Consider the following 57,671-nt stretch of genomic DNA (forward strand, 5'->3'; position numbering starts at 1 on the left):
CCGGGCGCACCGCCCCCAGCAGCCGGTGCCGCACCGCCGACTCCGGCCCGGTGTCGCCGGCCAGCGCGGGCCGGGCCGGGGCGGGCGCGACGGCCGGCGGGCGCAGCGGCACGGACGGCGCCCCGCCCCGCCGCCACGCCCGTGCCGCCTCGGCCACGTCCTCGTCCGCCGGGACGAGGTTGGCCAGCGCCCAGCGCACCGCCCCGCCGTCGGCGACGTCCCGCGCCGCCGCCTCGACCCGCCCGTCGCCGTCGCGACCCCAGCCGCGCAGCGTGCCGGCCATGCCGGCCACGAACGCCCGCCCGTCGTCGGTCAGCTCCGCGCTGCCGGCCAGCTGCGCCACGGCCCGCGTCGTCTGCTCCCGCCAGTACGCGTACTCGAAGGCGCTGCGCACGTCCTCGTGTCGCCGGCAGCGCCAGACCTCGGCAACCCCGAGGTGGGCGTACGCGCCCTGGAGCAGGGCGCCGACCGGGCGCGGATCCCACCGCCAGGGGGCCCGGTACCGGGCCGGACCGCCCGGCGCGTGCAACGGCACCAGGTCCAGCAGCGCGCCCAGCTTGGTGTGTTGCAGCTCGTGCACCAGCAGCAGCGCGAGCGTCTGCGGGTCGGCCGGCACGGAGACCGCGATCGCGCCCAGCGCCGCCCGGCTGGTCGCGCTGACCGGGTGCCCGGACGGCGGCGGAGTCAGTGGCACCAGCGACCGCAGCAGCGTGGCCAGCCCTCGGGAGTGCGCCGGCAGCCGGTCGGCGAGCCAGCGCCACGCCTGCCCGGTCAGCCGGTCGAGCCGGGCCGCCGCCGCGTCGTCCAGCCGGGACACCGGCGGCTGGTGGTACCGGTGCCGGTACGGATCCTGGTCGTCGACGAGCACCTCGGCCGGGGGCGCGTCGGCGACCGGGGTGATCCGCCGGGACGGCAGCCACCAGCCGGCCGGGAGGCGCGGGCCGCCGGCCGGCCCGTCCACCGTCAGGCCCGGCGGTGGCCCCACCCCGGCGTCGTACCGGCCCGCGGCGCCGCGGAGCACCGCGCGGCCGGCGCCGAGCCCGACGGCGCCGCCCACCGTGGGCAGCAGCAGCGCGCCCCCCGGGCAGGGCACGGCGAGCGTGAAGGCCAGGCCCGCGCGGACGGCGGCGGCGGCCGCCAGCCCGGCCAGGTAGCCGGCGTCGGGCTCGCCGCGCAGCGTGCTGGCGGCCCAGCCGGTGACCGGCGGATGGGCCAGGACGTGGGCGACCGCCGCCGGGTCGGCCCGCTCGGCGCGGTCCAGCAGGGCGAGGCTGTCCCGCACCGCCGACCCGTCCCCACCGGCGCGCGCGGCGGCGACGGTGAGCAGCCGCCGCCGGCCGAGCTGCCCGGTGCGCAGCACCCGCAGCGTCGCGTCGTCGCCGTGCCCGGCGGCCAGCCCGGCGAGCTGGGCGGGGGAGAGCACCACGGCTCACCGCCCGGCGGGACGGGCGGGGGCGTCGGCCAGGGCACGGCGGTGGAGGGCCTCGACGTCGGCGGCCACCACCCGTTGGACGTGCCGGATCAGCCGGTAGAGGTCCGGGCAGTAGACCGACGGGTGCGCGAATCCCGCACCGGCCCGGAACCGGTGCGCGTAGAGGCCGCCGCCGCAGGCGCTGAGCACCGGGCAGGCCCGGCACTGGTCGGCCAGGGCGGCCGGGCCCGTGGGGCGACCGGCCAGCGAGGGATGACGCAGTGCCTCGTCGAAGGAGTGCCGGAAGACGTCGAGGCCGGTCCGCATCGACGCGTCGTCGGTCGTCTTCAGGGTGTCGGTGCCCTCGATGGTGCCGTCGGTCTCGACCGTCATGATGTCCGGCTCGGCGAAGCCCAGCGCCCGGGTGCCGCTGCGGCCGCCGAGCACCAGCGCGATCAGCGACTCGAACAACCGGATCCCGGTCCGCCGTGGGGCGGTGGGGTACCAGCGGTCGAACACGGCCACCAGCCAGTCGCCGTACGGGGTGTCGGTGCCGCCGGGACGCCGTCGGGGCGGGGGAGCGCTCCAGTTGCCGTGCGGCAGCAGCAGGTCCAGCCGGGGCGGGTCGAACGCGACAAGCGACTCGTAGACGCCCAGCGGGTCGTTGTCCACGTCGACCGTGCAGAGCAGGCCGGCCCAGCGTGACCGGTGCTCCGGGCGGCCCAGCAGCCGCAGCGCGGCGGCCACGTCGGCGAAGCTGCCCCGCCCGTCGGGGTAGCGGCGGTGCCGGTCGTTGGCGGCCCGGTCGCCGTCGAGGCTGACCCCGACGTCGATGCCGTGCCGGTGGCACAGCGCCAGGAACTCGTCGTCCAGCAGCACCCCGTTGGTCTGCACGCCGACGTCGAGCACCGCGCCCGGGGGCAGCGCCCCGCGCAGGGTCCGGACGATCCGGTCGAGCACCGTCGGGCCGGCCAGCAGCGGCTCGCCGCCGTGCAGCACGACGCGTACCCGGTCCGACCGGTGTCGCGCCAGGTGTTCGCCGAGGCGTTGCGCGACCCGGGCCACGGTGCCCGGGGCGATCACCCGTGGCCGCTCCCGCCACCGCTGGTCGGCGTGCCGGTAGACGTAACAGTGGTCGCACGCCAGATTGCACCGGCTGTGCACCTTGAGCACGAGCTGCCGGACGCGGGGCGGTGGCGGCATGTCGTTGTCGGCGGCCGGCGACGGGTCGCCCGTGGCCGGGGCCGCACGGTGCGCCGGAACCGGTTCCGGGGGCGCGCCGCCGGCCGCCGCACCGGCGTGGTCGGCATGGTGCGCGGCGGCCGACGTCGGGGCGCCGGCGGACACGTCAGAAGCTCGACTCGAACGCCGACACGTCGAGTTGCCGGCCCGGCTCGTCGCCGGCTGCCAGCGTGCCGAGCACGTGGGCCAGGACCCCGTCACCGGCACCGGCGAGCAGGTCGGCCAACGGCAGGTCGCCCAGCCGCACCAGGGCGGCGCCCGCCTCCACGGGCGGGGCCGGCAGCTGGGGGTCAGCCATGGTGGACCGTCCGGCGATCGTGGCTCCGGCCGCGCGTCGTCGCTGCGCTCACCCCGCCTTTTCTACACCATCGGAGCCGGCCGGGACGGCTCGACACCGGGCCACCCGCGCGGGTGGCCGCTGGCGCGGGTCGGCTCCGGCCGGTCGACCCGCGGCCCAGGTCAGCGTCGGCCGCCCCCTGCGCCGCGGCGCGCCGGGTCGGGCGTGGGGCCCGGGCGGGGCGCGGAATCGCGATGACCGGTGACATGCCGCCTCCCGTGGCCGTCGGTGTCCGAAGCATAGGGGCGGCGCGGCGTCCGGAGCGACGACCGTCCGCAAACCCGACTGATGGTCCTGTCGTACCCGTGGTCCATGATCCTTGTCGTCACACCGGCGCCGGAGACCCTCCGGCGCGCGGATCGTCATGGGCGGCGCCGGGCGGCGGCGGACGGGAGGTCGGACAGTGGCTGACGCGGAACGGACCGCGTGGCGACGGCGCAGCACGGTGCGGGTGGTGCCGCCCGCGCGGCCCCGGAAGCTGGCCAAGGTGCCCTTCGTGGAGTTGGCCGACGGGCGGTTGCAGGGCGTGGTCTCCAGCGGGTCGGACGTCGAACGGGTCTACGTGTCGTCGATCGCGTCCGGCACCCACGCCTACCACTGCAGCACCAACAACAACCGCCCCTGCGGCGGGCTGCGCGGCGCCCCCTGCAAGCACCTGCAGGCCCTGGCCGAGGAGGCCCTGCTCCAGTACGGCGCCGACCGGGTCGCCCGCTACCTGCGCGTCGACCTCGCCGCCGGGGCGGACACCGCCGGAGAGCTGCTCGCCGCCCTGGACGCGCGGCACGAGCCGACCCCCGCCGCCGTCGTGTTCAGCCGCTTCCTGCGCCATTTGTCCTACCTGGAACTGCCCGGCAGCACGGCGCCCCTGCCCGAGCTGCACTGGTTCCCGGCCACCGGGGCGGCCCGCTGATGCTCGGCACGCAGCTCGCCGTCCTGCGCGACGGCACCCCGACCGGCCTGACCGACGCCCTCGATCTGGTCGCCGGCCTCGACGACGCCCTGGTGCGGGGGCTCGCCCGGGTGGGCGAGGACGACGCGGCGGCGCTGGCCGCGTTGGCCGGCGCACTGGCGGCCACCCCGCTCGGTGACCGGGTGACCGAGGCGGCCGGCAAGGTGACCGCCGGCTCCGTGCTCGAGGAGCATCTGCTCGCGCTCGCGGGTGCCCGGTGCGCGCTGCTCGGCGCGGCCCACGACGCGCTGCTCGGGCAGCTCGACACCGCGCTGGGCCGGGCCCGCGCCGACTGGACGCCGGGCGCGGTCGAGCCCGCCGGGGCGGGGTCGCCGGCCCGTGCCGGCGCGCGCGCCTGGCTGCACGAGGTGGCGGTGACAGGGTGGGCTGGCGTCGACCACGAGCTCGTCGACGCGGCGGGGGCGCCGATCGAGGCGGCGCTCGCCGAGCCCGGCCTGCGCCGGCTGGCGGTGCTGCTCGACGGGTTCGCCGCCGAGCTGCGGGCCTGCGTGCCGGTCGCCACGATGGCGCAGCCGCCGGCCCGGCGCTGGGCGGATCTCTGGGCCCGCGGCGTGCTGCTGGCCCAGGACGCGGCGGCCACCACCGGTGCGTCCGCCGTCGAGGAGGTCTCCGGGCGGCTGCTCGTGCTCGGCGTCGACGTGCACGAGCACGACACCGCCGTGCAGGCACAGCTGCACGCGATCCTCGAACCGGCCGACGGCGGGGCGCCCCGGCTGGTCCGCTGCGCCGTCGGCGCGGTCAAGGCGGACACGATCGTCGGGCCGGCGCTGTGGCGCCTGCTGGACGCCCATCCCGTGCTGCTGGCCGCGTTGGCGCAGCGACGGGCCCTGACGGTCACCGGTCTGCCGCTGCACGGTGCGGACCTGCTCTGGCGCGACGACCGGGCCAGGCTCGACGAGCCGGCCGACCCGTTCGCCACCGCCCGGGTCGTGTTGCCCACGGCGGTCGCGGCGGCGTCGGCGCCGCTGGACCGGCACCCCGTCGGGATCGCCGAGCCGGTCCTGGTGGAGGGCTACACCGTGGGGGACGACGACGGCGTGACCGCCTTCGTGCTCGACGGCCACCCGATCGCCGTCGCGGTCGACCGGTTGCCCTCCTGCGGCCCGCTCACCCCCGAGCTGGTCGCCGCCTCCTCGGCGTGCATCGGCCTGCTCCGGTGGGACGACGGGCGGTGGCTGATCCAGCCGCTGGCGGTCCTGGCCACCGTCAAACGGCGGCCGGTCGACGCGCACACCGGCGACTGGGCGGGCGGGGTCACCGATCCGAAGGTCGCCAAGGCCGAGGCGAAGGCGGGCGACGCCGTGGCCGTGTTGCGCGAGCGCGCGGGACGGTTGTTGCGCCGATGACCGACTCACCGACCCCCGAGAGCCGCGCCGACGCCAACCGGCGACAGGTGCTCTACTGGCGGCTGCTGGCCCGGCTCTTCGACCCCGACGAGCAGCCCACCCTGGAGTCGGCCAGCATGGCGGTCGTCGACGACCTGGGCCTGCCCGCCGCCCTGCTGGATCCGGCGGTCTCGGTGGACACCGTCGTCCAGCGCTTCCCGGCCATCGCCGACGAGCTGCGCGGCCTGCTCCAGCCGGCGGATGCCGGTGCCGCCGACGCCGGCGGCGCCGAGCCCGCGAGCGGGCCCGGCGCCGCCGAGGTACGCCGGGCCGCCCTGGTGTCGAAGCTGCTGCTGAACGTGTTCGCCACCGGCCACGGAGCGGTCGACGCCGGCCAACTGGCCCGGTGGCAGTCCGACGCCGGCTGGTTCGAGCAGGCGCTCGGCATGGAGCCCGGCGAGCTGCGCCGGCAGGGCGGCGACGGTCTGGGCGGCGTGCTCGCCGGCCTGGAGGGCGACCTGGTCCGGCGGATGCACCTGCGGGAGGTGCTGGCCGACCCCGTGCTGGCCAGCCGGCTGACGCCGAGCATGTCGCTGATCGAGCAACTGCTGCGGGACAAGTCCAACCTCTCCGGGGTGGCCCTGGCCAACGCCAAGGCGCTCATCCGCCGGTTCGTCGACGAGGTCGCCGAGGTGCTGCGCACCCAGGTCGAGCAGACCAGCGTCGGCGTCGTCGACCGGTCGGTGCCGCCGAAGCGGGTGTTCCGCAACCTCGACCTCGACCGCACCATCTGGCAGAACCTGACGAACTGGAGCCCGGAGGACGAGCGCCTCTACGTCGACCGGCTCTACTACCGGCAGACGGCCCGCCGGGTCACGCCGGCCCGGCTGATCGTGGTCGTGGACCAGTCGGGGTCGATGGTCGACTCGATGGTCAACTGCACCATCCTCGCGTCGATCTTCGCCGGCCTGCCCAAGGTCGACGTGCACCTGATCGCGTTCGACACCAGGGCGTTGGACCTGACGCCGTGGGTGCACGACCCGTTCGAGGTGCTGTTGCGGACGAACCTGGGCGGCGGCAACGACGGCCCGGTCGCGATGGCGCTGGCCCGCCCCAAGATCGTCGAGCCGAAGAACACGGTCATGGTGTGGATCTCGGACTTCTACGAGTTCGGCCGCTCCCAGCCGCTGTACGACGGCATCGAGGCGGTGCACCGCTCCGGCGTGCGGTTCATCCCGGTCGGCTCGGTCAACAGCTCCGGCCAGCAGAGCGTCAACCCCTGGTTCCGGCAGCGCTTCAAGGACCTGGGCACCCCGGTGATCTCCGGTCACATCCGCAAACTCGTCTTCGAGCTCAAGAGCTTCCTCACCTAGGAGAAACGAACCCCTCATGTCCGAGATGCTGCGTGCCCCCGCCGAGGTCAAGTACGCCGACGAGCTCGACTTCCTGGAGTCGGTCGACACCGACCCGAAGCCGTTCTCGTGGCGGCTCAGCCCGCGGATGGTCCGATTGTTCATCCTCGGTTCGGAGCGGGCCGACGGCCTCGACCGGGAGATCCCCCAGAAGTGGTTCGGCGACCGCACGTTCGTCGAACGCAGCATCGTGACCCTGGCCTCCGACCGCGGTCTGCTGCTGATCGGCGATCCGGGCACCGGCAAGAGCTGGCTGGCCGAGCTGCTGGCCGCCGCCGTCTGCCGCAATTCGACGCTGGTGGTGCAGGGCACCGCCGGCACCACCGAGGACCACATCAAGTACTCGTGGAACGTCTCCATGGTCATCGCCCGGGGTCAGTCCCGGGAGTCGATGATCCCGTCGCCGATCATGACGGCGATGGAGCAGGGCACCGTCGGCCGGTTCGAGGAGCTGACCCGCTCCACCAGCGACGTGCAGGACGCCCTGATCTCGATCCTGTCGGAGAAGTACGTCAGCATCCCCGAGCTGGACCACGACAACATCGTCTTCGCCAGGCCCGGCTTCTCGATCATCGCGACCGCGAACAGCCGGGACCGGGGCGTGAACGACCTCTCCTCCGCGCTCAAGCGGCGGTTCAACTTCGTCCGGATCCCGGTGGTGACCAACAAGCGCAGCGAGGCGGAGATCGTCCGCTTCCGCACCGAGGAACTGCTGCGCCGGCACCAGATCACGCTCGACGTGCCGCCGACCCTGCTGGACATCCTGTTGCAGAGCTTTGCCGACCTGCGCGCCGCCGCCTCCTCGGCGACCAGCGACGACGAGAAGCTGGAGTCGGCGCTGTCCACCGCCGAGCAGATCGGCGTGCTGGAGGACGCCATCCTGCACAGCCAGTTCTTCGGTGACCGCACCCTGCGCGCCGAGACGCTCGCCGGGTCGCTGGTGGGCTCGCTGGCCCGCCGCAGCCCGGAGGACCTGGCCATCCTCAACAAGTACCTGCACGGGGTCGTCGAGCCGCGCGCCAAGCAGGACGGCGGTTGGGAGGGCTTCCTCGACGGTGGCCGCCAGGCGATCGCCTCCCTGTCGTGACCGCACCCACCACGGCCGGGCCGTTCGGCGCGTTGCGCGAGCAGCTCACCGCCGCCGCCACCGCCTTCGCCGGCAGCTCGGGGGCCGTCTCCGACATCCTCGCCGGCATCGTCGACGACGTCGACCGTGCCCTCGGCGAGGAGCTGGAGATCTTCCCGGTCTGCCACCACTCGCCGGCCTCGGCGCTGGCCATGGTCCGCCGGCTGCGGGCGAAACAGCCCAAGGTGATCTACCTGGAGCTCTGCGAGGACCTCCAGCCGCTGCTGGGCGAGCTGCGCAACTGCCGCCTCCCGGTGGCCGTGCAGGCGTTCGCCTCGGAACTGGACGGCTTCCCGGCCGACTGGGGTCCGCTCAGCGTGGTCGCGCCGATCACCGAGGCCAGCGCGGAATACCAGGCCATCGCGTACGCGCTGGAGACGCCGGGCGTCGAGCTGGTGCTGGTGGACCGCTCCACCGACCACGTCTTCCAGTGGTCGCCGCGCCGCCCGGGCGACACCGACGACGCCCCGGCGGACGGCGACGGCGAGCCCGCCGCCGAGGCCGAGGAGGAGGCGGCCCTGCACGGCGACGCGGTCGGAGTCGAGATCGGCGACCTGCGGCCCCGCTTCGCGGAGCTGGAGGCCTACCTCCTGCACCACGGCAAGGTCCGGCACTGGTCGGAGTGGTGGGACCAGTACGTCGAGCAGCCGCTGGCCGACGCCGACCACGACACCTACCGGCAGGTGATGGTGCTGATCGGCAGCCTGTTCCGGCGGCTGCGCCCGGCGGGCTCGGACCGGCGGGACCGGGACGAGGACCGGGAACGCTACATGTGGACCCGGATCCGCGAGCACCTCGCCCGCTCGGGCGTCGACCCGGCGGACTGCCTGCACGTCTGCGGGGCCTTCCACGCGGCCAGCCGGGTCGAGCAGTTCGGGCTGGCCGCCGACGCCCCGTTCGAGATCAGCCCGCGTACCGGCACCCGGTGGCACTACGGGCTGATCCCGTCCAGTCACTCCGCCATCGAGGCGCAGTTCGGGCTCGCGCCCGGGTCGGTGTCGATCGCGGCGGCGACCTGGACGAAGGCGGTCAGCCGGTCCGGGGTGTCGCCGTTCCAGCTCCAGGGCCAGCGCGGCACCCGGACCCGCGCCGCAGGCAGGCGCGCCGCCCGGGGCCCGGTGCCCGCGGCCCCGGTCGCCGACCGGCTCTCCGGATACCTGGCGCAGCCGCCGGCGGCACGGGGCCTGGACGAGGCGGAGCTGCGCGGCTGGTGCGTCGACATCGTCCGGCTGGCCCGACGCAACGGCTATCTCGCCAGCACCGCCGACGCGATCGCCGTCTTCGAGACCTCGATCCTCCTCGCCGGCCTGCGCAACCGCGCCCGCCCCACGCCGTACGACTTCGCCGACGCGGCGGTCACCTGCATCGAGAAGGACGTCGTCCCGGGGCGGCGGGACGTCCGGCGGCTCTGCGAGATCCTGTTCGGCGGGGACCGGGTCGGCCAGGTGGGCTACGAGGCCCTGCCGCCGCTCGCCCGCGACGTGCACGACCGGCTCGGCCCGCTCGGGCTGGACCTGGAGAAGCGCACGATCCAGCGGGCGCTGGTGGACCTGCACGCCAATCCGGAGCTGGTGCCCTGCTCCGATCTGCTGTGGCGGCTGCGGCACCTGCTGCCCCCCGACGCGGTCCGGCCCATCATGGGCGAGCGCCGGTTGGGGCAGCGCTCGATCCAGGAGAGCTGGGACCTCGCCCTCGGCCGCAACCAGCGGGCGCTGATCGAGCTGGGCTACGAGGGGGTTACCGTCGAGCAGGTGCTGGAGCAGCGCCTGCGTCGCGCGGTCCGGGGCCCGGACGCGACGGCCTCGGTCGCGCTGGGGGCCGTCGAGGACGCCATCCGGCTGCTCGACAGCCCGCGGCTCGTCGACGAGCTCGGCACCCGGGCGGTGGAACTGCTCGCCGCCGAGCGCACCGTCGACGACGCCCCCGAGGTGCTGCGCCGGATTCGGCGGCTGCTGGCCCACCACCGCGCCACCGGCCCGCTGCCGGCCTGGTGCGAGGCGTTCGTGACCACCGGGTACGCGCACTACTGCACCCTGCTGCCCACGGCGTTCGTCGACGACGAGAGCGGCGTCCGCCAGGTCGGGGCGATGCTGGGCTTCCTGTTCAGCATGGAGAGCCTGGCACTCTCCCTGGGCTGCGACCGGTCCCAGCTCGAACTCGCCGTCGCGCAGTCCCACCCGGAGGCGCCGGCCAAGGTCGCGCTGCTCTGGGCCGCCCGGCACCACCTCGGCCTGCTGCCGTTGCCGGAGCTGCGCGAGCGGTGCGCGGAACTGCTCGCCAACCCGCTGGTGGTGCCCGCCTTCCCGCAGTACCTCAGCGGCTTCGTGCAGGCCCTGGAGCCGGTGCCCGGGCTCGCCCCGTTCGTGGTGGAGGTGATGTCGTCCGCGTTCGCCCGGCTGCCCGACCCGGTCCTGCTGCCCTGGCTGCCCACGCTGATCACCACCCTGCGCGCGCACGGCCCGGAACTGGTGCCGCTGCTGGTCCGGGAGGCGGCACGTACCTTCCCCGGGTCGCTGCCCGCGCTGGACGCCTGGGTGCCGCCGTGGTCGGCGCGGCCACCGGCGCCGGCTGCCCCCGTGGTCGCGGCCGGGCCGGTGACCGCGCTGTTGTCCGGCAACCCGGCGGCTGTCGACGCGGTGGCCGCGGTTCTCGGCTGCGACGGTGGATGGCGCCAGGACGGCGCGACAGCGACGGGTGTCCCCGCCGGACCGAGTGCCCTGCTGGCCGCGCACCCGGACACGGGCGACGCCGTGGCCGCGCTGTTGGCGGGCGCACCCGCCTGACGGCACGGCGAGCCGGCCGGAGCGCTGGCGGTGGACGGCGTGCTGGCGGCGGACGGCGTGCGCTGGCGGTGGACGGCGTGCTGGCGGCGCGACCACCAGAAATCCACGTGCGGGATGTCGATCCGGGGACGGCCCGTTCGTGTGGAGGATGGGAGGCCGGCAGTCACGTCGGCCGTCGACGCGAGGGAGCGGCCATGAGGCAGTACCTGCTCAGCATCTACCAGCCCACCGGCGGGGGGACGCCGGACCCGGAGTTCCTGGCGGGGGTGATGCGCGAGCTGGGCGCCATCCGCGAGGAGCTGGAGGCGTCCGGGTGCTGGGTGTTCGGCCAGGGGCTGCACGCGCCGGACACCGCCACCGTGCTGCGCCCGTCCGACGGCGACGTGCTGATCACCGACGGGCCGTTCGTCGAGGGCAAGGAGTACCTCGGCGGCTTCACCATCCTCCGGGCGAGCGACCTGGACGCCGCCCTCGCATGGGGCCGGCGGTACGCGCTGGCCACGACGCTGCCGATCGAGGTGCGCCCCTTCCAGGGCGAAGACTGAACGTGGCGGACGTGGCGGCGGTGTTCCGCGCGGAGTACGGGCGCGCTGTCGCCGTCCTGGTCCGCCTCCTCGGCGACGTCGACCTCGCCGAGGAGGCGGTGCAGGAGGCGTTCACCGTGGCGGTGGCGCGGTGGCCCGAGACCGGGCCGCCGCCCAGCCCCGCCGGCTGGATCATCACCACGGCCCGGAACCGGGCGATCGACCGGCTGCGGCGGGAGGCGTCGCGGGCGGACCGGCACGCCCAGGCCGCGCTGCTGCGCGACCGCGAGGCACCGGCCGAGGAGGGACCCGTGCGCGACGAACGGCTCCGCCTGATCTTCACCTGCTGCCACCCGGCGCTCGGCCCGGCCGCCCGGGTGGCGCTGACCCTGCGGCTGCTCGGCGGGATGGGCACCGCCGAGATCGCCCGCGCCTTCCTGGTGCCCGAGGCGACGATGGCCCAGCGGATCGTCCGGGCCAAGGCCAAGATCCGCGATGCCGGGATCCCGTACCGGGTGCCCGGCGACGCCGACCTGCCGGGCCGGCTGGCCGCCGTGCTGGCCGTGCTCTACCTGATCTTCACCGAGGGGCACACGGCCAGTTCCGGCGACCGGCTGGTCCGCGACGACCTGTGCGCGGAGGCGATCCGGCTGGCCCGGCTGCTGGTGGAGCTGATGCCGGACGAGCCGGAGGCGCTGGGGCTGCTGGCGCTGATGCTGCTCACCGAGGCCCGCCGCCCCGCCCGCACCACGGCCGACGGCGCGCTGGTGCCGCTGCCCGAGCAGGACCGTCGCCGGTGGGACGTCGGGCTCGTCGCCGAGGGGCAGGCCCTGGTCCGCCGCTGCCTGCGCCGGGATTGGCCCGGGCCGTACCAGATCCAGGCCGCGATCGCCGCCGTGCACAGCGACGCGCCCGACACCGCCCGCACCGACTGGGCGCAGATCCTGACGCTGTACGACCAGCTCACCGCGTACGCCCCGGGGCCGGTGGTGGCGCTGCACCGGGCCGTCGCGGTCGCCGAGGTGGCCGGGCCGGCGGCGGCCCTGGCCACCGTCGAGCGGCTCGACCTGACGCACTACCACGTGTTCCACGCCGTCCGGGCCGACCTGCTGCGGCGGCTGGGCCGTGACGGGGAGGCGGCGCAGGCGTACCGGACAGCCGCCGAGCGGACGGACAACGCGGCGGAACGCGCCTTCCTGACCGCGCGGGCGGCCTCGGTGCGGCCCGGCGGATAGCACCACGGCGAGCGGCAGCAGGTACTGCGGGTTTGCCCACTCGCCGGGCCGGGAACCCGGGTCACCCGGCAGCGCGGCGCCCGGCGCGCCGCCCGACGAACGGACGCCGAGCGCCCATGACGTACCGTCCGGCAGGTGGCACCGCCCCCGACCTGACCACCCTGACGCTCGGGGTGGAGGAGGAGTACCTCCTGCTCGAACCGCGCACGGGGGAGAGCCTGCCGGTCGCCGACCGGGTGCTCACGGCCCTGTCCGGCGTGGCCCGCGACCAGAGCCGGCAGGAGTTCCGGCACAGCATGGTGGAGATGGTCACGCCGGTCACCGCCGACCTGGCCGAGCTGCGCGGGCACCTGGTGGCGCTGCGCCGGTCCGCCGGCGAGGCGGCCGAGGCGGCCGGGGCCCGGCTCGTCGCGGTCGGCGCCACGCCGGTGCACGAGCCGCACCGGACGGTGCCGGACGAACCGCGCTACCACGCGATGTCCCGGCGGTTCGGGCCGGTGGCGCACGACCCGGCCGTCTGCGCCTGTCACGTGCACGTCGGGATGCCCGATCGCGAACTGGCCGTCCAGGTCTGCAACCACCTGCGGCCGTGGCTGCCGGTGGTGCAGGCGATCACCGCCAACTCGCCGCTGCACGACGGCCGCGACACCGGGCACGCCAGTTGGCGCTCGATGCAACTGGAGCGCTGGCCCAGCATCGGGCCGACCCCGCACTTCGAGTCGGCCGCCGACTACGACGCGACGGTGGCCGAGCTGATCAACGCGGGCATCATGCTCGACGCGGCGATGGTCTACTGGTACGCGCGCCCGTCGGCCGCGTACCCCACGGTGGAGGTCCGGGTGGGCGACGTCTGCCCGGGCGTCGACGACACCGTGCTGGTCGCGGGGCTGGTCCGGGCGCTCGTGGCGACGCTGGCCGACGACGTCCGTGCCGGGGTCCCCGCCCGGCGGATCCGCGACTGCCTGGTCTCCGCGGCGCACTGGCGGGCCGCCCACGACGGCCTGGAGGGCGACCTGATCGACCTGCGCGCCGGCCGCGCCCGTCCGGCCTGGGAACTGGTCGACGAACTCGTCGACACGCTCGTGCCGGCCCTGACCCGGCACGGCGACCTCGACTACGTGCGGGACCAGCTGGCCCGCGTGCGGCGGGACGGCAACGGCGCCACCCGGCAGCGCCGGGTCATGGCCCGCACCGGCGGCGACGTCCGGGCCGTCCTGGAGCACCTGGCCGCCGAGACCCGCGCCAGCTGAGCCCACCCGCGCCCGCTGGCTGGCCGAGCGCGCCGCCCCGGGCACAGGCGGGAGTGGTCAGCGGATGTCGTGGGACTGGAGCCAGAGTTCCAGCAGGCCGAGTTGCCACAGCTTGTTGCTGCCGGCGGCGGCCTGCGCCCGGTCCGGCTCGGCGAGCAGTTCGGCGAGGTACTCGCGGCGGAACAGGCCGCGTTCCCGGGCGGCGGGCGCGGCCAGGGCCTCGGTGACGAGGTGCCGCACCGGTCCGTCGACGTTGCGCAGCGCCGGCACCGGGAAGTAGCCCTTCGGCCGGTCGATCACCTCCGCCGGCAGCACCTCCCGGGCCACCTCCTTGAGCACGCCCTTGCCGCCGTCGGCCACCTTGTGCTCGGGCGGGCAGGCGGCGGCGAGCGCGACCAGGTCCTGGTCGAGGAAGGGGGTGCGCACCTCCAGCCCCCACGCCATGCTCATGGCGTCCACCCGCTTGACCGGGTCGTCGGGAAGCATCAGGTGGGTGTCCAGGCGCAGCACCGCGTCCAGCGCGGTCGCCGCGCCCGGCGCGGCCAGGTCCGCCGCGAGCAGTTCGCGGCTGGCGTCGCGGTCGCAGGCGTACGCCGGGTCGACCACCCGGTTCAGCTCGGCGTGGTCCCGGTCGAAGAACGCCTCCGCGAAGGTGGCCGCCGCGCCGTCCCGGGGCACCAGCGCGAGCGGCTGGTGGTAGCCGTAGCCGGCGAAGACCTCGTCGGCGCCCTGGCCGGACTGGGCCACCTTGACGTGTCGGGCCACCTGCTCGGACAGCAGGTGGAAGGCGACCACGTCGTGGCTGCCCATCGGCTCGGTCATCGCGTGGATGGTCCGGCGTACCGCCGGGACCAGGTCGTCGTCGGCGAGCCGGATGCGGTGGTGGTCGGTGCCGAACGCCCGGGCGACCAGGTCGGAGTAGTGGAACTCGTCGCCGGCCTCGCCGCCCCGGCTGTCGAAGCCGATGCTGAACGTCTGGAGGTCCCGCTGCCCCGCCTCGGCCAGCAGCGCCACGATCATGCTGGAGTCCAGGCCGCCGGAGAGCAGGACGCCCACCGGTACGTCGGCGACGAGCCGGCGTCGTACGGCCGTGCGCAGCGCGTCCCCGACGGCGGCCCGCCAGTCCCGGGCGTCCATGCCGGCGTGGGCGGGGTCGCGCAGGTAGTCGGGCCGCCAGTAGACGTGCTCGCGGCTGCGCCCGTCCGCCTCGACGACGCGGACGGTGGCCGGGGGGAGCTTGCGCACCCCGCGCAGGACGGTCCGGGGCGCCGGCACGATCGAGTGCCACGAGAGGTAGTGGTGCAACGCCACCGGATCGATCGTGGTGTCCACGTCGCCGGCCCGTAGCAGCGCCGGCAGGGTGGAGGCGAACCGCAGCCGGCCGGGCGACTCCGCGAGGTAGAGCGGCTTGATGCCGAGCCGGTCCCGGGCCAGCACCAGCCGCCGCCGGCGGCGGTCCACCAGGCCCACGGCGAACATGCCGACCAGGTGGTCGACGAAGTGCTCGCCCCACTGCGCGTACGCCACCAGGACGACCTCGGTGTCGCTGGTGGAGTGAAAGGTGTGCCCGGCCTCCCGCAACTCCTCCCGCAGCTCCGGGTAGTTGTAGACGCAGCCGTTGAAGACCAGCGCCAGGCCGAGGTCCGCGCGGACCATCGGCTGGGCGCCGGCCTCGGTGAGGTCGATGACCGTGAGCCGGCGGTGTCCGAGGGCCACCCAGCCGTCGTCCCAGAGGCCCTCGCCGTCCGGGCCCCGGGACCGCATCGCCTCGGTCATCCGGGTCACCGCGTCGGTGTCCGGCGCCGATCCGTCGAACCTGGCCTCGCCGCCGATGCCGCACATCGTCAGCGGCCACCGCAGTCGCGGGACACCGGACCCACCGTCACCACTCCCCGTCGACATCCGCAGGTGGCGGGCCTCCCGCTCTTGGGGGCCCGGTCCCGTCGGCAGGACGGGCGGCTGGGCTACCCGGCATGGCGTGCGGCAAACCCACGCGTGCCGGGCGACGCGCCGGCCAATCGGGGCGGGACAGGCCGCCGGGCGGCGCCGGAGGCCGAGGGCGAGGCCGCCGGGCGGCGCCGGGCCGTGGGGAAATGCCGCCCGTGGGGGTGGGGCAGGCCGTCGGGGCGGCGCCGGGCCGTCGGCGGTCGGTCAGTCGCGCAGCGTACGCAGGATGCGGGCGAGCTGTTCCCGGTCGGCGGGGGCGAGGCGGCCGAAGAGGTCAGCCGTGGCGGTCCGGCGGGCGGCGTGGATGGCCGCGCCGGCACGTACGCCCCCGTCGGTCGGGGTGACCAGGGTCGCGCGCCGGTCCGCCGGGTCGGGCCGGCGCCGCACGAGGCCGCGCGCCTCCAGGTCGTCCACCACCTCGGTGGCCGAGCGCGGGGCGATACGGAGGTGCTCGGCGAGCGCGCTGAGCCGCAGCGCCCCGTGCCGGATCAGCACGCCGAGCGCCCGGGACTGGCCGGGTGTGACGTCCCACGGCGCGAGCGCCTCCCGGGTGCGGTGCCGCAGCCGTCGGGTCACCGCCCAGAACGCCTCGGCCAGCCCGTCCTCCGCGTCCTCCGCCGCTGCCGCCACGGGGAATACGGTAGCAGCAGAAGCTGTTGCTCCCTCATGTTGAGGTAACCTCAGCTTCTGAACCTGGAGGTAACCCTTTGGAACCCACCCCCTCCGGCCGCGACCGCGGCCACCGCACGGTCAGCGCCGCCGAGAAGGCGCAGGCCCGCCAGGTGTCGCTGCGGCGCATCGGCGGGCTGTTCGCCCGGCACCGGGGCGCGCTCGCCACGGTCACCGCGATCATCGTGGCCTCCTCGGCGCTCGCCATGGCCTCGCCCTTCCTGCTCCGCGCCGTGATCGACCGGGCCCTGCCGGAGCGCGACCTGCCGCTGCTGGTCTGGCTGGTGGCCGGCATGGTGGCGGTCGCCGGCGTGACCTCGGTGCTCGGCGTGGCGCAGACCTGGATCTCCACCCGGGTCGGGCAGCAGGTCATGCACCGGCTGCGCACCGACGTCTTCACCCACCTGCAACGGCAGTCCCTGGCGTTCTTCACCCGCACCCGCACCGGCGAGGTGCAGTCCCGGATCACCAACGACATCGGCGGCATGCAGAGCGTCGTCACCTCCACCGCCACGTCGATCGCCGCCAACCTGACCACCGTGGTGGCGACCGCGGTGGCGATGGTCGCGCTCTCCTGGCAGCTCTCCCTGGTCTCCCTGGTCGTGCTGCCGCCGGCCGTCTGGCTGACCCGCCGGGTCGCCCAGCTACGCCGCGAGATCACCGCGCGGCGCCAACGCGAACTCGCCGACCTCAACGTCACCGTCGAGGAGGGGCTGTCGGTCAGCGGCGTGCACCTGGCCAAGACCCTCGGCACCGGCCCCGCCCTGACCACGCGCTTCGCCGCCTCGTCGGCCCGCCTGGTCGACCTGGAGCTGCGCTCCGAGCTCGCCGGCCGCTGGCGGATGGCCTCGATGAGTGTCATCTTCGCCGCCATCCCGGCGCTCATCTACCTCAGCGCCGGCCTGCCCGGCGCCGCCGGCACGCTCAGCATCGGCACCCTGGTCGCCTTCACCGCGTTGCAGGGCGGGCTGTTCCGGCCACTGATGGGCCTGTTCAACGTGGGCGTCACGGTGACCGCCTCGCTGGCGCTGTTCGCCCGGATCTTCGAGTACCTGGACCTGCCGGTCGAGGTGGACGACCCCGCCGAGCCGGTCGCGGTGGACCCGCGCCGGGTGCGGGGCGACCTGCGCTTCACCGACGTCACCTTCCGCTACCCGGGCAGCGACACGGCCGCCGTCGTTGGGATCACCCTCGACGTGCCGGCCGGCACCGGTCTCGCCCTGGTCGGCGAGACCGGCTCCGGCAAGAGCACCCTGGCCGGGCTGGTCAGCCGACTGCACGACCCGACGAGTGGCCGGATCACCATCGACGGCGTCGACCTGCGCGAGATGCGCCTGGCCGACCTGGCCGAGATCGTGGGCGTGGTCGGGCAGGAGACGTACCTGCTGCACACCACCGTGCGGGAGAACCTGCGCTACGCCCGCCCGGACGCCACCGACGCCCAGATCGAGGCAGCCGCCCGCGCCGCGCAGATCCACGACCTGATCGCCGGGCTGCCAGACGGGTACGACACGGTCGTCGGCTCCCGGGGGCACCGCTTCTCCGGCGGCGAGAAGCAGCGCCTCGCCATCGCCCGCACGCTGCTGCGCGACCCGCGCATCCTGATCCTCGACGAGGCCACCAGCGCGCTGGACACCGAGACCGAGCGCGCCGTGCAGCGGGCGTTCGACGAGGTGGCGCGGGGGCGTACCACGATCACCATCGCGCACCGGCTCTCCACGGTGCGGAACGCGGACCGGATCGCCGTGCTCGACCACGGCCGGATCGTCGAGTCGGGCAGCCACGACAGCCTGCTGGAGCGTGCCGGCCGCTACGCCACCCTGGCCTCGCCCGCGCACCGCGTCTGAAATTCCTGGAAAGAATCCGGCGGGCGATGTCGAGAACCCGTGGCGGGCTCCGTCCCCGGGGTGAGCGCGACGACAATGGGTCGCACGAGCACCGAGGAGAACCGCGATGGCCAAGTACCTGCTGCTGAAGCACTACCGGGGCGCCCCGGCCGCCGTCAACGACGTGCCGATGGCCCAGTGGACGCCGGAGGAGATCTCGGCGCATGTGCGGTACATGAACGACTTCGCGGCCCGGCTCGAGGAGACCGGCGAGTTCGTCGACGGCCAGGCGCTCGCCCCCGAGGGGACGTTCGTCCGGTACGACGGTGAGGGGCGCCCGCCGGTCACCGACGGCCCGTTCGCCGAGACCAAGGACCTCATCGCCGGCTGGATGGTGATCGACGTCGACAGCTACGAGCGCGCCGTCGAGCTGGCCGGGAAGCTGTCGGCCGCCCCCGGGGCGGGCGGGAAGCCGATCCACGAGTGGCTGGAGCTGCGCCCCTTCCTCACCGAGCCACCCACCATCACGGAGTGCCTCGCGCATGGATGAGGCCCTGCTCCGGAGCCTCACGCCGGCCGTGCTCGGCGTCCTCGTCCGCCGCGGAGCCGACTTCGTGGCGGCCGAGGACGCCGTGCAGGACGCGTTGGTCGAGGCGGTCCGCGCCTGGCCGGCCGACCCGCCCCGGGACCCGAAGGGCTGGCTGGTCACGGTGGCCTGGCACCGCTTCCTCGACGCGGCCCGGGCCGACGCCTCCCGCCGCCGGCGGGAGGACCGCGTCGACGAGGAGCCGGCGCCCGGGCCCGTACCCGCCGTGGACGACACGCTCCAGCTCTACTTCCTCTGCGCCCACCCGTCGCTGACGCCGTCGTCGGCGGTCGCGCTCACGCTGCGCGCCGTCGGCGGGCTGACCACCCGGCAGATCGCCCAGGCGTACCTGGTGCCCGAGGCGACCATGGCGCAGCGCATCAGCCGGGCCAAGCGCACGGTCTCCGGCGTACGGTTCGACCAGCCCGGCGACGTCGCCACCGTGCTGCGCGTGCTCTACCTGGTCTTCAACGAGGGATACTCCGGCGACGTCGACCTCGCCGCCGAGGCCATCCGGCTCACCCGGCAGCTCGCGGCGGTGATCGACCATCCCGAGGTGGCGGGGCTGCTCGCCCTCATGCTGCTGCACCACGCCCGGCGCGCCACCCGGCGCGCGCCGGACGGCAGCCTGGTGCCGCTCGCCGCGCAGGACCGCGGCCGGTGGGACACCACGTCGATCGCCGAGGGCGTCGACGTCCTCCAGGCGGCCCTCGCCCGCGACCGGCTGGGCGAGTTCCAGGCCCAGGCCGCGATCGCGGCGCTGCACGCCGACGCGCCCGCCGCCGAGGAGACCGACTGGGTGCAGATCGTCGAGTGGTACGACGAACTGGCGCGCCTCACCGACAGCCCGGTCGTCCGGCTCAACCGGGCGGTGGCGGTCGGCGAGGCCGACGGGCCGCGCGCGGGCCTGGCGGCGCTCGCGGCGCTGGACGGGTCACTGCCGCGGTACGCGGCGGTGGCGGCGTACCTGCACGAGCGCGACGGCGACCTGCCGACGGCGGCCCGGTGGTACGCCGAGGCGGCCCACCGGGCGCCCAACCTCGCCGAGCGCGACCACCTGACCCGCCAGGCGGCCCGCCTCAACGCCCGCATGCGTCGCTGACGGGTCGCGCTCGGACATTCAACGACGGGACCTGCCGTGCGCAGGGCCGAGGGTGTGGGTCAGGCCGGGGTGAGGAGGCAGAACTCGTTGCCTTCCGGGTCGGCGAGGACCCTCCACGGGACATCCAGGTCGATGGCGGTGGCGCCCAGAGCCCGCAGTCTGGCCGCCTCGGCCTCCAGGTCGTCACCCGGGTACGGGCGGAGGTCGAGATGGACGCGGTTCCACCCGGTCTTCACGTCGGGCGTGCGGAGGAACTGCAGATACGGGCCGACGCCCTGGGCGGAGCGCAGGACCGCGTTCTGGTCGGTCACCTTGTGCACGGTCCAGTCCATGGCCTGGCCCCAGAAGCTGGCCATGGCTCGCGGATCCACGCAGTCGACCACCACCGTGGCGATGGGTCCGGTGTCCCGGATCGGGTCGTGCCAGTCCAGCACGCAGAACTCGTTGCCCTCCGGGTCGGCCATGACCGTCCACGGGGCGTCGCCCTGGCCCACGTCGGCAGGCGTCGCGCCGAGCTGCCTCAGGCGCGCGATCAGCTCCGCCTGATGGGCCGCCGAGGTGGTGGCGAGATCGACGTGCACGCGGTTCTTCACCGTCTTGGGTTCCGGAGAGACGACGAGGTCGATGCAGACAGCGACGGGGTCGGGGTAGACGAAGCCCTCGGGTTCGAGGTTCGTCACGCCGGGTCCCTCGCTGGAGACTCCCCAGCCGAGCACCTCCGCCCAGAAACCGCCCAGCGCGGAGTCGTCCCGAGCCTTCATGTTGATCTGCACAAGCCGCGTCGCCACGCCGGCGATGCTATCGGCAGCCTGGCACGACGAGATCGCCCCCTGGTGGCGATCTCGCGCGCAGTGGTTCAGGCCACGAGCAGGCGGAGGCCGAGTTCGGCGGCGTCGAGGGCGACGAGATCGCGGTTGCGCTCGGCCCACCGGCCTGAGGAGAGGTCTGCGCGGAGTGCGCTGACCGCCCGTTGCTCGGCCTGCGGTCCGACTCTGGTCCACACCGAGACCGCGCGGCGGACATGCTCGTCCAGGTACGCCTCGGGCCGGCGCCAGTGTGCCTCGAAGAAGCCGTCAGCGCAGTCCCACGGGACGAGTAGCGGCTCCGCGCGTCCCCCGATCGCGCGGGTCAGGTCGGCCAGGGACGGCCAGCCGACGAGGAGTTCTGCGAACTCGGGCAGGTAGTCGCGGGTGAGCCAGAAGCGCTGCCGCCAGCCGGTGTCGTCGGCGTCGTACGTGAACACCACCACGCGACGGGCCACCCGCCGCATCTCACGCAGCCCGGCGACCGGGTCCGGCCAGTGATGGACGGTGCTGACCGCCATCGCGGCGTCGAAGGACTGGTCCTCGAACGGCAGGCTCTCCGCGGCGGCGGCCACGCACGGCGCCGCGCCCGGCGGACGCAGCGCCCGCATGACCGCCGACGGTTCCACCGCCGTGACGTCGCGGTCGGGTGGCTCGTAGGAGCCGGTGCCGGCCCCGACGTTCAACACCGTTCGGGCGTCCCCCAGCGCATCCCAGATGCGCGCGGCGATCCGTGGCTCGGTGCGCCGCGTCGCCGGGTAGGCGGATCCGATGACGTCGTACAACTGTGCGCCGAACACTTTCAGCTGCTCCTCCGGTGTCGTCCTGATTCCCATTGCCCGTGCCTCCAGTTCCCTGTCTATGGCCGTCACCATGGCAGCGGCGCGGTCGCGCTGGTCCATCAGCAGGCCGCGCAGCCGGCACAGGTGCGCGACCGCGTCGGTGGCCGGATCGTCGACCAGAGCCGCGATCTCCCGCAGTCCGAAGCCGAGCCGCCGGTAGGCGAGCACCTCCCGGAGCCGCTCCACGTCGCCCGCGGAGTAGGCCCGGTGCCCGGCCGCAGTCCGGGTGGACGGCTGCAGGAGGCCGATCTCGTCGTAGTGATGCAGGGTGCGGACGCTGACGCCGGCCAACTGCGCCACCCGCCCCACGGTCAGGTGCTCCTCCACGCCACCGACTATGTGGCATGACGCCGCGTGAGGAGCAAGCGCTTCGCGGCCGGCCTGGCATAGCCTCGGATCCGGCGCGAGCCGTTCGGAGAGCAGACGAGAGGCGGCTGTACGCGGCCGCCGGGACAAGGGAGACATGGGATGGCCCGGTACGTGGTCTCGTTCAACGACGGCGCGATGGACCACATCCCCGACGAGGACTGGCCCGACGTGGGCAAGGCCTCGCACGCGGTGGTCCAGGACGCCGTGAACGCCGGCGTCTTCGTGTTCGGCGCGGGAATCGAACGCCAGCGGGCGAGCGTCGTGGCCACGGACGGGACGGTCACCGATGTCCCTCACCCGCAGACCGGGGAGTTCCTCGGCGGGTTCGTGATAATCGACGTGGCCGCCCGCGAGGAGGCGCTGAGCTGGGCTGCCAGGTTTGCCGACGCCTGCCGCTGCGCGCAGGAGGTCCGGGAGCTCATGCCCGATCCCGAGACGGACGCGATGCTCCGCCGTGCCGACAGGTGACGACGACGCCCTGACGATGTCGGATCGAGGAAGACCCGGGGACCGGGGACCGGGTACCGGTACCCGGTCCCCGGGTCAGCGCGGACTAGGAGTGCGGCTTGTCGACGTACCCGATCTCCTCCAGCTTGTCGCCGATGAGCCGGTAGGTGGCCGTCCGCTCGATCACCAACTCGGCCATCGAGGCGTCGTCGGGTCGGGTCAGATAGACCACCTGCGCCTGGCCGGCGCTGATGGTGACCTTCTCGATCGGGGTGCGGTCGCCGATATCGGCCGTGCCGACATAGGCCGGGGCGCCCTTGACGTTGCGCCAGAGCACGATGCCCCAGAACTTGCCCGTTCCGCCGCCGTCGAGCATGACCGCGCGCAGTGCGTCGGGGGCGCCGTCGCCGGTCAGGTCACCGATCGCGCACGGCGGTTGCAGGGTGACCACCACGCCGTCCTCACCGGCCCAGCGCCCCTCGGTCAGCGGGATCGGGTCGGGGTAGTCGTTGTACCGCACCTTGGTGCTGCCCAGCTCCGATTCGGCCACCTGGTCGCAGGTCAGCGCGGGGACCTTGGCGGGCTGCGCGGCGGGTGGCGAGACGTTGTCGTTCGCGCTGCTGCCGTCGCCGAACGGCGGGTCGGCCACCGGTGAGTCCGACGGCACGGTCGTACCGCCGGGGCCCGGTGTATCGCCGCCGTTGATCTCGACCTTGCACCCGCCCGCCACGAGGACCAGGGCGAGCGCGGTCAACGGCAGCAGCGTCCTGCGCATGGTTGTTCCTTTCGATGGGGAGGGCCGCAGCGTAGTGCGCCCCCGCCAGTGCCGGACCGCCACCGCGTTCGTCGCGCCGTCTCAGAACAGTCTGACAACCCGTCTCATTATTGCTGCGACGCCGCGTCGAGGTGGCGGTAGACGGTGGCCCGCGAGACCCCCAGTGCCGTCGCGATCTCGTCGACCGCGTGCGTGCCGTCGGCGTGCATCCGGCGGGCCCGTTCGACCTGATCAGGGCTCATCGCCCTCGGCCGGCCGGGTCGCCGCCGGCCTAGCGCCGGGCCGCCGCCGGCGCCGGATTCCCGTCCGTCGGCAGTGGACTCCCGCCCGTCGCCGGCCGGCCCGGCGGGCGCGGGCGGATCGCCGAGCAGCCGGCGTACGCCGTCGAGCATGTCGGCGCGCAGCACCTCGTCCGGCACGTCGGTGAAGAAGACCACCGGGTCGCTGCACGCGGCGACCGCCTGCACCGCCCGGACCCGCTCCCGGCGCCCGGCGTCCGGCCCCGCGATCACGTGGTTGGCGCGCATGGCGATCCGGATCAGGCGGTGGTGGGTGTCGCCCTTGGTGATCAGCGCGATGTCGTGGAAGAGCATGCCGAGTGGGCGGCGGTGGAGCAGCATGGTGTCCACCCAGCCCTCCAGCAGCGCCCACCGGGCCCGCTCCGGCGGCCCCGCCTCGGCCGCGTCGAGCAGCGCCTCCAGGTCGGCCACCAGCGGCTCGACCAGGGCGATGAGCAGGTGTTCCTTGGCGGGGAAGTGGTAGAGGATCGCGGCCTTGGTCAGCCGCAGCCGCTCGGCGATCTGGCGTAGCGAGGTGCGCTGGTAGCCGTGCTCGGCGAACAGGTCGAGCGCGGCCCGCAGGATCCGGGTACGCGTGTCGTCGGGAGCCTCCACGGTCATGGCGGCCAGCCTATCCGGCGCCTGACCGATAGGCGGCAGCCTCGTTGATTCGACTGACCACCGGTCAGTACAGTGGCGTCGTCTGCACCGTCAGTGGCAGGAGGGGTCATGCCCGTCATCTCCATCGAAAACCTGGTCAAGACGTTCGGCAGCGTTCGTGCGCTCGACGGGCTCGACCTGCGGGTCGAGGCGGGGGAGGTGCACGGCTTCCTCGGCCCCAACGGCGCCGGCAAGTCCACCACCATCCGCGTCCTGCTCGGCCTGCTGCGCCGCGACGCGGGCGACGTGCGGGTGTTCGACGCCGATCCCTGGCGCGACGCGGTCGCCCTGCACCGCCGGCTGGCGTACGTGCCGGGCGACGTGAACCTGTGGCCCAACCTTTCCGGCGGCGAGGCCATCGACCTCTTCGGCGAGCTGCGCGGCGGCCTCGACCGGCGGCGGCGCGACGACCTGCTGGAACGCTTCGACCTCGACCCGACGCGCAAGTGCCGCACCTACTCCAAGGGCAACCGGCAGAAGGTCGCCATCGTCGCGGCCTTCGCCTCGAACGTCGAGCTCTACGTGCTCGACGAGCCGACCTCCGGGCTCGACCCGCTGATGGAGGCGGTGTTCCAGGACGAGGTCCGCCAGCTCAAGCAGGACGGCGCCACCGTGCTGCTCTCCAGCCACGTGCTGGCCGAGGTCGAGGCGCTCTGCGACCGGGTCAGCATCATCCGCGAGGGCCGCACGGTCGAATCCGGCACCCTGACCGAGCTGCGTCACCTCACCCGTACGGCGGTGACCGTCGAGACCGCGCAACCGGCGACCGGCCTCGACGCCCTGCCCGGCGTGCACGAGGTGCGCGAGGTCGACGGGCGCATCCACCTCGAGGTCGAGCCCGCCCACCTCGACGAGCTGCTCAAACTCCTCGTCGGATTCGGCGTCCGCGCGCTGACCAGCACCCCGCCCACCCTGGAGGAGCTGTTCCTGCGGCACTACGGCGACGAGCGCGCCGCCCACGCCACCAACGGCCGCCGCCCGGCCACCGACCGGCAGGCGGGCGTCCGATGAACGCGTTCGCCGGCACCGGGCGGCTCGCCCGGCTCGTGCTGCGCCGCGACCGGATCCGGCTCGCCGTCTGGGTGCTCGGCACGCCCCTGCTCGGCTACGCCCTCGCGGCCAGCGTCGACGGCGTCTACTCCGACGAGGCGGCCCGGGTCGGCTACGCCAGCACCTCGGCGTCCAGCCTGGTCGCCCGCGCGTTCAACGGCCCCATCGCCGGCAGCGACCTCGGCGCGGTGGTGGTCGCCGAGACGTACGTCACCCTGGCCCTGCTCGCCGCGTTGCTGAGCACCTTCGCGGTGGTCCGGCACACCCGGCAGAACGAGGAGACCGGCCGGGCGGAGCTGCTGGGCGCCTCCGTCGTCGGCCGGTACGCGCTGCTCACCGCCGCGCTGCTGGTGGTCGTCGCGGCGAACGTGGCGGCCACCGCGCTGCTCGCCGCCGCCCTGGCCGCCTCAGGTCTGCCGCTCGCGGGATCCGTCGCCGCGGCGGGCGCCATCGGCGGCGTCGGGGTGGCGTTCACGGGCATCGCCGCGGTCACCGCCCAGCTGTCGGTCACCTCCCGGGGCGCCAACGCGCTCGCCGCCGCCGCCGTCGGGGTCGCCTTCCTGCTCCGCGCGGCCGGCGACGTGCTGGGCGCGCAGACCGACGGCGGCCTGCGGGTGGTCAGCGCCTGGCCGTCCTGGCTCTCCCCGCTGGGCTGGGGCAACCAGGTGCGGGCCTTCGGCGGCGAACGCTGGTGGACGCTGGCGCTGCCCGTCGCGCTGCTGGTCGCCGGGGTGGCGCTGGCCTACGCGCTCGCCGAGCGGCGGGACATCGGCGCCGGGCTGGTCGCGCCCCGGCGGGGGCCGGCCACGGCCGCGCCCCGACTGCTCAGCCCTCGCGGGCTGGCCTGGCGGTTGCAGCGCGGCACGCTGCTCGGCTGGGCGGTCGGCGTGGCGGTGCTCGGATTCTCCATGGGCATCGCCGGCGACGAGTTCAACGCCATGATCGAGGAGAACCCGGCCGCCGCCGAGGCGATCACCGCGATGGGTGGCAGCGCGAAACTGATCGACGCGTACCTGGCCGCGATGCTGGGGCTGTTCGCGCTGACCATCGGGGCGTACGTCGTGCAGGCGCTGCTGCGTACGCGCGGCGACGAGGCCGGCGGCCCGCTGGAGGCGGTGCTGGCCACGGCCGTCAGCCGCACCCGGTGGCTGGGCACCCAGGCGCTCGCCGCCACGCTGGGTGCGCTCGCCCTGGTGCTGCTGGGCGGCCTCACCACCGGGCTCGGCTACGGCCTGGTCGCGGGCGACCCCCTCGGGCAGGCGATCGAGCTGGGCGGGGCGGCGCTCGTACGGCTGCCGGCCCTGCTGGTGGTGGCCGGGGCGGTCACGGCGCTGTTCGGGCTGCTGCCCCGCTGGTCGGTGGCACTGTCCTGGGTGGCGCTGCTCGTGTTCCTCCTGCTCGGGCAGCTCGGTGCGGTGCTCGACCTGCCGCAGGCGGCGCTGAACCTGTCGCCGTACACCCACGTGCCGTCGGTGCCGGCGGGCGACCTGGCGGCGCTGCCGCTGGTCGTGCTGACGGCGGTGGCGGCGGCGCTGCTCGCGGCCGGCCTGGCCGGCTTCCGCCGCCGCGACATCCCCAGCTGACCGCGGTGTAAGGAAGGGCACCTTGTTAACGCATTCTGTAGTAGAAGGTGCCCTTCCTAACACCGAAGCAGCTCAGGGCACGACGAGAGGTTCCCGCGACCCACTGTCGAGCAGCCCGGCCACCCGGGTGATCGCGTCGCGGATCATCGAGCCGTACCCGTCGTCCGGCAACTCGGCGGCGAGGGGCGCCGCGACCGCCACGTGGTGCCGGGCACGCTCGACGTCCCCGGCCCGGCGGTACCCGTCGGCGAGGTTCAGGTGCAGCGACGGCAGGAGGGCGCGGACCCGCAACCCGGCGTGGTGCCGCTGGAGGCGGTCGTCGCCGAGGTCGGCGACCGCGGCCAGCGCGTGGCGATCCCACCGCAGCTCCTCCGCGACGGTCTCCTGAAGGTCGGCCAGGTGGTGCGCGATGGTGCAGCGGTGCAGGGCGTCCCCGGTGTCGCCGACCCGGTCCCAGAGCGCGGTGAGGGCGTCCCGCGCGGCGGTCCCGCCGAGCTCCAGGGCTCGGCCGATGTCCGCCATGACCTCGTCGGCGTCGTTCGTGTCCACGGTGCTCCTCGCGGTCGTGGCCGGGTGAACCGGCCGTCGGGTCTCCGCGTCACATGCTGGGGACTCGACCAGCTCGAGGGTCAAGCCCGGCAATCGGCTGTTCCGAAGTGACCGATAGCTGACAGTGTCGACATGGGTGCGCCGCGTATGTCGTACCGGGACGGGAAGCTGGGTTTCCGATCCCTCGGAGGTGCCGCATGCCGTACGTGAAGCCCCACGTCCGCCGGAACGGGTCCCGGGTGCGGGGGCACTACCGCAGGCGACGGCCGGCCGGCCGGGCAAGATCCGCGCGGCGTGGCCGTTCCGGAGGTGGCTCGGGCAACGGCTGGGCTCTTGGTCTCGGAGGGCTGGCCGTGGTCGTCGCGGTCCTCCTGATCGTCGACTTCGTACGGAGGCACCCGTACTGGTCGGCCGTTCTGGTCCTGGTCGCCGTCGCGGGTGTCGTCGTCCTGCTGTCGGCCAGGGCGAAGCAGCGGGCGCGTCAGCGGGCGGAGCAGGCCGAGCGCGACCGGGTCGTCGCGGTGACCGACACGATGACCGGGGCCGAGTTCGAGCAGTGGTTCGGCAGGCTGCTGGAGGCGTCAGGATTCCGGCACGTCCACGTCAGAGGAGGTTCCGGGGACCGGGGAGCGGACGTCACGGCGCTCGCCCCGGACGGCCGGCGCGTCGTCGTGCAGTGCAAGCGGCAGAGCTTGACGAATCGGGTCGGCAGCGCCGCCATCCAGCGCTTTGCCGGCACCTGCCGGGAGGTGCACGGCGGTGAGCTGTGCGCGATCGTCACCAACGGGCTGTTCACCGCCGGTGACGGCGTGCGTCTCGCCCGACAGCTCGGCATCGTCCTGATCGACCGCGGTGCGCTGGAGACGTGGGCCTGGGCGGGCACGCCGCCACCGCGCATGCTCGGCAGGTGACCCGGGGGCGGCTACGGTTGCCACCGGCTGGCAGGCTCGCAGCCATGGGAAGTGTCGTCGCGCAGTTGCCCGCGCTCATCGGCGTGTTGATCGGCACCATTGGCACGATCGTCGCCACCTCCGTCGCCGATCGAAACCGCTGGAAGCGGAGCCAGACCATTCGCTGGGACGACCGGCGGCTCGACGCGTACGTCGAGTTCGCCCGGGTGGTCAAGGAGATCCACGCCGTCGCCGCGCGCATGCTCAGCGGTCAGCGACCCCACTCGCGCTCGCACCCCATGGACCGGGAGGAAGGGCTCGCCCGGTTGGCCGAGGCCGACGTCCGGCACACCCTGGCATGGGAGAGCCTCCTGCTGCTCGGAGACGCCTCGACGGTGTCGGCGGCGCGCACCTGGCGAGACGCCGTGTGGGGGATCGAGCGGGCCGCCCGCGAACCCCTCGTGGGGGACGACCCCGACGACCTGGTGCAACGGGCGAACGAGGCGCGGGATCTCTTCTACGGCGCGGCCCGTGGCGGCCTCGGCGTCAACGGCGGTTCGGTCGCCCAGGCCATGATCCTCGGAGCACGGCTGGACGAGATCCGGGCAGACAGAGCGCTACGGCAGACACCGGAGGCGCGGCCTGCGGCTGAAACGACCGGAAGCCCTGCCTAACATCCCACCCGCCCATTCCGCCAGAAGCGACCAACCGTGCGGCGAGTCCGTGGACGCGTCCCATCGCGGGCCGCTGGTCACGCTGTCGGCGCCCTGTCCGCGTCTGCCCTGCGAGGCGCGGTGGGGCGTCTTCGCCGGGTCGCCGAAGCCGATCATGATTCACCAGTCCCCGTCAGGGACAGTGACGATGCCAAGGTGGTCGGGACGGCGTCGTGCGCCACGACGGTAGCTCAACTGGCTGGCGCCGGGGGGTGGGTCACCTGGGCCTAGGATCTCTGGCATGCAGGAGGGCCGGTGGACGACGATCACGCCGTCACAGTTCGCGCACGAACGGGAGGCGTTGGCGCACGTCCAGGCGTTGCTGCCCGACACGGAGCCTTACCGCGCCTGGTCGAACTTCACCTTCACCGCACAGACCGGCCACCCGTACGAGGTCGACCTTCTGGTGGCCGGCCCGGGTGGGCTCTATCTGATCGAAATCAAGAGTTTCAACGGCCAGCTCACCTCCAGCGGCTCCAACTGGATCCTGCGTGGCCCCAGCGGCACTCGCACGTTCGACAACCCGTTGCACCTGGCGGACGTTAAGGCCAAGAAAATCAAGTCTCTGCTCCAGGTAGCGGCGAGCCAGCGTAAGGGGCCGACGCTCAAGATCCCGTTCGTGCAGGCGGCTGTCTTCCTTTCCAAGCCGGGTCTGATCGTCAACCTCGCCGAGCACCACCTGCACGGCATCCACGGTCCAGAGCCGGCTCCCGGCCACCAGCCGGGCCCGCTGCCGACGGTCGCTTCGCTGCTGCAGCGCCCGCCGCAGGACGAGCGTCAGCGGGTCACCAAGGAGATGTCCGCGGCGCTGCCGGATCTGCTCAAGGCCGTTGGCATCGCCCGCAGCCGTAAGCACTACCAGATCGGGGCGTGGGAACTGGAGACCCGCCCGTTCGATCTGGGACCGACTTGGCAGGACCACCACGCCCGACATCGGGAGTTGGAGCGGGAGCACCGGCGGATCCGGATCTACCTGGTCGAACGCAACGCGGTGCAGTCCGAGCGGGCCAGCATCGAACGCGCCGCCAAGCGCGAAATGACCGTGCTGCACGGCATCAACCACCCGGGCATCGTGCGGGTGGACTCGATGGAGTCACACGAGGCCGGACCGGCGTTGATCTTCCGGTACGACCCCCGTTCGCTCCGGCTGGACCACTACATGGCCCAGTACGGCAACCGTCTCGACGCGCTGAGCCGGCTCGCCATGATCCGTCAGCTCGCCGAGACGGTGGCGTACGCGCACCGCCGACGGCTGCACCATCGCGCCCTGTCGGCCCGCAGCGTGCTCGTCAGCCCGGGTCGTCGACGGCGGGGCGGCAGCGAGGACGAGGCCTGGCTGGTGCCGCAGCTACAGGTCAGCGACTGGCAGGCGGCGACCAGGGGAATAGACACCGCCGGCGGCAGCAGCGGTGAACCGGTGACCCACTCCTCGCACGCCGCGTCGCACATCGAGCACTCCGCCGAGGCGTACCTCGCGCCGGAGCTGACCGCCCCGAAGCCCGACGCGGTGGCGATGGACGTCTTCGGGCTGGGCGCGCTGGCGTACCTGATGCTGACCGGTGAGCCGCCGGCAGCGAAGCGTCCCGAACTGCTCTCCCGGCTGGCCCGCGACAACGGGCTGCGGGCCACCGCCGTGGCCGACGGGATCAGCCTCTTCGCCGACGAGCTGATCCAGGCGGCCACCGCCCCGGTGCCGACGCAGCGGCTCACCACCATCGCCGAGTTCATCGAGATGCTGCAGGTCGTCGAGGACGAGCTGACCGCCCCGCCGCCCGCCTCGGTGCACCCGGAGGAGCCGGAAGCCGAACAGGTCGACCCGTTGGAGGCGCGCGGCGGCGACCGGGTCGGCGAATGGACGATCAGGAAGAGGCTCGGCACCGGCTCGACGTGCCGGGCGTTTCTCGCGTACAACCAGCGCACCGGCAGGGACGAGGTGCTCAAGGTCGGCCTCTCCGATGAGAAGGGCGCCCGGCTCGCGCACGAGGCTCGGGTGCTGGGCCCACTCACCGACTCCCGCGTGATCCGGCTGGCCCGGCCCGAGCCCCTGCAGCTCGGCAACCGCACCGTCGTGGTGCTGGAGCACGCGGGCGAGCTGACGCTGGCCCGCAAGCTGCGCGACGACGGCCGGTTGACCGTCGACGAACTGGAGACCTACAGCCACTACCTCTTCGGGGCGCTCGACTACCTGGAGGGTGAGGGCGTCTACCACCGCGACATCAAGCCCGACAACATCGCGATCCGGGTCCGACCCAACCGCACCCGGCAGTTGGTGCTGTTCGACTTCTCCCTGGCCGGTGTCTCGGTCAAGGAGACCGCCGCCGGCACCCCCCGCTACCTGGACCCGTTCCTCGGCACTGCCAACCGGCAGGTCTACGACAAGCACGCCGAGTGGTACGCCCTCGCGGTCACCCTGCACGAGATGGCCTCGGGTGAGCTGCCGGTCTGGGGCGACGGCGGCACGGAACCGCAGCTCACCGAGGGCCCGCCGGTGCTGGCCGTGGAGGCGTTCGACCCGGCGGTCCGCGACGACCTGGTCGACTTCTTCCGGCAGGCCCTGCACCGGGACCACCGGCACCGGTTCGCCTCGCTGAAGGACATGCGCGACGCCTGGCACCAGGTGTTCCGTCGCTCCGACGCGAGCGCCCCGGTCGGCACCGACCACCCGGAGATCGAAGCCGACGAGCCGGACGAGCATGCCGCCGAGGCGGCCCGCGACGAGGCCGCGACCAGGGCTACCCGGGCCACCGCGCTGGAGGCCGCCGGCCTCACCCCGCGCGCCGTCTCCGCCGCCCACCGGCTGGAGGCGACCACCGTCGGCGAGCTGCTCACCGTGGCGAACAGGCTGGCCACCCTCCCCGGCCTCGGCGCGCGTACCCGCAAGGAGCTGCAGCGCCGGGTCAAGGAGTGGCGCGGCCGGCTGGGGGAGCGGGAGACCCTGCCCACCACCCCCGCCGCCCGCAAGGCGGCTACCGCCGAGGCCGCCACCGAGACCGCCGGCAACGGCGACGCCGATCTGGTACGCGTCGGCGTGGACGCGATCGCCACGCTGCTCCTGCCGGCGAAGAACGGCCGCAACGGCACCGAGATCGAGGGCACCCGGCTGCTGCTGCATCTGCCCGACTCCTCCGGCAGGCTGCCGGCGCTGCCACCCTGGCCGCAGCAACCACAGGTCGCCACCGCGCTGGGGGTCAGCTCCGCCCGTGTCGCGCAGATCCTCGGCAAGCAGCGCAAGCGCTGGCATGACATCCCGGTGATCGGCAGCGTGCGTACGCAGATCATCGAGCTGTTGCGCGACGGGGGACGGGTGTCGGGCGTCGGCGAGCTGGCCACGGCGCTGCTCGGCAGCCGGGGTTCGGTGCGCACCGGCGACGCGCTGCGCCAGGCGGTGGCGCTCGCCGCGGTGCGGGCCGCCGTGGAGGTCGACGCCCTCGCCGACGAGCCGCGCCTGCTGCTGCGCCGCCACGGCGAGCGGCTGCTGGTGGCCCTCGAAGCGGGCGAGGACGACGCCCCCGACACCCCGGCCGCGCCGGCCCTGCTCGACTACGCCGACGCCCTCGGCAAGGCCGCCGACAAGCTCGCCGCCAGCGAGGTGCTGCCGAGCCCGGCGACGGTGCTGCGTACCCTCGCGGCCGTGACCGCGCCAGGCGGGGCGGCCGACGCGATCGACGAGCGACGCCGGGTGCTGCTCGCGGCGGTGGCCTCGGAGCGGGCCGCCGCGACCGCGCGACTGGAGCTCTATCCTCGCGACCTCGACCCGGTCCGGGCGCTGCGGCTGGCCCAGGCCGGTGTGGTGCCCCCGGCGACCGGGCCCGACAAGCGGCGCGGCCTGACTCCTGAGCAGGTGGCCGACCGGGTGGCGGCGCGGTTCCCCGAGCTGGACCCGTTACCGGGTCACCCCAAGCTGGACCGGCTGCTTGCCGAGGCCGGCTTCGAGCTGCGCTGGGATCGCGATCGCTACGTCCCGCCGCCGCCCCGCAACGCCTCGTCCTCCATGTCGATCGTGCAGCGTCGCCCGTCGGCGACGGCCGCGCCGAGCCGGTGGACGGCCGAGTCGCCGGACCTGGCGGCGGCGATGCGCGCCGAGGAGCGGCTGACGGGCGCCAGGTCCACCGGTGGCTTCCGGGCCCTGACGGTACGCCTCAACCGGTACGCCCCGGCCCGCGAGGAACTCGTCCGGCGCTTCGGCGCCCGGCCGGTCAACGTGGCGGCCCGCTTCCTGGACCACCTGCACGCCCTGGTCGACGCGCGCCCGAAGCCGACCTGGGAGACGGTGCTGAGAGCCGACATCGCGGAGCCCGGGTCCCGGCCGGCGATCAAGCTCGGCGAGTACGTCGAGCAGGCGTGGCAGCTCGCGGCGCCCGAGTTGCGCGCGGAGCTGCGGGCCGGCGAGGGGCCGGTGCTGCTGCACGACGCGGCGGTGCTGGCGCGTTACCGGGCGATGGACCGGCTCTACGAGCTGGCCGACGCGGCACGTGGTGGGGCGGGCGACGTGTGGCTGCTCTGCCCGATGGAGGATCCGGCGCTGCTGCCCAAACTGGACGGCGCGGCGGTGCGGGTGGGTGACAACGAGTGGATCGCCCTACCGGACGCCTGGGTTGTCAACGCCCACCGCAGCACAGCTCCCGTCTGACTCCGACACCCGCCCGCCTTGCGTCACTCCACCCGCCCTGGATCGAGCCGTTCACCTGGCAGCCTCACGCCACCCGGTTCAGCCCTGCCTCGCGCCCCCTGTGCCCGCCGCCGCCGGATCGCCGTGATCGTTGACGGCTGGGCAGCTCGACACGCTGATCACGTTGCAGCCTGACTGCCAGCGGTCGAGGCGCTGCCATAGCAGGCGCGGGCTGCCGGTGGGGGTCGTCCACAGCGGGGCGGGTGTCCACAGGGTGGGGTTGGGGCGGTTGCGGGAGGGTGGGCTGGGTAGCCATCGTCGATGGCGTGAATCCGGTGCTCGGGGAGTTGGTAGAGCGGGCCGGTGGGCTGGTGACCCGCGTGGCGGCCGTGCAGGTGGTTCCGGAGTGGACGCTGTGGCAGGCATGTCGCAGTGGTGCTCTGGTCCGGGTGATGCCCGAGGTGTTCGTGGCGGCGCACCTGCTGGACGGTCGACGGGGAACCCGCCCCGACGCCCCCGTGCTGAGCCGACTCGACCCTGAGCTGGCTCGCCGTGCCGCGTGCGCGTGGGTCGAGGGGCGCGGCGCGCTCAGTCACCTCAGCGCCCTCGACGTGTGGGGGCTGCGTCGACAGAATCCTGGCGAGCTGTTGCACCTCAGCGCACCAGCCCGTGCCGGCCTGCGCAGCCGGCCCGGAGTGACGGTGCACCGACGTCAGGGCCTCATCCTCGAGCCACCGCAGGTGGTGGTCCGGAAGGGACAGCCGGTGACCCGTCTCGAGCAGACCCTTGTCGACTCGTGGCCGATCCTGCCATCGGCCGAGCGGCGGGCGCCGGTCCTCCGGGCGGTCAACGACCGGCTCACCACGCCGGAACGGCTGGCGGTGGCCCTGGGAAACGCGCCGAAACTGCACGACCGGGCAACGTTCCGGACGCTGCTGACAAGGCTCGCCGAGGGCTGTCGCAGCCCGCTGGAGATATGGGGGCACGAGCGCGTCTTCACCGGTCCAGGGATGCCAGCGTTCCGCCGTCAGGCGCGGGTACGTGTCGGGCCGAGGACGATGTATCTCGACCTGTTCGCCGAGCGGGAGCGGGTCAACATCGAACTCGACGGCGCCACGACACACGGCGATCCCCGTCAGCGCGAGATCGACCTGCGCCGGGACGCGCTGCTGGCGACCGTCGGGATCCTGGTGGTCCGCTTCGCCCACCGCCGACTGGTCCACGAGACCGACGACGTACGCAGGGAAACCCTCGCCATCCTGACGAATCGTCGGGCGAGCGCGACCGCTTGAGCCCGCACAATTGAGCGTGCCGCAGGGGCCGAGGGACAACGATCTAGGCAAACTCCGACAGCAACGCGGTCTGCTCCGGGGCGAGGCGCAGCAGTGCGGTCTGGCCGGTCACCGGGAAGACCTGGGCGGCCTCGACGTCGCCTCTGCGCAGGCTCGTCGCGACGCCGATCTTGACGCCTCGGGCGGCCAGGGTGTCGAGCAGGGCGCTGGCCTCGAAGAGGTACGCCGCGGATATCCGCCACTGGTGGTGGCGTACCGCACCGGGCTGCCGGGGCGGCCCACTCAAGACCAGGTAGAAGTCGCACTGATACGGGCTGATGTCGATGCCGGTGAGGGCGTCGCCGTAGGTCTTGACGTTCACGGTCCTGCCGGCGAGGGGGCCGGAGCGGAAGATGCCGTCGTAACCGGCCTGGGTCGCCGTGGCGGCCAGCTCGATGTCGAAGACCTGCGCGGCGATGAACTCGCCGACGTCGCCGGGCCGCGCCGATCGTCCGGTGAGCGCCGCGATCCGGGCATCCAGTTCGTCGCGAGTCCGTAGCAACGCGGCCAACTGGCGCAAGGTCTCGGTCATGTGTCTGATTCTTCGTATCGCGCGCTGGTCTGAACAGTCACCCGTCGCTAACTTCTCGTCATGACGACCTCTGTTCGGCAGTACGTCGTGGCCAGCGACACTCTCGCCACCGTGAGGCGCGTCGAGAAGCTGCGCCAGTACATGGGCGCGCAGGTGCTCGGCTCGTCGGGCAAGTGCGTCTGCCGCAAGCTGGGCAGTTGCCGGCGCGCTGTCATGTTCGACGGGCGGGGGGTGCCGCGGCCCGAGGTGTCCTTCGCCGCCGGGCAGCTTTCACACGTCGGCCGTCACTACGATCTCACGCTGGGCGGAAAACCGTGCCGCATCCTGGTCATCGCGATGGACACGGTGCGCCCAAGGGAGAACGTGACTCTTGATCAGCGCCACGCTGAGGTCATGAAGTCGGCCGAGATGCCGTTCACCGACCGGAATCCGCACATGAAGGGCACCACCAATGCCCTCCGGCTCGCGGTGGGGCGGAAGCCGGGAGACGATCGCGAAGCGAGCAGCTCCGCATGAGCGGGGTGCGGCAACCCGTGCACCTCTTCGACGCGTACGCCATGGCGAACCTGCGGCTCTGCTCGGCTACGGCCGACGGGGCGAGATCGTTGAGCGACGCGACCATGAGCCGCAACTGTCTCCCGCACCTGGCGGAGACGATAAGGATCCTGGAGCCGACGCTGTGCATCGTGCAGGGCGTCCAGGTCCACAAGGTGCTGACCGAGCTGATGGGCCGGCGCCGCCAGGTCGCCCCACACCTGGAGCAGGCGCGAATCGCGGGCGTCGGCACCCTCGTCGCGGCGTTCACCAATCCCTCCGCCTGGGGCAAGCTGCGCTGGGGAGGGCTCAACGGCGTTCCCTACCTGCACGAGACCGTGGCGCCGACGCTCCGGGTCGCGTACCAGAGGGTGGTCGGTGCGCCGGCAACGGCCGGCAACCCCACCGCGCACCCGCAGCGGCGGCCGGCCACCCTCGACCGTCAGCCGCCGAGGTGATCTCTCTCTCCCCCCCCCCGGGGCCGGTCGCCTCACCCCTGCTCCGCGCAGGTGTGCGACACCGCGCCACCCGTCACATCGATGACGTCACCCAGCCTGAGCCCCAGTACGCAGCCCCGAGCGGTCGCCACTCGCGGCGCCGCGCTGATCAGGCCGCAGAGCGTGGGACGAGGCGCGGCGGGAGCGCGGGGCGCGGCGGGACGTACCGTCAGGTGGAGGAGCCGGGCGGAGGCCGGCGAGCTGGACGTAGATCTCGCGCTTGGCGGTCGCCTCGCCGCGCCGGTTCAGGACGTAGCCGGTCAGCCAGATCCAGCCGGCGTACGTCGGCTGGTCGGCGACCGAGACGACGCGGAAGGTCAGGGCGCGGTCCCCGGCGAACTGCACCGAGGCCCGGCCGTCGACGGCGAGCAGGTCGCCGGGGGAGGGGCGCGCGGTCACCAGTGACCGGAGTTGCGGTGATGCTCCTCCGGCGGCCGGCACTCCCGGGCGTGCATGCTCTGCCAGTCGCGCAGCGCCCGCCTGATCCGGTCGTTCTCCTGCGTGAGCAGCCGTACCGTCTCGTTGAGCATGGCCAGCTCGTCGGAGACCCGGGCCTGGAACTCGCGTACCTCCACAGGGTCGACGCCGCGCCGGCGCGCGGCGAACTCGCGGGTCCGCACCTCGTGCGGCGTCAGCCGGCCCGGGTAGCCGGCGGGATGGGGCTGAGCACCTCGGTACACCTGAGCCACGACGATCCTCTCTTCAGGGCCGGCGGGAGCGCGCGGGCTCCGCGCGGTGGGGTCGGGAAGGGCGGGTCGTCCGCGAGGGGGCCGCGGACGACCCGCCCGCTCGGCCGCCGCAGCCCGATTGGCGGTACGACGGCAGAGCAGCCGGACGGGGCCGGGACGGGCACAGACACCCGCCCCGACCAGGGGATGAGCCGAACTCGTTGCCACGCGAGGACGGGCTCGGAATCAACATAACTAGACATGTCAGATGAGTCAACGCTGCTTGTTAGGCGCGTCGCGGTGTGATCGAATCGGATTGCCACGCGAGGAGTGCCATGCGAGAAGTGCCGGACTACTGGCGCATCGCCGACGATGTGATCGCCGACGTCAGGTCCAAGAAGTTGAAGCCGGGGGACAGGCTGCCCTCAATCGCCGAGTTGCGTCAGAACTACGGCGTCAGTCACGGGACCGTGCAGATGGCCTACGCCCGGCTGGAAGCGCTGCGGGTAATCCGCCGCCAGCAGGGCAAGGGCGTCTTCGTCACCGACCCGAAAACCTGGATGCGGGAGCCGTAGGTAGCGGGCCGGCGACGGAAACGGTCCCAACGGGTGCCCCCGTCCCGTCGACGGGACGGCTAGAGTCGTCGGGTGATCGACCGGAAGCTGCTCTTGTCCGACCTGCAGAAGCAGGTCAAGAACCTGGAAAAGGACCTGCGGGAGCAGGCCGAATCGGTCGAGGAGGTGCGCCTCCGCCTGCGTGGTGAGTACGACCACGCCTTCAAGGTCGGGCGTACCGCCGCCACATGGGCGGCCTGGCGCGACGAACGCGTCACCCAGGTCGCCGTCGCCTGGGTGCTCGGCACCGTCTTCGTACGCTTCTGCGAGGACAACGGCCTGCTGCCCGACCCCTACCTGGCCGGCCCAGGGGACCGGCTGGTGCTGGCCGAGGAGGCCGAGGCGCAGTTCTTCCGCGACCAGCCCGACAAGACGCTGCGCGACTGGCTGCGCCAAGGCTTCGACGCCATCGCCAGCACCCAGGCCGGCAAGTCGCTGTTCGACAAGCGGCACAACCCGCTCTACCAGATCCCGCTATCCCACGACGAGGCGAAGAACCTCATCGCCTTCTGGCGTCGACGCGGCGAGACCGGCGGCCTCACGCACGACTTCACCGACCCGGAGTGGGACACCCGCTTCCTCGGCGACCTCTACCAGGACCTCTCCGAGGCGGCCCGCAAGACCTACGCCCTGCTCCAGACGCCGGAGTTCGTCGAGGAGTTCATCCTCGACCTGACTCTGAACCCGGCGATCGAAGAGTTCGGCCACGACGTGGTCAAGATGATCGACCCCACCTGCGGCTCGGGCCACTTCGTCCTCGGTTCCTTCCACCGCCTGCTGAAGGAGTGGGAGCAACACGCCCCCAACCGCGACCCCCACGAGCGAGTACGCCTCGCCCTCGACGCCGTCCACGGTGTCGACATCAACCCTTCAGCGGTGGCAATCGCCCGCTTCCGCCTCCTCGTCGCCGCCCTAAGCGCTGCGGACCTCAAGACCTTGGACAGCGCCGCTGGGTTCGTATTCCCGGTGCATCTAGCGGTTGGGGACTCTCTTGTCAAAGCCCGCCAGATGGATCTCTTTGGCGGTGAAGCCGACGAGTTGTCGGACTTCCATTATCTCGTCGAGGACGTGCATGAGGATCCTCGGCTGCTAGAGGAGGGAAGGTACCACGTGGTTGTGGGCAACCCTCCATATATTCAGGTAAAGGATCGGCGGCTCAACGAGCTATATCGGCAGCTCTACTCGTCGTGTAGTGGATCATTCGCTTTGTCTGTGCCATTCGTTCAGCGGTTCTTCGCGCTAGCGAGGCGGCGAGAGTTGGACGGGTGCGGGTCTGGCTACGTCGGCCAGATTACCGCCAACTCCTTTATGAAGCGTGAGTTCGGTGAGAAGCTTGTTGTAGATTTCCTTGCGCGGAAAGTTGACCTTACGCACGTCATCGATACATCCGGTGCATATATCCCTGGTCATGGGACGCCAACCGTAATCCTTGTAGGTCGGGCGCGAGCAAGTAAGGTCGCTTCGACCGTGCGAGCTGCAAGAAGCGTTCAAGGGGAGCCCGGAGTGCCAGTCGATCCGAGCTTGGGGCGCGTGTGGGCCGCCATTACATCTCAAATTTCGCGACCCCAGTCGTCAAGCCAGTGGATTGGTGTAGACGATTTGAATCGGATCCGCTATTTCTCTCGCTTCCCCTGGATTCTTCAGGACGGCGGCCTGGAGCTTGTTGAGTCAATGGAAGCGGCCTCACCGGGCAGGCTGTCGGACAGATGCATGAGGATCGGATTCTTTGGTATGACTCATGCCGATGAAGTCATGCTTGCCAGTAGGAGCACGTTCGGCAGGGCGGGTGTAGAGCCGATCGCGGTGAGCGAGTGCATATCAGGTGATCAGGTCCGCGACTGGGGTACAGAAGAAGGTGAATCAGTCTTTCTGCCCTACGATCCGTCCAAGAAACTGATGGATGCCGAAGATTTGCCGGGCCACCTCCGTCGTTTGTGGCCCTATCGACTTGATTTGGGTGGTCGGACGGGAGGGTCTGGCGGGACCTACTTTGCGTCCGGCTGGAAGTGGTATTCGTGGCATCAAATTCCGAAGGATAGCGAGGCCAGTTCGTGGGCCATTTCGTTTGCCGAGATTGCCACGCATAACAGCTTTGTGCTAGAGAGGGCGGGGCGCGCATTCTCGCAGACGGCTCCAGTCATCAAGCTCGGTAAAGATAGGGGTGAAGTCGAGCATCAGCATCTGTTGGGAATCTTAAACAGTTCGACGGTTTGCTTCTGGCTTAAGCAGGTATGTCAAGTCAAAGGTGGAAGCGGGATTGGGCGTGGTGTTCAGGATGAGGCATGGGAGAATCGTTACCAGTTCAATGGAACTAACGTAGGTCGCCTTCCGCTGCCGTCGGCGTACCCCCTTGAGCTGAGCCGGGAGATCGACGGCGCGGCGCAGCGGCTCGCCACCGTGACCCCGGCGGCGGTCGCGGCCTCCGGGGTGCCGACCCGCGACCGGCTGGACGCCGCCAGCTACGAGTGGCACGCGGTCCGGGGGATGATGATCTGCTTGCAGGAGGAGTTGGACTGGCAGGTCTACTCGCTCTATGGGCTGCTGGACGAGGACCTGACCGCCCCGGAGAGCATCCGGCCGCCGATGCTGCAGCTCGGGCAGCGGGCCTTCGAGATCGTGCTTGCCCGCAAGATGCGCGACGAGGGCCTGGAGACGCAGTGGTTCGCGCGCCACGGGTCGACGCCGATCACCGAGCTGCCGGCGCACTGGTCGGCGGAGTACAAGGCGGTCGTCCAGCGGCGGATCGCAGTCATCGAGGGCAACCGCAACATCGGGCTGATCGAGCGGCCGGAGTGCAAGCGACGCTGGGCTACCGATGGCTGGGACGACATGCAGCGTAAGGCGCTGCGCGGCTGGCTGCTGGACCGGTGCGAGGCGCGGGAGCTGTGGTATCACCACGTTGACGGGCTGGAGCAGCCGCGCCCGCTGACCACCGCCCGGCTCGCCGACGAGCTGCGCCGCGACGACGACGTGCTCACCGTCGCCAACCTTTACGCACCCGGTCAGGATCTCGGCAAGGTGATCGCCGACCTGGTCGCCGACGAGCACGTGCCGCACCTGGCAGCGCTGCGCTACAAGGACTCGGGGCTGGTCAAGCGCGCCGACTGGGAGCAGGTGTGGGACCTGCAGCGGCAGGAGGACGCGCTGCCCGACGAGGCGGCGAAGCGGGAGTTCCGCAAGCAGATCCCGGTGCCGCCGAAGTACACCTCGGCGGATTTCCTGAAGGGCAGCTACTGGAAGCACCGGGGCAAGCTCGACGTGCCCAAGGAGCGGTTCGTCTCGTACCCGGGTGCCAGCCGCGACGGTGACCCGTCGCTGCTGGTCGGTTGGGCCGGCTGGGACCACCGCGAGCAGGCCCAGGCCCTCGCGACGCTGATCGTGGCCCGCGAGCAGGAGGACGGCTGGGCCGCCGACCGGCTGTCGCCGCTGGTCGCGGGGCTGCGCGAGATCCTTCCCTGGGTACGCCAGTGGCACGGCGAGTTCGACCCGGAGTGGGGTGCCTCGCCGGCCGACATCTACGCCGGCTTCCTCGCCGAGACCACCAACCGCCTGCACCTCACCGACGAGGCGCTGACGTCCTGGCGCCCGCCGAAGGCAACCCGGGGCCGCAAGGTGAGGGCATGACGACGGGCGTCGAGCCAACCGGTTGGTGGAACACGGCTGACGTCAGCGAGTTGACCGATCTGCTGGCGGGGCGAATGCGGTCTCGACTGTGGCAGCACACCGAACCCGCCGAGCTGGCCGCCTGGGTGTTCGACAGACCGAAGCCTGCCCCGCCGGTTCCGGCGCCGGCCGTCGTCGAAGGTGACTGGCGCGACGGACTGGACCAGCAGCAGCAGTCGTCCTGGGCGCTGGCGGGCTGGGTTCTGCGGACGGCAGTGCCGGAGGTGCTGGCAACGGCGGGTAGTCACTGGCTGCTGTCCCGGGTGCAGGAGGCGGGGCGGCGACGGCTGCGCTTGACGGTTGGCCCGGTGGCCTTCCTTCGGCTGAACGAGCGCGGCGACGAGGTGCGACTCAGGCTGGCCCGGGCTCCTCTCTACGCCGCACTGAAGGCCGGAGCGCTCGACGACGAGGAGTGGGAAGAGCGCGGCATCGAGCTGCCGGACGACACGACCAGGACGTTCGAGGAGGAGAAGATCCTGCTCCGCTGCCCGGACGTGGAGACTGCCCTCTGGCTTTTGAAACAGCCGCCGATCATGGTGGCCGCGCGGATGCTGACCGCGCGGTTGGCCACCAGGAATTTCCCCTTTCACGGGGACTATCGGCCGGAGGTGGCGGCACGGGCGTGGGCCGCCGCCGAGACGCTGCTCGACGGTGCGGCCGCCACCGCCGCCGGCCCCGGTGTCCAACGCGGCTTCGATCGGCCGTACGCCCCACCGACTGTCGCTGCCAGCCTGCCGATGCAGCGGTCGTTCGACGCGGACGCCTACCGCGCGGGGGTCAGCGAACACGATCGGCTGTGCCGGACTCTGATCGACCACCTCGCCAGAGACGGCATACGAGTTGGGTCAGGACTACACGGCGTGCCGGTGGACTTGGCCTGGCGGGACGCCGACGGGCAGCAGTTCATCGCCGAGGTGAAGAGCGTGGTCGGGGACAACGAGGTCGCGCAGCTCCGGTTGGGCCTCGGTCAGGTCCTCGAATACCGCCACCGCCTCGCGGTGCGCGGAATCGTTGCGACGGCCGTTTTGGTCGTATCGACCTGCACGGACCCGGCTTGGCCGGCCATCTGCGGTGACAGCCACGTCATCCTGCTGTCCGGTCAGGGCACTTCGGACTGGACGGCCGAGCTGACGACAGGCCGCCAGGCGGACGCCCGTGCCGGCACCACCGGCAATGATGGATGCCAGTTTGGGGAGGGGACACGGCGTGGCAACTGACAACACGGCGCCCGTGCCGGTGTGGACGCTCGCGACGGAGACCGTGAGCGTGCCGGACCTGCTGAGCGATGAGGGCATGACACCGGCCCGACTCGCAGAACTGAGAACAGTCCTGGTAACACTTGCGGATTCCCCCATCGCCACGCTGGAAGCGCATCCGATGTCAACCACGCGCGAGCGGAACGGCGGGATTCCGCTCCATGCAGCCAGTCCGCTCGCTCAGCAGTTGTCGCAACTCGTGGCTCAGACAGCGAAGTCAGCGCCTCCGACGCTGAACGTCGCCGCTACCGGTGAGGTGCTCTACCGAATGGTGGTACCGGCTAAGGTCGCCGCACAGGTCGGTAAAGGACTTGTCCGGCCCATGCTTTCCAGGGCATCCGCAGGAGGTGTTCGCAGCGCGCTGGTCAACTCCACCGGCGGCATCGCAGCCCAGGCCACGTTCGTGCCCGTTGCTGGCAAGGCCGCTGTCGCGGGTGCGGCAACCGGTTCGGCCACCACAGCCGGTGTGGCCGCGGCCAGCGCCGGAGCGTTGACAGTGGCCGCGCCACTGGTGCTGATGGCCGTCGCGGTCGGCGTCAGCGCCTACGCTGACCACCAACGCCAAGAAGCGATCGAGCGAATCACCGATCTCCTGGAGCAGTTGCACGAAGACAGACTCGAGAACGAACGCAGCGAGTTGGATGGTTGTCGGGACGCGATCGACAAGGCCACGTCGGTCCTCCTGGACCAGGGCAGAGTCGGTCTGTCGTTAGGACTGGATTCCTCGTCGTACGCGATCAATACGGCGATTGAACGAGCCAAGCGTCGGCTCGCAAAATGGCAGGCTGCGCTAGCTGCGCTGCCCGACGGCCCGGTGGAGATCGGCGCCTTGACGAAGGCCTTTCCCGGTGTCAACGAGGAAGGCGGCGCATTCCGCGCGCACGTGGAGTTCGCGCGACTCGCTATCGCTCTCAAACGCCGAGTGCTCGTGCTGCAAGCAGTAGAGCACGCTCAACAGGCCGGAACGAACAATCCCTTCAAGAGCTTCATCGGAATACTGCGCGAAGACGAGCGCCGCATCGACGAGATGGAGTCGGGCATCAACTCGGTCCTCCTTCGGCTGTCGACTCTGGAATTGAAGCGTCCCGGTGGTTTCCGAAGCATCATGTTCACGCAGGGTGAGGTCGATGAGCTACTCAAAGCCGCATATCGCCTCCGCGACCTGGGTGATGGTCTCAACGTGGGAGTCCACCAAGCTGACGTTTCGATTGAGATCGAACGAAGCAGCGACGGATCGCTCGTAGTGTTTCCCGCAGTCGCCGCCTAACCTGGCGCCCGCCGAAGGCAACCCGGGGCCGCAAGGTGAAGGCATGACCGACTGACCGCGTCGAGCGTAGGGGGAGGACCATGGCACGTCGGCCGCGTCCGCTGGTGCTGCTTCTGGCTGTCGTCCTCGTCGGCGTCGCCGGTGGGGTCGGTGCCCGGCTCCTGCGCGAGAGGCAGCAATCCGAACTGCTGCCCGTACGGGTGGTCGTCACGTCCTCCGCCGCCGAGATCTCGGCGGCGGGGGAGCGGGACGGGGAGTGCGTCGAGGCGGCGGTGCTCGGCGAGTGCCTGCCGGTCGTACGGGTGATGCAGGAGCCGGGCGAACCCCTGCGGGCTCTCACGCTGACCGGGGTGATCTCGCCTGGTGTGTCCCTGCTGTACTGGGGCTGCCGTGAGGGGGCCGGTGTTCCGGTCTGCACGACGGATCTTCCCCAGCCCGCGGATGCCGTGGTCTGTGTCACCACGTCCAGCGAGCGTGACCTGCAGGCGCGCGCGGCGTGCCTGGAGATGAGCGGCGCGACCCGCACCCCCGCTCCGGTTGCCCGCACCGAGGTGGTCCAGTTCGTGCCGGTCACCCGGGACGGCCGGCCGGCTCCCGGCTACCAGGTCACCGAAATCGACGGGCAGCGGCCGGACAGGTGTTCACCGGCCTATTCGGCGACCGCGCCGGAAATCGTCTCGTGCCTGCCGTTCGTGCTAGGCGCGCACGCCTGCTGGATCGAGCCGGACCGCACCAGGCTGCTCTGCGGAAGGCCGGGCGACAACCAGTTGATCCGGTACGAGATGCCGCAACCTGTCGTCGGTGTAGACCCGCCGGCGGAGGAGAAGCGCGACCCGCTGCTGATCGAGCTGCGGGACGGCACCAAGTGCACCATGCGGTGGGGCGGCCCGCACCCGCCGCTCCCGGGCCTGCTCACCGCCCGGTACTACTGCGGCGAGCGCGGCATCCTCGTGCAGGCGCCGGACGACCCGCTGATCTCCCGCACGGACCCGTACTGGACAGTGGGTATCCTCAATCCTCGCGACGGCGGCGACGCCGCCGCAGTCAAGCCCCACGAGGTCGCGCTCGTGCACTATGCGGGGCGGCCTTGATGCGGCTCACCCATCCAACTTGATGAGGGAGTTCCCGGTCTTCGGGTCGAGGCCGTATGTCACGCCATACTTTGGCACCGCGCGCCAGCCGACGGTCTGGAACGGTTTACCCGACCCCAGGTCCACGACCAGGGTCTCCCGGCGGCCGTCCTGGGTGACCTCCAGTACGATCTCCCACTCGTAGCGGACCGGCCGGCGGGTCGCGCCGATCAGCTCGAAGACCAGCGGTTCTCCCTCCGCAGCGAACCGGTTCTCCACATCGGTGAACACCTGACCGGTCGGTTTGCCGTCCCGGTCGGCCGTCAGGGCATCCTTACGCGGAGAGTCCAGGTCGAAGTAGACCACGTCGACGGGCCCGCCGCCGTCCGGCGGGATCACCAGCCGCGTCCCGGACGGCGCCGGCTGCTCCGCCCGAATCCGGGCCCGCATGGATTCGATGTGCACCGGCTGCTTCCGGTTGCCCGTCAGGGTCAGCCGGTAGCGCGACACGGAGGCGCAGTCCGGAGCGCAGATCCAGCCGACCCGCGTGCCGCCGAGTTCGGTGAGGCGCCGGTCCTTCTCCGCCAGGCGTTCTTCGAGGCTCTGACCGGGGGCTGGTGGGGCATGGATGAAGGAGAACGACGTCAGGGGCAGCACCGTCGGGAACACCCACGTGGTGCCGTCGTCGGCCTCGTGGAACGCCTCGCGGACACTGACGTGGAACGGCGGTTCCCCCTGCACCAGCGGGTCGCTCGCCCTGTCCTCCTGCTGCTTGTTGAGGGGCGCGCACGCGTACGTCAGGGCGCCGGCGACGAGCACGCCGAGCAACGTGATCGCGAGCGTGTTGATGTTCTGCCGCCGGGGGGACACCTCACCTGCCATGCTGCTCCGACTTCCCTGCGGGGCCAGCTTCCTTCGTCAAGTCGACGGAGGGTCGTCGGCGCTCACCGGCCCAGGGGGTAGCAATTCACCGCCCACTCCCGACGGGTGCCCTTCCACGCCCCTGCGGATCACTCTGCTCAGGCACTGGCTCTACCCCTTTGGCCGCGCCCCGGAAGATCGAGGGAAAATTTCAAAGCGTCACCCTGCCGCTCGACTGCGTTGGATCAATCTACTGAACGCGCGTGACTCTCGCTTCGACCACGTATGACAGATCTTGGACATCGAGCCCCTGTCGTGCGACGTTCCACGAAGCGCCTGTCGCGGGGGTAGGACAGCACAGCGGAGCGCCGGTCGGGGGACATCGCATCCTGGCCGACTGCTGTCCTGACGGGGATGCCGGCCAGGCGTCCGCCGCATGGCCGCCCCGAGGCGAGAGGCCAGCATGTGACCGCTCCCAAGCACCAGCCGCGGGCTACGCGGAGACCGTAGAACCGGGCGACCTCATCGAGGGAATCTTGAAGCTGTTGCCGTCCGGATAGACCACGCGGAAGCCCAGGTGCTGCGCCAGTGGCGCCCAGCGAGCGGAAGTGGCGAGTTGCTCGACACTGTTGACCTTGCCGCTGTTCACAAGCCGGTGCAGCACGACTGTCTCGAACGCCGCTGCCTCGATCCAGTCGACCTGCTTCGTGAAGCCGCACACCAGTGCAGCACCGGTCTCGTGCAGGAAGTCCGTGAGGTACGCCTCGGAGCCGCGAAGCACCGAGCAGCCACCGACGTAGATCCGTTTGCCCTTCCATCGCCCCGCCACCCAGCCGGCGATATCGCCGAGGCTCGTCTCGTGCGAGTCAGACAACCACAGGCTCCGGGGAGAGCCGTGGAACGCGAAGAATCCCACCTCGTAGGCGGCATACTTACGCAACGACCACTCGTCGAGAAGGTACCTCAACTGTTCGGGAGTGACGGCGCTCCGATGGATGTAGCGCAGGCTCTCCAGCCCATCCAGCAACTCCAGCGTCGGCCGTACGCTGTGACGCCGGGTCAGGTCGCGATCCCAATGTCCCTCGACGCAGAAGACTCCCTTGAGCTTTCCCACCACAAATCCTCCCTACCGTCTATCCACTCAGGCTTCCTTGTCGCCCTCGCGCCGACGAAGCGTCCGTTCGGAGATCTGGCTGGAGACCCTGCCCGTCGCCGATCTGGCCCGGTCGAGGGCCTCGTTGCCGAGGCGCCTGACGGCGTCGATGCCGTCTGCTCCGGTGTCCAGCGCCTTGTTCCTCGCCTCCTTGGCGGCGTCCACCCAACGTCTGGCCTCTGGGGACTCTCGAACGTTTTCGATCCCGAGTCGCCCTGGAAGCAGTGACGCGTCGGCGTGAGGCGCAACTGCGATCAGGCGGAGAGACGCGGCCAGACCTCGGCTGCCAGATCGGCGAGCGTCTTGCTCCGCTCGTCGATCGTTTCGACAGTCCACGCTCCGTAGGTGGCGAGCGAGGCGTTGAGCTGCAACTTCGACTGCAGCGCGAACTCCGGCCGCTTAACTGCCCAACTCCCGTTTGACACGGACTTGTTGAAGGTCGGAGTCACCAGCGTGAGGTTGCCGATGCGGTGCAGCGCCTCATCACGACGCTGCGTTTCCAGGAGCTTGCCAGCCTCGTCCGTCGCGACCGGCGGCCAGTGCTTCCGCCAGTCCCTGGGCATGACGTGCTCGATCTGCAACTTCTCGTAGGTGAAGGCTGCCGGCTCGGTCTTCGGATTGTTCTCCTGCAGGTGCTGGTCGATCGCCCCCAGGATCAGCCTGATCCGCTCCTGCGTCAGACTGCCGTAGAACTTGCGGGTGGCGAATGCCTTGACCAACTCGTCGTTGTCCGGCCAGAGGGTGTCGTCCGTGCCGCGCAGGACACGCACCACGGCATTGACGAGGGAGGAGTAATCTCCGCCCATCTCCTCGGCGGCAGCCTTGAGTACGTCGACGAAGACCTTGCCGTAGCCGCGCGTGTTGGCGCCGACGAGTAGCCTCCTGACGACCCACGACTCCACCGCGCTCACCGTCAGTGCGTGCTCGGCCGTAGACAGGCGACCGGGTGGCAGGGTGCGAAGCCACATCAACAGCGGAGTGGCTGTGGTAATACCGAGGGCGTTCAGCCGATGGTAGGACCGCCGGAGCGACTCCGTCTCAGCCGGCTCAGCCCCGACGACGACCCGGTAGGCCTGCCCGAAGTCGTGGAGTTCCGCGAGCACGTCCACGGTCTTCCGTTTCGCGCCGTCGAGGTATCCCCGTACCTGGCCGTAGAGGTGGCTGATGCTCGCCTCGGACCGGGACACTGCGGTCAACCATCCGGAGAGCAGGACGTCCCGCCGGCCGCGTTGGGCGTGCCCTCGTCCCACCTCCGTCTTCCACCAGGGCTCGTCGAATGGAGCCCAGTAGGTGTCGTAGACCTTCTCCAACTCCTTCTCGTCCGACAACTCCCCGCGTAGGAACAGCAGGTTCTTCACCAGGTCCGCAGCGGACAGGGGAGTCTGTCGCCCGTTGAGTACCTCGAAGATGACCTGGGCGTCGTCGTTGTCCTCAAGATCGATGACCACGAGCTTGAAGAGATCCAACAACGCGTCGACCAGGGTGTCCAGGCGCTCGGGTTCAGTTCCTTCTGTCGCAGTCCGCGTGCGCTGGGCGAAGTAGCGCCGCGCCTGCAGGTACAGGTGGGCCCCCTGTTCGGGCAGTTCGTCCGCCATTGCCAACGGCCAGACCTGCCGGTCCTTGCGGCGGGGCCAGAGCTTGTGCCTCTCCGCGGGCGATTCGATGATGTCCGGATGGTTCTCCAGCAAGCGGCGCACCTGCTTCGCGCGCGGCGATCCGTGTTCGATCAGCACGTCGAGCACGCCCCGCAGGACAAGCTGGACCGTGGTCAGCCGCTGCTGCCCGTCGATGACGGCGCGTAGGTCGAGCCCTCCGGCAGCAGCAGCCAACTGGTCACAGACGATGGCGCCGAGGAAGTGTGGCGGGACCTTCTTGTCCGCTTTCGCAAGCGGTTCACCATTGGCCTTCGCCTGCTGTCGTGCCTCGAACAGGCGGTCGGCGGTGTCCACGAGATCTTCGAAGAGAAGAGCCCACTGGCCGTCGAGAGTCCACTCGTAGTCCCGCTGGAATGTTGGAATGACGTAACGCCGATCCTGCGTGAGGATCTGCTTCAACGAGTAGGTGTTGGCATCCACCGTCGAACACGCCTTCCAGGTAGGGGTGATGCAGCAGCGCATGCGATGCAGCCCCGGAAAGTGACGGGACCGACTGCTGAAGCCGACATGGTGGCAAAGCTGAAGGGGTGGTACAAGGGCCGGAGGCCTCGGTCGGATATGCGACACCGCCTGTGTTGTTGAGGTCGGGGCGGCCCGTACCATCCTCGATCAACCTAACGGTCACTATCGCGAACCCTGGTCGGCTCGATGGGGTGCTCGTCGCGGTTCTCGGTACGGTATGCGGCATGTCTTCGCCCACCCCCGCGCCGCTGCTCCGGGAGTTCATCGACATCCCGGAGCGCACGAGCACGAGCGACTTCGTGCTCAAGCTCGCCGACAGCGTTGCCGACGCCGATTCCACCCTTCGTGACTATGTGGTCACGGATCGGCTGCTCGGCAACTTCGACGAGGCGCTCGGGCTGATCCGCTCCGCGGTCGAGGGGCACGCCTCGAAGGCCGCCTACCTGCACGGCTCCTTCGGCTCCGGTAAGTCGCACTTCATGGCGGTGCTGCACGCGCTGCTACGCGGCGAGCCCGCAGCCCGGGGGCGGGACGAGTTCGCGCCGCTGATCGCGAAGCACAGCGTCTGGCTCGACGGCCGCAAGTTCCTGCTGGTGCCGTACCACCTGCTCGATGCCCGGTCCCTGGAGCAGCGGGTGCTCGGCGGCTACGTCGACCGGGTCCGCGCGCTGCACCCCGAGGCGCTCATCCCGGCGGTGCACCGCACCGACGCGCTGCTGGACCAGGCCGCCGCACTGCGGGAGAAAATTGGCGACAAGCAGTTCATCGAGGGACTGCCCGGCGGGGACGCCGAGGACGAGTGGGGCGAGAGCGAGACCTTCTGGACGCCTGAGCGGCTCGACCAGGCGTTCGCGGGGGCATACTCCGACGAACTGCGCCGCAAGCTGGTCAACGACCTGCTGACAAGCTGGAACAGGGGCTTCTTCAGCAACGCGCGGGAGGACGCCGAGGCGTTCGTCTCGCTGGACCGGGGCCTCACCGAGATCAGCCGCCACGCCAAGGAGCTCGGCTACCACGGGCTGATCCTCTTCCTCGACGAGCTGATCCTCTGGCTCGCCAACTCCATCGGCGACCAGCAGTTCGTCTCCCGCGAGATCCAGAAGATCACCAACTTCGTCGAGGGCGGCGACACCCGCCGGCCCATCCCGGTGATCAGCTTCATCGCCCGGCAGCGCGACCTGCGTGAACTCGTCGGCGAGGAGGTGACGGGCGCCAACGAGCTGAGCTACCAGGACACCCTCAACCTGGCCAGTGGCCGCTTCGACGTGATCAAGCTGGAGGACCGCAACCTCCCGGAGATCGCGCGCCGCCGGCTGCTCAAACCCCGCGACACCGCGGCCGGCGAGGCCATCGGCCGGGCCTTCGACGCCACCACGAAGGTACGCCGGGAGGTCTTCGACACCCTGCTCGGCACCGACTCCGGCAGTGGCGCCGACATCGACGCCTTCCGGTCGACGTACCCGTTCAGCCCCGCGTTCCTCTCCACGCTCGTGCACGTCTCCAGCGCGCTGCAGCGCTCCCGCACCGCTCTGAAGCTGATGCGCCAGCTGCTGGTCGACCGTCGCGACACGCTGCGCCTCGGTCAACTCGTGCCGCTCGGTGACCTCTACGACGTGATCAGCGGCGGCGGCGACCAGCCCTTCACCGAGAAGCTCAAAGCCGAGTTCGAGATGGCCCAGAAGCTCTACGACGTGAAGCTGCGTCCGTACCTCCTCGGCCAGTACGACCTCACCGACGACGACCTCGACGCGGCCCGCCGCGGCGATCCGCGCCCCGCCGAGACGACGGGCCGGATCCGGGCCTTCACCGGCGACGACCGGTTGATCAAGACGTTGCTGCTGGCGGCACTCGCGCCCAGCGTGCCGGCGCTGCGAAACCTGACCGCCCGGCGGTTGTCCGCGCTCAACCACGGCAGCATCACCAGCCCGATCCCCGGCGGTGAGGTCGCCCAGGTCAGCCGCAAGCTCGCCGACTGGGCGGGCCGGTTCGCCGAGGTCCGCATCGGCGAGGGTGACGACCCGGTGGTCTCCCTGGAACTGGTCGGCGTCGACGTCGACAGCGTGCTGGCAACCGCCAAGCATTACGACAACGAGGGCGCCCGCAAGCATCTCGTGCAGCGGTTGCTCTGGCAGCAGCTCGGTGTGCCGTGGAGCGACTCCTTCTTCGCCGAGGCGGGGCTCACCTGGCGGGGGAGCCGCCGCTCGATCGAACTCGTCTACGGCAACGTACGCGACCCGCACGACATCCGGGACGAGGCGTTCCACCCGAACGACCCCGCCGGCTGGCGCATGATCATCGACTATCCCTTCGACGACGGCAGCCACGGCCCGGCCGACGACCGGCAGCGGGTGCAGGAGCTGACCAGCCGGACGATTTCTCGAACGCTCTGCTGGATTCCGGCGGCGCTGACCGTCGAGCGCCGCACCGATCTGGGCAAGCTCGCCATCATCGACAAGCTGCTCGAAGGCCAGCGCTTCGACAGTCATGCCGAACACCTCAACCCTGACGACCGGCGCCGTGCGCAGGCCGCGCTGACCAACCAGCGCAGCGCCCTGATCGCCAAGATCCAGGGTGTACTGCGGCAGGCGTACGGGCTGGCCACCAAGCAGCCCACCGACGTGCAGCTCGGATTCGACGACCACCTCCAGTCGCTCACCCGCGCCCTCGAGCCGAAGCTGCCGATGGGTGCGACCTTCAACGACGCGCTGCGCAGCCTCGGCGACCAGATGCTCAGTCAACAGTTTCCCGCGCACCCGGATTTCGACCCCGACCGCAAGGGCGAGGCCGTACGCCTGCCCGAGGTCAAGGTCGTCCTCGACCACGTCCGGCAGGCGGTGGAGTCGCCCGAGGGCCGGGTCGAGGTGGACCGGGCCCACCGGCAGACGCTGCGCCGGATCGCCAACCCGCTCGGGCTCGGGACCATGCACGAGGCGGCATTCGTCATCGAGGGGCAGTGGGCTCAGCACTTCCACCACAAGGCCGCCACCGAGGGCATCGCGGGCGAGCTGCGGGTGGCCGACCTGCTGCGTTGGATCGACCAGCCGCAGGCACGCGGCCTCGACCCGATCGTGGCGCAGCTCGTCGTGGCCGCCTTCGCCGAACAGACCGACCGCGCGTTCCACCACCACGGCAGCCCGCTCGTCCCGGCGCCCGACCCGGGCCGGATCTCGGCCGACCACACCCTGCGCGAGGAACGCCTACCTGGCCAGGAGGACTGGGACGTCGCTCGTGCCCACGCCGCGGCCGTCTTCGGGTTCCAGCCGATCGCGTTGCGGCGGGGCCGGCTCGTGGCAATGTTCGGCCGTGACCTGATCACCCAGGCGAATCGCTACCGCGAAGCGGCGCACGGGCTTGTCGACCGGCTCGAACGGCACGCGAGGTGGCTGGGCATCGACACGGAGTCCACCGTTGGCAGGCTCGGCACCGCCCGCGTCGCCGCGGACCTGCTGGAAGGTCTGGCCGGCTCGCATTCTGCCGTGGAGACCGTGGAGCGCCTCGCCCGCGCCGAACTCGGCGGCCCGGCCGACCGGACGGGGAAGAGCATCAAGAGCGCCGCCCAGGTGTCCGCCGATCTCGCCGCCGCGTCCTGGGACAACTTCGAGATCATCAGCGGTCTCGGCGGCACTTGGGCCGCCGAGGCGACGGCGATCCTCACCGCGCTGCGCCAGGTCGGCCAAGCCGACGAGTTGACCGCCCCGCTGTCCCCGGCCCTGCGCCGGGCACAGTCCGACGCGGTGGCGTTGATCCGGCGGGTCACCCGTAGCCGGGAGCTGGTCGACGACCAGCCACGCAAGGTCGTCGACCCGAAGCCCGGTGTCGAGGTGCAGCCCGACGGGGGCGGCGACAGGGTGATCGGCCCGAGAAGCGAGGCCACCCTGCCGGCAGCCGACGTCGACCAGGCGGTCGAGAAGCTGCGCGCCTTCGCGGCCGACCACCCGGGCGCCACGATCGAGGTGAGCTGGAGAATCGTGCCGTGACTCAGGCACCCGCCCCTGCTCAGGCCCTACGCATCAGCCCAGTGGCTCTGCGTCAGAAGGTGACGCAGCAACTCGACAGGCACCGCACCGGCGAGGCGCACCCGGTGATCGTGGTCCGCGCCGAGCCGGCGTGGCCGCACGACCCGACCATGGTGTTGCCCGACGGTCGTCGCGCCCGGATCGAGCCGTGCGTCTCGCCGCTCGCGGTCTGGGAGCACCTCGTCGCCGATCGCGACGACGAGGTGCTGGTGCTACTCACCGACGTCCCGGAGTCCGTGCTGCACCACGGTGTCCGGAGCCGGATCTTCCGGGAGCGGGTCATCACGGTCGAGCCGTGGGACCTCGTAGTGGACGCGTTCGGCGCGCAGTTGCCGGATCCGGCTCTCGAGCGGGAGTCGTGGGCCGGCGTCGCGTTGCTCGACGCGATGCCCGCGGCGGGCTGGCCCAAGCTGACCACCGCGGTGCTCACCCGCGACGTCGCGCTGCGGCACCTGGCTGCCGTGCGCCTGGGCCTCGGCCGGCGGGGCGAGGACCCGGACGACCTCGATGCCGCCACCCTTCTGCGCTGGAGCGCCCAGCCAGGCGGAGTAGCGGCATACGGCCTGCTGCGTGAGGAGGAGCAGGACGGGCTGAGCCGTTGGCTCGTGGAACAGTTCGGCCGGCCGGCCAAAGCCCTGTTCGCGCTGACCGCGGCCGGGCGCGGGTCGGAGGCACTGCCTCTCGGCCTGGTCTGTGACGCGTTGTGGAGCACCGAGAGCGCCGAGGCGGTACGTGCCCAGGGGCGGGTCGACCAGTACTTCGGCAGCCTGAACGACGACGCGACCGTGCGGGGATTCGCCGAGGCGGCCGTGCAGGTGGTCGACGGCCTGCTCGCCGCCGCCGATGCGGACGTGCGGCGGCAGGGGCACGCCGTGCTCGACCGGGCCGAGGAACTGCTCGTCCAGTTCAACGCTGCCGGCAGTGCCGGGCACAGCTCGATCCTGCGCACCGGGTTCAACCAGCGGATCGGCGTCGCGGCCCGGGCACTGCTGGGCGGGCTGCACGACGCGGCGGACACCGCACTGGAACGAGCGGTGGAGCATCTCGCCGAGCACCGGCTGGCAGGGTCGGAGTCGGTGCGGCTCACGCGGATCCGGATGGCGCAGCGCCTCGTCCGCTGGCTCGACACCGACGTGGCCCCGCCCGAGAGCGTCGCGGACGGCGTGGATCGGCAGATCGCCGAGTGGGGCTGGGTCGACCTGGCGCTCCATCATGTCTGGGCCGGCGAGGACGCCCATCCGGAGCTGCAGCAGGCGTTCCGGCAGATCCACGATCGCGCACAGGCGCGGCGCCGGGAACTCGACGGTGCCTTCGCTCGGCGTCTCGGTGCCTGGGCGACCGCCGGGCCGGGCAATGATGGCGACCTGCTCACCGTCGAGAACCTCCTCCCACGAGTCGTCGAGCCGTTGATCCGTGCGGACCGACCGGTGCTGCTCGTCGTCCTCGACGGGATGAGCGCCGCCGTCGCGGTGCAGCTGGCCGACGAGCTGTCCCAGCACTGGATCGAGTACGACCCGCTGGCCCGAGCAGGCACGGGACGACGGCGAAGCCTGGTGGCGGCGATTCCCACGCTGACCGCTGTCTGCCGGACATCGCTCTTCGCCGGCGCGCTGCGTTCCGGCAGCCAGGAGCACGAGAAGAAACTCTTCGCCGACGGCCGTTGGGGCAAGGACTCGCGGATCTTCCACAAGGGCCCGGCGCGGGGCGGCGCGGGCGAGGTGTTCGCTGGCGAGCTTGCCGCGGCGGTGGCCGGTCCGGCACCCGTGGTCGCGGTGGTGATCAACACGGTGGACGAATCGTTGGCCCACGGCCGGGAGGGCGACGAGGCCGGGTGGCAACTCGACGATCTCGGGTTCCTGCGCAGCCTGCTCGACCAGGCGCGATCGTCTGGTCGCGCGATACTCGTCACCAGCGACCACGGGCACGTCCTCGAACGCGGCGGCCAGCACGTGAAGGCCCCTGACGCCGCTTCCGCGCGGCACCGGACCGGCCCTGGCCCGGTCGCGCCGGGCGAGATCGAGCTGAACGGCCCGCGTGTGGTCGCGGATGGCAGGCGGATCATCGCGTTGTGGGACCCCCTGATGCGTTACCGGCCCAGCAAGGCGGGTTATCACGGTGGGGCCTCGCTCGCCGAGGTGACCATTCCGCTGTTGGCCTTCCTGCTGCCGAACGTCGTTGAGCCGCCAGCCGGCTGGGCGCCGGTCGAGGCTCGCCAGCCGGAGTGGTGGCAGGCGAGCGCACCCGCCACCCCGCTGGCCACCTCTGTGACGTCGGCACCCGCGCCCAGGACGCGCCGGAAAACGCCGGCCGTCACCGGGGACGCGCTGTTCGACGTACCGGAGGCGACCAGCGCGACCGCGGCGGCGCCGCCGGCCGGCGAAGGTGATCTGGTGGCGGCTCTGCTCGCCACGGAGCTGTTCGAGGCGCAGCACGGCCTGACGCCGCGCCGGGTCGATCGGCGGAAGATCGAGGCGGCGATGGACGCCCTGGTAGACGCCAAAGGTGTGCTGCCAGCGGCGGTGCTGGCCCAGCGGGCCGGGGAGGTGCCCGCACGGGCCACCGGCTTCGTCAACGCGCTGCAACGAATCTTCAACGTCGACAACTACCCGGTGCTCTCGCTGACCGACAACGCCCGTACGGTACGGCTGGACCTGGGGCTGCTACGGGAACAGTTCCGCCTGCCCGGAGGCCCCTCGTGACTGGCGTCAGCCCGGCCCGCCGCCGAGAGGTCATCGACGCCCTGCGGCGAGGTGCCGTGCCGTCCGCCGGCCTGGACCTTCTCGCGGTGGGGCTCGACCGGTTCGGCACCGTGGTCGGCGAGAACCTCGACGCCGTCGCAGCCGGTGGGGCGGTCTTCAAGGCCGTTCGAGGCGAGTACGGCTCCGGCAAGACGTTCTTCACCCGCTGGATCGCCGAACGCGCCCGGCGGGCCAACCTCGCCACCGCCGAGGTGCAGGTCTCCGAGAACGAGACGCCGCTGCACCGGCTGGAGACCGTCTACCGGCGGCTCACGGAGCGACTGAGCACCTCCACGTTTCCGCCGAGCGCGCTGCGCCCGGTCGTCGACGGCTGGTTCTACGCGTTGGAGGAGGACGTCCTCGCTGCCGGCGAGGTCGCGCCCGACGACGTCGACGCCCTCGACCGAGCGGTCGCCGCGCTGCTTGATCAGAGACTCGCCGCGGTGAGCCGGAGCGCCCCCGCCTTCGCGGCCGCGCTGCGCGGCTACCGGCGCGCTGCCCTCGGCGGAGATTCGGCGACGGCCGACGCGATCCTTGCCTGGCTCGGGGGGCAGCCGCACGTCGCCGCAGCCGCCCGCCGGGTCGCCGGCGTCAAGGGCGACCTGGACCACTTCGCCGCGCTGAGCTTTCTGCAGGGGCTGCTCGCCGTGCTGCGTGACAGCGGACATCCTGGCCTGCTGCTCGTGCTCGACGAGGTGGAGACGCTCCAGCGGGTCCGCTCGGATGCCCGGGACAAGGCGCTCAATGCGTTGCGTCAGCTCATCGACGAGGTGCACTCGGGGCGGTTCCCCGGGCTGTACCTGGTCATCACCGGCACCCCGGCCTTCTTCGAAGGACCACAGGGTGTGCAGCGGCTCGCGCCACTGGCGCAGCGGCTCGCCGTCGACTTCGCCACCGACGCCCGGTTCGACAATCCGCGCGCCGTGCAGATCCGGCTGCCCGGCTTCAGCGTCGATTCCCTGGTCGAGTTGGGCGGACGGGTGCGCGACCTGTACGCGGACGGGTCAGCTGCCCCAGACCGGGTGCTCCGGTTGGTCGACGACGGGTACCTGAGCGACCTGGCACGCGCAATCGCTGGCGGACTGGGCGGCAAGGTGGGGGTGGCCCCGCGCCTGTTCCTGAAGAAGCTGGTGGGGGAGGTGCTCGACCGGGTGGACCAGTTCCCCGAGTTCGACCCCCGACAGCACTACGCGCTGAGCCTGACCGCCACCGAGATGACCGACGTCGAGCGCAACGCGAGCAGCGCCGACGAGGTCGCGCTCGAGTTGTAGGAACGACCTGGTCATGACGAGTGGCGCGGAGCTGTTGCATCCGGTCGTGCTGCATCACGTTGTGAACACGCTGCAGTGGCCGGCCCTGCGGCCGTTGCAGGATGCCGCCGTGCGGCCGCTCCTGGCCGGCGAGGATGCTCTGCTCCTCGCGCCCACGGCCGGCGGCAAGACCGAGGCTGCGGTGTTTCCGCTGCTGTCCCGGATGGCGCAGGAGAACTGGTCGGGCACCTGCGTGCTCTACGTGTGTCCGCTGAAGGCGCTGCTCAACAACCTCCTGCCCCGCTTGGAGGCCTACACGGGATGGCTCGGCCGCCGCGCGGCGCTCTGGCACGGCGACGTCACCATGGGACGGCGCCGGACGATTCTCCGGGAGCGTCCTGACGTCCTGCTCACCACGCCGGAATCCCTGGAGTCGATGCTGGTCAGCGTCGCCGTGGATCACGACGAGTTCTTCGGGCAGCTTCGGACGATCGTGGTCGACGAGGTGCACGCGTTCGCCGGGGACGACAGAGGGTGGCACCTGCTGGCCGTCCTGGAACGCCTGTCCCGGGTGGCGGGCCGCCCGGTGCAACGGGTCGGTCTCTCCGCGACCGTCGGTAATCCCGATGAGCTGTTGGGCTGGCTGCAGGGCGCCGGCCGGGGACGGCGACCGGCGCGGGTGATCGCGCCCGGCATCGCCACGCTGGCCGGCGCTACGGCGGTACGGCGACCAGCCGGCGACGTCGAACTGGACTACGTCGGGTCCGTGCACAACGCGGCCAAGGTGATCG

The 57,671-nt window shown here is 71.9% G+C and carries 46 protein-coding genes (1 of these 46 running past the window's edge); 29 read left to right on the plus strand and 17 right to left on the minus strand.

The annotated features are described in order from the left end of the window. The 3 genes from ABZ809_RS27900 to fxsA all read right to left on the minus strand — a co-directional run. Nucleotides 1-1,426: HEXXH motif-containing putative peptide modification protein (locus ABZ809_RS27900; protein WP_357565582.1), on the minus strand; the 1,426-nt coding region annotated here is incomplete at its 3' end. A 3-nt stretch (nucleotides 1,427-1,429) separates the two neighbouring features. Continuing rightward, complete coding sequence (locus tag ABZ809_RS27905; protein WP_357565583.1) at nucleotides 1,430-2,758, minus strand: FxsB family cyclophane-forming radical SAM/SPASM peptide maturase; 1,329 nt, start codon at nucleotides 2,756-2,758, stop codon at nucleotides 1,430-1,432. A 1-nt stretch (nucleotide 2,759) separates the two neighbouring features. Beyond that, on the minus strand, nucleotides 2,760-2,951 hold the full coding sequence (fxsA, locus tag ABZ809_RS27910; RefSeq protein WP_357565584.1) for an FxSxx-COOH cyclophane-containing RiPP peptide: 192 nt from the start codon (nucleotides 2,949-2,951) through the stop codon (nucleotides 2,760-2,762). A gap of 442 nt (nucleotides 2,952-3,393) precedes the next feature. Between fxsA and ABZ809_RS27915 the strand changes: the two genes are divergently transcribed. The 8 genes from ABZ809_RS27915 to ABZ809_RS27950 all read left to right on the plus strand — a co-directional run bounded on the left by ABZ809_RS27915 (nucleotide 3,394) and on the right by ABZ809_RS27950 (nucleotide 13,615). Then, nucleotides 3,394-3,900 carry a hypothetical protein gene (locus ABZ809_RS27915; RefSeq protein ID WP_357565585.1) on the plus strand — a complete coding sequence of 169 codons (507 nt, stop codon included), beginning with the start codon at nucleotides 3,394-3,396 and terminating at the stop codon, nucleotides 3,898-3,900. Beyond that, nucleotides 3,900-5,306: a hypothetical protein gene (locus tag ABZ809_RS27920; RefSeq protein WP_357565586.1), complete on the plus strand. Its 1,407-nt coding sequence runs from the start codon at nucleotides 3,900-3,902 to the stop codon at nucleotides 5,304-5,306. The genes ABZ809_RS27915 and ABZ809_RS27920 overlap by 1 nt, the downstream gene beginning before the upstream one ends. Beyond that, nucleotides 5,303-6,658 carry a VWA domain-containing protein gene (locus tag ABZ809_RS27925; RefSeq protein ID WP_357565587.1) on the plus strand — a complete coding sequence of 452 codons (1,356 nt, stop codon included), beginning with the start codon at nucleotides 5,303-5,305 and terminating at the stop codon, nucleotides 6,656-6,658. Before ABZ809_RS27920 ends, ABZ809_RS27925 begins: the two co-directional genes overlap by 4 nt. 16 nt (nucleotides 6,659-6,674) lie before the next feature. Then, entirely contained in the window at nucleotides 6,675-7,784 is a 1,110-nt protein-coding gene (locus ABZ809_RS27930) for an AAA family ATPase (protein ID WP_357565588.1), read from the plus strand. Then, entirely contained in the window at nucleotides 7,781-10,606 is a 2,826-nt protein-coding gene (locus ABZ809_RS27935; protein ID WP_357565589.1) for a hypothetical protein, read from the plus strand. The genes ABZ809_RS27930 and ABZ809_RS27935 overlap by 4 nt, the downstream gene beginning before the upstream one ends. 194 nt (nucleotides 10,607-10,800) lie before the next feature. Beyond that, complete coding sequence (locus ABZ809_RS27940) at nucleotides 10,801-11,151, plus strand: YciI family protein (RefSeq protein ID WP_357565590.1); 351 nt, start codon at nucleotides 10,801-10,803, stop codon at nucleotides 11,149-11,151. Between the two features lie 2 nt (nucleotides 11,152-11,153). After that, nucleotides 11,154-12,365: an RNA polymerase sigma factor gene (locus ABZ809_RS27945; protein WP_357565591.1), complete on the plus strand. Its 1,212-nt coding sequence runs from the start codon at nucleotides 11,154-11,156 to the stop codon at nucleotides 12,363-12,365. 116 nt (nucleotides 12,366-12,481) lie between these two features. Next, nucleotides 12,482-13,615, plus strand: coding sequence for a glutamate--cysteine ligase (locus ABZ809_RS27950; RefSeq protein ID WP_357565592.1), 1,134 nt, complete (start codon nucleotides 12,482-12,484; stop codon nucleotides 13,613-13,615). 57 nt (nucleotides 13,616-13,672) lie between these two features. Here ABZ809_RS27950 and ABZ809_RS27955 read toward each other — a convergent pair whose 3' ends face one another. After that, the gene (locus ABZ809_RS27955; protein ID WP_357565593.1) at nucleotides 13,673-15,457 is read right to left on the minus strand and encodes an N-acetylglutaminylglutamine amidotransferase; all 1,785 of its coding nucleotides are present in this window, start codon (nucleotides 15,455-15,457) and stop codon (nucleotides 13,673-13,675) included. A 309-nt stretch (nucleotides 15,458-15,766) separates the two neighbouring features. Further along, on the minus strand, nucleotides 15,767-16,192 hold the full coding sequence (locus ABZ809_RS27960; RefSeq protein WP_357565594.1) for a MarR family transcriptional regulator: 426 nt from the start codon (nucleotides 16,190-16,192) through the stop codon (nucleotides 15,767-15,769). Between the two features lie 77 nt (nucleotides 16,193-16,269). Here ABZ809_RS27960 and ABZ809_RS27965 point away from each other — a divergent pair, with 77 nt between their 5' ends. The 3 genes from ABZ809_RS27965 (at nucleotide 16,270) to ABZ809_RS27975 (ending at nucleotide 19,745) form a co-directional block, all read left to right on the plus strand. Continuing rightward, entirely contained in the window at nucleotides 16,270-18,078 is a 1,809-nt protein-coding gene (locus ABZ809_RS27965; RefSeq protein ID WP_357565595.1) for an ABC transporter ATP-binding protein, read from the plus strand. 106 nt (nucleotides 18,079-18,184) lie between these two features. Next, nucleotides 18,185-18,607 (plus strand): YciI family protein, encoded by a 423-nt coding sequence (locus ABZ809_RS27970; protein ID WP_357565596.1) that lies wholly within the window; start codon nucleotides 18,185-18,187, stop codon nucleotides 18,605-18,607. Further along, on the plus strand, nucleotides 18,600-19,745 hold the full coding sequence (locus tag ABZ809_RS27975) for a DUF6596 domain-containing protein (RefSeq protein ID WP_357565597.1): 1,146 nt from the start codon (nucleotides 18,600-18,602) through the stop codon (nucleotides 19,743-19,745). The genes ABZ809_RS27970 and ABZ809_RS27975 overlap by 8 nt, the downstream gene beginning before the upstream one ends. A gap of 59 nt (nucleotides 19,746-19,804) precedes the next feature. On the opposite strand, the gene ABZ809_RS27980 is transcribed toward ABZ809_RS27975, so the two are convergent. Further along, nucleotides 19,805-20,533: a VOC family protein gene (locus ABZ809_RS27980; RefSeq protein ID WP_357565598.1), complete on the minus strand. Its 729-nt coding sequence runs from the start codon at nucleotides 20,531-20,533 to the stop codon at nucleotides 19,805-19,807. 68 nt (nucleotides 20,534-20,601) lie between these two features. Further along, complete coding sequence (locus tag ABZ809_RS27985; RefSeq protein ID WP_357565599.1) at nucleotides 20,602-21,717, minus strand: MerR family transcriptional regulator; 1,116 nt, start codon at nucleotides 21,715-21,717, stop codon at nucleotides 20,602-20,604. A 141-nt stretch (nucleotides 21,718-21,858) separates the two neighbouring features. Here ABZ809_RS27985 and ABZ809_RS27990 point away from each other — a divergent pair, with 141 nt between their 5' ends. Continuing rightward, nucleotides 21,859-22,227 (plus strand): YciI family protein, encoded by a 369-nt coding sequence (locus ABZ809_RS27990; RefSeq protein ID WP_357565600.1) that lies wholly within the window; start codon nucleotides 21,859-21,861, stop codon nucleotides 22,225-22,227. Between the two features lie 85 nt (nucleotides 22,228-22,312). Here ABZ809_RS27990 and ABZ809_RS27995 read toward each other — a convergent pair whose 3' ends face one another. Both ABZ809_RS27995 and ABZ809_RS28000 read right to left on the minus strand, forming a co-directional pair. Then, a complete protein-coding gene (locus ABZ809_RS27995; RefSeq protein WP_357565601.1) occupies nucleotides 22,313-22,981 on the minus strand; it encodes a hypothetical protein in 669 nt (222 codons plus the stop codon). Between the two features lie 107 nt (nucleotides 22,982-23,088). Further along, complete coding sequence (locus tag ABZ809_RS28000) at nucleotides 23,089-23,880, minus strand: TetR family transcriptional regulator (protein WP_357565602.1); 792 nt, start codon at nucleotides 23,878-23,880, stop codon at nucleotides 23,089-23,091. Between the two features lie 108 nt (nucleotides 23,881-23,988). Here ABZ809_RS28000 and ABZ809_RS28005 point away from each other — a divergent pair, with 108 nt between their 5' ends. Further along, the gene (locus tag ABZ809_RS28005; RefSeq protein ID WP_357565603.1) at nucleotides 23,989-24,930 is read left to right on the plus strand and encodes an ABC transporter ATP-binding protein; all 942 of its coding nucleotides are present in this window, start codon (nucleotides 23,989-23,991) and stop codon (nucleotides 24,928-24,930) included. Further along, nucleotides 24,927-26,552 (plus strand): anibiotic ABC transporter, encoded by a 1,626-nt coding sequence (locus tag ABZ809_RS28010; RefSeq protein WP_357565604.1) that lies wholly within the window; start codon nucleotides 24,927-24,929, stop codon nucleotides 26,550-26,552. The genes ABZ809_RS28005 and ABZ809_RS28010 overlap by 4 nt, the downstream gene beginning before the upstream one ends. 72 nt (nucleotides 26,553-26,624) lie before the next feature. Here ABZ809_RS28010 and ABZ809_RS28015 read toward each other — a convergent pair whose 3' ends face one another. Beyond that, nucleotides 26,625-27,074: a hypothetical protein gene (locus ABZ809_RS28015; protein WP_357565640.1), complete on the minus strand. Its 450-nt coding sequence runs from the start codon at nucleotides 27,072-27,074 to the stop codon at nucleotides 26,625-26,627. A 380-nt stretch (nucleotides 27,075-27,454) separates the two neighbouring features. Here ABZ809_RS28015 and ABZ809_RS28020 point away from each other — a divergent pair, with 380 nt between their 5' ends. The 4 genes from ABZ809_RS28020 (at nucleotide 27,455) to ABZ809_RS28035 (ending at nucleotide 34,605) form a co-directional block, all read left to right on the plus strand. After that, nucleotides 27,455-28,012 carry a restriction endonuclease gene (locus ABZ809_RS28020; protein WP_357565605.1) on the plus strand — a complete coding sequence of 186 codons (558 nt, stop codon included), beginning with the start codon at nucleotides 27,455-27,457 and terminating at the stop codon, nucleotides 28,010-28,012. Between the two features lie 44 nt (nucleotides 28,013-28,056). Then, a complete protein-coding gene (locus ABZ809_RS28025) occupies nucleotides 28,057-28,665 on the plus strand; it encodes a hypothetical protein (RefSeq protein WP_357565606.1) in 609 nt (202 codons plus the stop codon). Between the two features lie 280 nt (nucleotides 28,666-28,945). Further along, on the plus strand, nucleotides 28,946-33,334 hold the full coding sequence (gene pglW, locus ABZ809_RS28030; protein WP_357565607.1) for a BREX system serine/threonine kinase PglW: 4,389 nt from the start codon (nucleotides 28,946-28,948) through the stop codon (nucleotides 33,332-33,334). A gap of 305 nt (nucleotides 33,335-33,639) precedes the next feature. Then, a complete protein-coding gene (locus ABZ809_RS28035) occupies nucleotides 33,640-34,605 on the plus strand; it encodes a DUF559 domain-containing protein (protein ID WP_357565608.1) in 966 nt (321 codons plus the stop codon). Nucleotides 34,606-34,648: 43 nt separating this feature from the next. On the opposite strand, the gene ABZ809_RS28040 is transcribed toward ABZ809_RS28035, so the two are convergent. Then, a complete protein-coding gene (locus tag ABZ809_RS28040) occupies nucleotides 34,649-35,176 on the minus strand; it encodes a hypothetical protein (RefSeq protein ID WP_357565609.1) in 528 nt (175 codons plus the stop codon). 60 nt (nucleotides 35,177-35,236) lie between these two features. On the opposite strand from ABZ809_RS28040, the gene ABZ809_RS28045 reads away from it, so the two are divergent. Together ABZ809_RS28045 and ABZ809_RS28050 are read left to right on the plus strand one after the other, a co-directional pair. Then, nucleotides 35,237-35,692, plus strand: a complete 456-nt coding sequence (locus tag ABZ809_RS28045; RefSeq protein WP_357565610.1) for a hypothetical protein — start codon at nucleotides 35,237-35,239, stop codon at nucleotides 35,690-35,692. Then, nucleotides 35,689-36,168 (plus strand): hypothetical protein, encoded by a 480-nt coding sequence (locus ABZ809_RS28050; RefSeq protein ID WP_357565611.1) that lies wholly within the window; start codon nucleotides 35,689-35,691, stop codon nucleotides 36,166-36,168. The genes ABZ809_RS28045 and ABZ809_RS28050 overlap by 4 nt, the downstream gene beginning before the upstream one ends. 87 nt (nucleotides 36,169-36,255) lie before the next feature. Here ABZ809_RS28050 and ABZ809_RS28055 read toward each other — a convergent pair whose 3' ends face one another. Then, entirely contained in the window at nucleotides 36,256-36,606 is a 351-nt protein-coding gene (locus ABZ809_RS28055; protein ID WP_357565612.1) for a hypothetical protein, read from the minus strand. Then, nucleotides 36,603-36,896: a DivIVA domain-containing protein gene (locus tag ABZ809_RS28060; protein ID WP_357565613.1), complete on the minus strand. Its 294-nt coding sequence runs from the start codon at nucleotides 36,894-36,896 to the stop codon at nucleotides 36,603-36,605. The genes ABZ809_RS28055 and ABZ809_RS28060 overlap by 4 nt, the downstream gene beginning before the upstream one ends. Before the next feature lie 314 nt (nucleotides 36,897-37,210). Between ABZ809_RS28060 and ABZ809_RS28065 the strand changes: the two genes are divergently transcribed. The 5 genes from ABZ809_RS28065 (at nucleotide 37,211) to ABZ809_RS28085 (ending at nucleotide 44,766) form a co-directional block, all read left to right on the plus strand. Further along, nucleotides 37,211-37,450, plus strand: coding sequence for a winged helix-turn-helix domain-containing protein (locus ABZ809_RS28065; protein WP_357565614.1), 240 nt, complete (start codon nucleotides 37,211-37,213; stop codon nucleotides 37,448-37,450). 72 nt (nucleotides 37,451-37,522) lie between these two features. After that, the gene (pglX, locus tag ABZ809_RS28070; protein WP_357565615.1) at nucleotides 37,523-41,113 is read left to right on the plus strand and encodes a BREX-2 system adenine-specific DNA-methyltransferase PglX; all 3,591 of its coding nucleotides are present in this window, start codon (nucleotides 37,523-37,525) and stop codon (nucleotides 41,111-41,113) included. After that, nucleotides 41,110-42,369: a hypothetical protein gene (locus tag ABZ809_RS28075; protein WP_357565616.1), complete on the plus strand. Its 1,260-nt coding sequence runs from the start codon at nucleotides 41,110-41,112 to the stop codon at nucleotides 42,367-42,369. Before pglX ends, ABZ809_RS28075 begins: the two co-directional genes overlap by 4 nt. Further along, complete coding sequence (locus ABZ809_RS28080) at nucleotides 42,359-43,675, plus strand: hypothetical protein (protein WP_357565617.1); 1,317 nt, start codon at nucleotides 42,359-42,361, stop codon at nucleotides 43,673-43,675. Before ABZ809_RS28075 ends, ABZ809_RS28080 begins: the two co-directional genes overlap by 11 nt. 80 nt (nucleotides 43,676-43,755) lie before the next feature. Further along, a complete protein-coding gene (locus ABZ809_RS28085; protein ID WP_357565618.1) occupies nucleotides 43,756-44,766 on the plus strand; it encodes a hypothetical protein in 1,011 nt (336 codons plus the stop codon). Between the two features lie 6 nt (nucleotides 44,767-44,772). On the opposite strand, the gene ABZ809_RS28090 is transcribed toward ABZ809_RS28085, so the two are convergent. The 4 genes from ABZ809_RS28090 to ABZ809_RS28105 form a co-directional block, all read right to left on the minus strand. Then, entirely contained in the window at nucleotides 44,773-45,627 is an 855-nt protein-coding gene (locus ABZ809_RS28090) for a hypothetical protein (protein WP_357565619.1), read from the minus strand. Between the two features lie 472 nt (nucleotides 45,628-46,099). Then, on the minus strand, nucleotides 46,100-46,720 hold the full coding sequence (locus tag ABZ809_RS28095) for a hypothetical protein (RefSeq protein ID WP_357565620.1): 621 nt from the start codon (nucleotides 46,718-46,720) through the stop codon (nucleotides 46,100-46,102). Between the two features lie 27 nt (nucleotides 46,721-46,747). Next, nucleotides 46,748-46,924, minus strand: coding sequence for a hypothetical protein (locus tag ABZ809_RS28100; protein WP_357565621.1), 177 nt, complete (start codon nucleotides 46,922-46,924; stop codon nucleotides 46,748-46,750). An 89-nt stretch (nucleotides 46,925-47,013) separates the two neighbouring features. Further along, complete coding sequence (locus ABZ809_RS28105; RefSeq protein ID WP_357565622.1) at nucleotides 47,014-48,834, minus strand: DUF262 domain-containing protein; 1,821 nt, start codon at nucleotides 48,832-48,834, stop codon at nucleotides 47,014-47,016. Nucleotides 48,835-49,100: 266 nt separating this feature from the next. Here ABZ809_RS28105 and ABZ809_RS28110 point away from each other — a divergent pair, with 266 nt between their 5' ends. The 4 genes in view from ABZ809_RS28110 to ABZ809_RS28125 are tightly spaced (at most 46 nt apart) and all read left to right on the plus strand, a layout consistent with a single transcriptional unit that may run on beyond the window. Next, nucleotides 49,101-52,853, plus strand: coding sequence for a hypothetical protein (locus tag ABZ809_RS28110; protein ID WP_357565623.1), 3,753 nt, complete (start codon nucleotides 49,101-49,103; stop codon nucleotides 52,851-52,853). 41 nt (nucleotides 52,854-52,894) lie between these two features. Next, on the plus strand, nucleotides 52,895-55,591 hold the full coding sequence (gene pglZ / locus ABZ809_RS28115) for a BREX-2 system phosphatase PglZ (RefSeq protein ID WP_357565624.1): 2,697 nt from the start codon (nucleotides 52,895-52,897) through the stop codon (nucleotides 55,589-55,591). Continuing rightward, complete coding sequence (gene brxD / locus ABZ809_RS28120; RefSeq protein WP_357565625.1) at nucleotides 55,588-56,901, plus strand: BREX system ATP-binding protein BrxD; 1,314 nt, start codon at nucleotides 55,588-55,590, stop codon at nucleotides 56,899-56,901. Before pglZ ends, brxD begins: the two co-directional genes overlap by 4 nt. 46 nt (nucleotides 56,902-56,947) lie before the next feature. After that, nucleotides 56,948-57,671 carry the 5' end (the start) of a DEAD/DEAH box helicase gene (locus ABZ809_RS28125; RefSeq protein ID WP_357565626.1) on the plus strand. It continues 1,373 nt past the right edge of the window, so the window shows 724 of its 2,097 coding nt (coding positions 1-724); its start codon is at nucleotides 56,948-56,950; the stop codon falls past the right edge of the window.

Origin of the sequence: Micromonospora sp. NPDC047074, assembly GCF_040643815.1 — a bacterium.
GTDB lineage: Bacteria > Actinomycetota > Actinomycetes > Mycobacteriales > Micromonosporaceae > Micromonospora.

What these genes read in the sequence shown, in the direction of transcription:
- ABZ809_RS28005 (WP_357565603.1), top strand. Translation starts at nt 23,989, where the DNA reads ATGCCCGTCATCTCCATCGAAAACCTGGTCAAGACGTTCGGCAGCGTT.
- ABZ809_RS28050 (WP_357565611.1), top strand. Translation starts at nt 35,689, where the DNA reads ATGAGCGGGGTGCGGCAACCCGTGCACCTCTTCGACGCGTACGCCATG.
- ABZ809_RS27920 (WP_357565586.1), top strand. Translation starts at nt 3,900, where the DNA reads ATGCTCGGCACGCAGCTCGCCGTCCTGCGCGACGGCACCCCGACCGGC.
- ABZ809_RS28085 (WP_357565618.1), top strand. Translation starts at nt 43,756, where the DNA reads ATGGCACGTCGGCCGCGTCCGCTGGTGCTGCTTCTGGCTGTCGTCCTC.
- ABZ809_RS27995 (WP_357565601.1), bottom strand. Translation starts at nt 22,981, where the DNA reads ATGCGCAGGACGCTGCTGCCGTTGACCGCGCTCGCCCTGGTCCTCGTG.
- ABZ809_RS28025 (WP_357565606.1), top strand. Translation starts at nt 28,057, where the DNA reads ATGGGAAGTGTCGTCGCGCAGTTGCCCGCGCTCATCGGCGTGTTGATC.
- ABZ809_RS27990 (WP_357565600.1), top strand. Translation starts at nt 21,859, where the DNA reads ATGGCCCGGTACGTGGTCTCGTTCAACGACGGCGCGATGGACCACATC.
- ABZ809_RS28090 (WP_357565619.1), bottom strand. Translation starts at nt 45,627, where the DNA reads ATGGCAGGTGAGGTGTCCCCCCGGCGGCAGAACATCAACACGCTCGCG.
- ABZ809_RS28010 (WP_357565604.1), top strand. Translation starts at nt 24,927, where the DNA reads ATGAACGCGTTCGCCGGCACCGGGCGGCTCGCCCGGCTCGTGCTGCGC.
- ABZ809_RS28015 (WP_357565640.1), bottom strand. Translation starts at nt 27,074, where the DNA reads ATGGCGGACATCGGCCGAGCCCTGGAGCTCGGCGGGACCGCCGCGCGG.
- ABZ809_RS28000 (WP_357565602.1), bottom strand. Translation starts at nt 23,880, where the DNA reads ATGACCGTGGAGGCTCCCGACGACACGCGTACCCGGATCCTGCGGGCC.
- ABZ809_RS28110 (WP_357565623.1), top strand. Translation starts at nt 49,101, where the DNA reads ATGTCTTCGCCCACCCCCGCGCCGCTGCTCCGGGAGTTCATCGACATC.
- ABZ809_RS27975 (WP_357565597.1), top strand. Translation starts at nt 18,600, where the DNA reads ATGGATGAGGCCCTGCTCCGGAGCCTCACGCCGGCCGTGCTCGGCGTC.
- ABZ809_RS28075 (WP_357565616.1), top strand. Translation starts at nt 41,110, where the DNA reads ATGACGACGGGCGTCGAGCCAACCGGTTGGTGGAACACGGCTGACGTC.
- ABZ809_RS27930 (WP_357565588.1), top strand. Translation starts at nt 6,675, where the DNA reads ATGTCCGAGATGCTGCGTGCCCCCGCCGAGGTCAAGTACGCCGACGAG.
- ABZ809_RS27955 (WP_357565593.1), bottom strand. Translation starts at nt 15,457, where the DNA reads ATGTGCGGCATCGGCGGCGAGGCCAGGTTCGACGGATCGGCGCCGGAC.
- ABZ809_RS27970 (WP_357565596.1), top strand. Translation starts at nt 18,185, where the DNA reads ATGGCCAAGTACCTGCTGCTGAAGCACTACCGGGGCGCCCCGGCCGCC.
- ABZ809_RS28065 (WP_357565614.1), top strand. Translation starts at nt 37,211, where the DNA reads ATGCGAGAAGTGCCGGACTACTGGCGCATCGCCGACGATGTGATCGCC.
- ABZ809_RS27950 (WP_357565592.1), top strand. Translation starts at nt 12,482, where the DNA reads ATGACGTACCGTCCGGCAGGTGGCACCGCCCCCGACCTGACCACCCTG.
- ABZ809_RS27925 (WP_357565587.1), top strand. Translation starts at nt 5,303, where the DNA reads ATGACCGACTCACCGACCCCCGAGAGCCGCGCCGACGCCAACCGGCGA.
- ABZ809_RS28040 (WP_357565609.1), bottom strand. Translation starts at nt 35,176, where the DNA reads ATGACCGAGACCTTGCGCCAGTTGGCCGCGTTGCTACGGACTCGCGAC.
- ABZ809_RS27940 (WP_357565590.1), top strand. Translation starts at nt 10,801, where the DNA reads ATGAGGCAGTACCTGCTCAGCATCTACCAGCCCACCGGCGGGGGGACG.
- ABZ809_RS28045 (WP_357565610.1), top strand. Translation starts at nt 35,237, where the DNA reads ATGACGACCTCTGTTCGGCAGTACGTCGTGGCCAGCGACACTCTCGCC.
- fxsA (WP_357565584.1), bottom strand. Translation starts at nt 2,951, where the DNA reads ATGGCTGACCCCCAGCTGCCGGCCCCGCCCGTGGAGGCGGGCGCCGCC.
- pglW (WP_357565607.1), top strand. Translation starts at nt 28,946, where the DNA reads ATGCAGGAGGGCCGGTGGACGACGATCACGCCGTCACAGTTCGCGCAC.